The sequence below is a fragment of the Psychrobacter sp. H7-1 genome, from assembly GCF_904846585.1.
Taxonomy (GTDB): Bacteria; Pseudomonadota; Gammaproteobacteria; order Pseudomonadales; family Moraxellaceae; genus Psychrobacter; species Psychrobacter raelei.
The window spans coordinates 1-57,671 of sequence record NZ_CAJHBH010000006.1 but is presented as its reverse complement, the minus strand read 5'-3'; the positions used below and the strand labels follow the sequence as shown (position 1 = coordinate 57,671).

The following is a 57,671-nucleotide window of genomic DNA, read 5'->3' as shown; positions in this document are numbered from 1 at the left end:
CTGTGCTTCAATAAAGCACAGGCGCCAGATAAGCCGTGCGTCATTGCTCAAGAAGCGGTACAATGCCTGCTAAAATAACACGTGTACCCTATGTAATTTATTCGACATAACCAGGGAGTGGTTTATGACCAGGCTAGACTTTACGCAGCCTCCTTTTGACGTTTTGAGCTCAAATGAGCGTGAAAGTCTAAAAAAACAAACTCAAATCCGCTATTTGGCTAAAAATGAGGCGTTAAGCATCGCAGATACTGCCTATTTTTATGTGGTACTAAAAGGGCGTATCCAGCAAAGCCTAGCAGGTGAGACACTAGGTGAGTTTGTCGCCACAGCACTTAGCAATGATTGGTTCGATGGCCGCAAGTTACCCACAGATGAAGAGGTACACCTACCGATACCAGCCGCCACGCCGATAAATCACTCAACAAAAGACGCATACCCAAGCGATGCCTATCATTATCAAGCCGTTGAAGACAGCTTGCTGCTGCAAGTGAATCCAGCGGCGATAGACAGACTATCGGTACAAAATCGTTATATCAGAAATTTACTCAGCGGCGAGTTGGCTGAGCGTATGCAGGCGTATAGCGCGCGCAGTCAAAAACCCGCCTTACGCACTACTCGCACGCTCAGTCATGCCGACTCCCTAGATACCCAAGGCTCAGCCGATGTATTAAATGGTGATGTATTAAATGGCCATGTATTAAACGCTTCTGTTGCCGCCACTCAAGCTGAGTCGCAGCAGCTTATGCTACAGCCAGTCACTGCCATTCGCATGCTTGACGTGCATACCATTGCAGAGACCGCCACCTTGGTAGATGCTGCCACCACCATGACCCAAGCTGGGCTTAAGCATGTCTTGGTCAAGCGCATCCCTACCGTGGAGCGCCACCCCACCCGCTCCCATCAAAGTAACTTAGGCATTTTAACAGATGCCGATATTTGCCGAGCTGTGAGTGAAAGGGTGGATATGAGCACAGCTTTATGCCGAGATTATGCCAAGTTCAAGCTACACACCATCGACCATCATCAAGACATTAGCGAGGCGCTGCTGGCGATGATTCGCTACCGAGTCCACCGTTTACCAGTACTTGATGAAAATCAAGAAGTGATCGGGGTACTGGGTCAAAGTGACTTGTTGGCGTTTTTGAGTCATCACTCTCAGCTTATTACCTTACAAATTGAGCAAGCCCGTAGTATAGACATGCTCAAAGGTCCGGTAGAACAGATTGGCCAATACATTCGAGAGCAACACAACAATGGCATCAAAATCGGGGTAATTAGCCGCATTGTACAAGCGCTCAACGCCCATGTCTTTGCCAAATTGTGGCGACTTATCGTGCCCGATATGGTGTATGAGAACACCTGCATTATCGTAATGGGCTCCGAGGGCCGCGGCGAGCAAATTATGCGCACCGACCAAGACAATGCGCTAATTATACGTAATGGCTTTAATGACTCCAATTTGGCCGATTATGCCCAAAAGTTCAATCACGTATTGGCAGAAATGGGGTACCCGCTGTGTGAGGGGAACATCATGATGAGCAATCCCTTATGGCGTCAGTCGTTAAACCGCTTTAAGTCAGAGATTTCAATCTGGTTTAATCAGCGTGAGCCGCAGCACGCCATTTGGTTATCTTGTCTACTAGATGCCTCTTACGTATGCGGCGATGAGCGCCTACTTGAGAGCCTACGCAAACATATCCAAGTGGCGCATCGCAGCACAGATCCCATGTTCGTGCGCGGCTTTGCTCAGGCCGCTTTGCAATTTGGTGATATCAATCAGTGGTGGAAAAAATTTATGCCGCTTATCGGTAAGCCAATGGCGCAAGATATTGATCTAAAAAAAGCGGGTATATTTCCTTTGGTACACGGCATTCGAGCACTGGCCTTAGAAAACGACATCTTTGACGTCACAAGCAGTAAGGCTCGGCTACAAGAGCTGGCGCGCGCTGGTGTCATGACGCATAATCGGGCAGAGACACTCAATGAGGCGCTGGAGTTTTTTATGGCTCGTCGTTTGGATATTGCCTTGGCCACAGAAGACCGACTGGCCCGCCAAGTTGATCCCTCAAGCCTATCCGCGCTTGAAAGAGATCTGTTAAAAGAGTGCCTAAACGTGGTCAAAAGCTTCAAAAATGAGCTGCGTCAACGTTATCAGCTCGAAGTCGCTTAGCGAAAAACCATCCCTATCTGCTATTGTCTTAATTTGCTATCTGTGTCCTCTTGGAGGTCTGATTATGAGCTTTATGCAGCACCTAAAATCCAGTTGGTACCAAAAGCGCCTGCTACGACCTGAGCTCAACGGGATGTTTGAGCCGCCGGTGGAGAATCAGTGGGTGGCCATTGATTGTGAGATGAGCGGTCTTAACGCCAAAAAAAACCATTTACTGTCTATCGCAGCCATTCATATTAACGGGTCTGTCATCGATACCGGACAGGGGCTTCATCTTATTTGTCGCCCGCCGGTGATGCCCACCAAGGACACCATCATCATTCATGGCCTGCGCCCGATAGATGTCGAAAATGGTTTAAGTTATGAGCAAATGTTGGCGAAGCTGCTGCCGTTTATCGGTAATCGCCCCATCGTTGGGTTTTGTCCTCAGCTAGACATCAGTTTTTTAAACCCGTTAGTCAAAGCTTATATGGGTACTTATCTGCCTAATCCAGTTATTGATATTCGTACGCTTTATAATCGCTACAGCGGTAACCGCACCCAAGGCATACCTCATCAATCTTCGCACCTTAGCGCCATTTGTCAGCAGCTCAAGTTGCCTGATATGGCTGCCCATGATGCCTATAATGATGCCATTATGACCGCCATGGCTTTTTTACTATTAAAGTAGCGAAAGCTTATTTGCTCTGGCTCTATTTATTTTTGGCGTCAGTGTTTATTGGCCTCATCAGCAGTTATAATAACCGCTCATGACACCCCTGTTTTTTTATCCTTAAATCAACTGATACTTAGTAAGCTTATGACTGTGCCTAGATATAACTTCTGTGACTTATTGCCTGCCAAAACCTTAACCAAGATGGCAACGGCTATCGGTTTGTGCTTAGGGATTAGCCCCTTACTGTATGCTCAGCTACCCGCACCTGTGGAAGCGGCGCTTAATCGTGCTCACATTAGCACCGATGACATCAGTTTAGTGATTATGCCGGTAACCGCTACTGCAGACAATAACACTACCACCAGTACCAAAACTGTAAAAAGCCGTCTGCCGGCGGTAGTACCGCTTAATCTAGTCCAGGAAGTCAAGGCTGAGCAGCCAGATCTGGTTGATGCTGATGAGCTGCCGCCTGAGCTTGAAAGCACCGCTTCGCCCTCAAAAATTGCCGCCCAGAAGCTGCAAACTCAGCCTGCTCAATCAAACCCTGCCGAGAAAAAAACTGCGCCAGCCTCAAGTACTGTATCTCAGAATAAATCAAGTGCCCCAGCTCATAACAACCCAGCGCTGACTCAGGGCTTAGTCGATACCCCTGCTCATGAGTCAGCCAGTGACGCCCTAGCTGCTGTCAATCCAAGCACTGTCGACGACAATCAGCCCTTAGCCTATCCGCTGCGTCATTTATCTGAATTACCGCGTACCCCTGCCAGCACCATGAAGCTGATCCCTACCTTTATTGCGCTTGATCTGCTCGGCCCCAATTTTGTTTGGGTCACTCAGGCCTATCACACAGGATTCATTTCAGCCAATACTTTATATGGTGATTTAATCATCAAAGGCAGTGGTGACCCTAAGCTGACCCTTCAGCGTTTAAATAAACTATTAGAGCAGGTAAAACAGGCCGGTATTCAGCACATCAAAGGTGACATTGTATTAGACAGTTCCGTATTTCAAGGTGTGACCAAAGATCCGGCCGCTTTTGATAATGATCCACTGCGCCCTTATAATGCCAGCCCAGATGGCTTATTGGTTAACTTCAGCACCCTAGAGCTCACCGCTGTCCCACTTTTAAATGATGCTCAGCGCGGCACTGCCAAGCTATACTATAAACCGCTAATGGCCGATTATGATCTGCCCACAACCTTACCCACAGCGAGCCTAGGCAACTGCTCATCGGCCCGCTCAAGCTTGGCGCCCATATGGCAAGCACAAGGCCTAAAATTTAATAAAAGCTTGCCTGCCTCTTGCGGTGCTCGCACTTTTTATATCGCCTATCCTGATGCCAAAGACTTCGCTAAACGGGTGGTCAAAGGCCAGTGGCTAAGTCTGGGCAATACCTTATCAGGCTCTATTAAGTTTTTGGGCCTCGGTAACACCGTAGCGGGCGATATGATCAATACCGAAACGCCGCTTAAGACCAGCGCTGGCACTTACTTAGACATGAGCAGCAGCACCGATAAAAACGCCGTACTGGCACAATCTGTCTCTGTTCTCCCCGCCTCGCCGCTGCCTTTTGTACGTTATCCTTCGCTGCCTTTATCGCAGCAAATTTTCGATATCAATCACTACTCCAATAACGTCATGACTGAGCAGCTAACGCTGACTTTGCCATTATTTTCAGACCCTAGCGCTGCACCTGATACCACAGGCCACGCTATAAAACCACAAAAAGACAGCTACTCTAACTACACCAAGGCATTGGGCACCATCAACCAGTGGTGGCAAAAAAATCTTACGACCCCTGCCCCTGTCATGTCTAACGGCTCAGGACTGTGCCGCGACTGTAGTGTGACTGCTGAAAATCTAGCTGATCTGCTGCAGTTCGCCTACAACCACCGCTACTTTGACACTTATGTCAATTCTTTAGGGGTGGCCGGCATTAGTGGCACCATTACTGAGCACGCTGAGCGTTTACCCAGCTCAGCAGCCATTGGCCGTGCTTGGATTAAAACGGGCACCTTAAATAACGTCACCTCCATGGCAGGCTACGTACATGGCAAATCTGGTCAGGACTATATTGTGGTCGGTATTATCAATGGCAGCACCAACCAAGCACCTTTAAATACCTACGAGGCCCGTTATGTACTTGATACCATGCTAGACTGGACAGCCAAGCACTAAATACCTGCAAGGGTCATCTAAACTATTATTGCTGTTTTAATCGCTTGGCTGTTTTTAACGCTTTGACCAAGGAGTACCTCATGCAGAATATATTTTTTGACAGTAGCGAGACCTTGATACGCATTGTGCTATCGTCAGTTATTGTCTATATCTGCATTGTGGCGTTTCACAAGGTATCAGGCAAGCGGTCTACCTCACAGCTTAACAACTTCGACTGGGTAGTGACTGTGATGATTGGGTCTATCGGCGCCAGTACCATTGTGCTTGATAACGTCCCCATCATTGAGGGCATGGCATCCATCGTGAGCCTATTAGCCTTACAGTACTTAGTGACCAAATACGCCGCTATCTCACCTGAGTTTGCAAACTTCATCGTCTCCGAACCAAGGGTGGTGTTTTATCAAGGCCAGTTTCTACCAGAAGCCATGCGCAAAGAGCGCTTAACTCGCCAAGAGATTGAATGCGCCATGCGCAGTGAAGGGATTCATGATTATGATCAGGTAGCAGCTGTGGTGTTTGAAAGCGATGCCAAGCTCACCATAATTCCAAAGCGAGACCCCTCAGACAGGCTAGATGAACAGGGTAATATAAAGCCCTCAGATACGCTCAAACCTTTGTACTAAGAGTGTACCAATACGATATTTAGGCCGCTCAAGCTACCAATACAGCCTACAAACCAGCACAACCTACAAACCAGCAGCAAACCACATCTACACAAAAAAGGTTAGACAGCTTGGCCATCTAACCTTTTTTGTGTTTACTTAAGCGGCTGTTACTCAGCCAACTTAGTTATGATTTTATTTGACTCGTGTCCAAGTTTGGCTGCGCTTAAAAGGTGTGTGCTTGATGTTACCAGTCAGCTTCAAAGACTGACCATTGTCAGCTAGGGTGACTTTACCGCCATAAACTTTGCCAGTTTCTGGATCAACCAGATCGCCACCTGACCATTTATTATTACCATCCGCTTTAAGACCGGTTAAGATGGGTAAACCCACGATCGGTTTGTTCTTTAATGAGCCTGAGCATTTTGAGCAAACTTCTTTGGCCTTTGACGCATCGTTAACTTTCACAATTGTACCGGTCACTACGCCATTAGACTCCGTCATTTTGATAACGGCTTTTTTTCACCGGTTTTGTCATCTATAGATTGCCATTGAGTGTTGTTCAATGAGGCTGCCATTGCCGCAGTGGACATTAGGCCTGTCAGGGCCGTGGTGGTCAGTAAAGTAGTAAGAAATTTCATATCGACTCCAATTCGAAAAAATACAAATCCATTTAAGGTTAAAAGTTAAAAAAAGCTGAATCAAATACTAAATCAAATAACAGCAATATTCATAACTAAATATCTAAAAAACATATCTAAAACACCTAGCATTAAGCCGAGTATGAATTCAGAATAGTTAGTGAACACTCAAGCTCCAGCTAAACTTGATTAACCCGATAATACCGTCCAAAAACTAAGTTGTCGAGACAAAATAATATAATTAAACTTAAATCACTGTTAACGTATAAAACCTACTTATTAGTGAAACAATCGCGCAGTATTATTGCTAAGCTGTGTATTTTAGCCACTTTTACAGAGGCTCTTAACCCTGTCTACCGGCAGAAGCTTTGAGATTAGTAACACGCTAGACTAGCTTGCCTTGCCCTGTTTTGCTTGTCTACATACAAACTCATTACCATTAAAGCTAAAATAGCCCCCTCTTTTATCCTACACACAGACAGAAAAAATTTATGCTTAACTTTCGCCCTAACGCACCTCATACCCCCGCCTTTTATCGAGCTAAAGCCTATTGTCATGGCCTAAATACTGCCCTTGGTATCATAAGTTTGGCAGCAGTGAGCTTAACGTTATCAGGATGTATGAGCCTACCTGCTACAACTTATGCGATTGATTCACAAAGCTATCAGGCCCAAGGCAAAAGCCAGCGTATTAAGTATATCGTATTGCATTACACTGCCGAAAATGAGCCTGAGTCACTGCGCATTTTGACCACGGCCAATGTCAGTGCTCACTATCTAATCCCAATCACCGATGACAAACCTATTTATCAGCTGGTGCCCGATAACCAGCGGGCTTGGCATGCAGGACAAGGTAGCTTTGCTGGTAGAAGTATCTTAAATGACACCTCAATTGGCATAGAAATCGTTAATGAAGGCATCCAACAGCAGTTTCGCAAAGCCAAAAATACCGACAATGGTGGTTATCATCCTGCCGAGCATTATGTTGAATTTACGGACATACAGATTAAAAAAATTGCCCAGCTGGTACAAGACTTAGCGCAAAAGTATGAGATAGAACCAACGTTGATTATCGGTCACTCTGATATGGCACCGTCTCGTAAGATTGACCCTGGGGCTAAGTTTCCTTGGGAGCGACTGTATAAAGAATATGGCATTGGGGCGTGGTATGAGGAGGCCGATAAGCAGCAATTTATGACAGAAGGCTCTTTTCAATCAGCCACTGTTGCCGACATTCAGCAGATGCTCAGTGATTATGGCTACGACATCACGCCTAGTGATGAATGGGACCGATCTAGCCGCAATGTGGTGTATGCATTTCAATTACATTTTCGGCCACAGAAACTTACCGGACAAATGGACTTAGAAACTTATGCTATTTTAAAAGCGCTTAATAAGAAGTATCATCCTTCAAATTAAGCGCCTTGATGAACCTATAAGCTGGTGCACGGCCTGCTTATAGACTAAATAGCGATGAGCCGAAATTGCTTATTTTCCATTAGGGGCTTTAGCAGCGGCTTGATAAATTGGTGTCACTTCAGGCAATAGTGCTTGTATTTTATTGATACGCTGCTGAGAGTTTGGGTGAGTAGACATTAAGGTAACAACCGCATTGCTGCGACCATTTACCGCCTCCATTTTTTTCCACACAGAGATGGCTGCCTCTGGATTATAGCCCGCTTGCGCCATTAGATGCAGGCCGCCGGCATCAGCTTGTGACTCTTGACCGCGAGAAAATGGCTTGTCGATACCTAAATCACTGAGCATACCGATAGAGTCTGCGCTTAATCCGGTCTTAGACTGTATCGCTGCACCCCCTAATTGCAATGCCAATCCGGTTAAAATCTTTTGCCCTGCATCTTTTTTGCTGTGCTCTTGTAAGGCATGCGTCATCTCGTGACCAATAATGGCCGCAATCTCTGCATCATTGAGATTAAGCTTTTCTACAATACCGGTATACACCACCATCTTACCGCCTGGCATTGCCCAAGCATTGAGCTCAGGTGAGCGAATGACTGTCAGTTGCCAGTCAAAAGGAACACCTGTGGCATTGGCACGATCTGCATAAGGTCTTAAGCGGTTAAAGACCCTATTAACTCGCACGGCTGTACTCGACGTTCTATCCACTGCCCCTTGACTGCTTGCTTTAGAGACTACTTGACTGTAGCTTTTTGCTGCATCCTCGTTGAGTGCTGCCGTGTTATATCCGGCTACATCAGCGACGGTTGCACAGCCCACCAAAGTAGTCATAGTTGCGGTTAAGATAGAGATTTTTAGTTTGCCAAATACAGCCATAAAATATCCTTATAAAAAAGAAGTTATTGGGGAAAATATCTAGGCCCTTACAAAACCAGCGGTTTTAAAGAAATTTAAAACCGAGGAGTCAACGTTGATGCTTATATAATATATGTTGATTCTATGTAACTAATATGTCTAAATTATTGCCAATAATAAAATTATCACATAACTAAAAACCTGTCTACCATTAAGTTTAACTACTAACAGTTATTTTTATAATAATAAAAAATACTCACTTATCCCTTCACTAAGGAGCTGTTTTATTTTCAGATAATGCTTGCTTAAACATGGGGATTAGCAATCTGTTGCCATATTCACTTAAGTGGTCACCATCATAATAAATGGGCCGACCCTGGTACTCACCCATACAAGCAGTTTCAGAACATAAATACAGGGCTGGATCTAATAGCTGGACATTATCCATTCTGGCTACGTTATAAAGAATGCTTAATGCCTCTTTGTTACGGTTATCATAGGCTTGGCGTGGCAAAGCGACATCGGCTTGCTGCTTGTCTAATAATAGTGCTCGGCTCACCCTCTTAGGAATATTTTGCTGCATTTCAGGTATTGGTAGCACCACATAAATAGTTCGATTAGCAGATATTTGTTGAATACTTCTATCAAGGTTGGTATCAAATTGTGATAACAGATCAGGTGTCGCTGTTTGATACTCTTTATCAAAATAGATTAATGGCTGCGTATCTATTGAATTGATAATACGTTCAGGATCATTTTGCCCATGCAGATATACCGCTGTTCTAGCACTCCAGAACACAGGAATGTTTTGATAATTGTGTTGTAAGAACTCAAGTCGTTTCAAATTTTCCTGCTGACAGGCTACTCCTTTCTCACGAATATGAGCATCTAATATGAAAGGACAAGAAGCTCTTGTTAAAGCAATGATGCCTTCCTTATCTAAGTCAAAAGCATCCGCTAAAGCAGTGGTTATAGCGTCTGCATGGCTATCTCCAACCATAATGGCGCGTATGTTATCCTTATTGCCAATATAACAAGGAAATTTTTCATCTAGCATACACTGATAAGGATTTTTATTATCTGCCTCTTCAATTGCTGCAATGACACTAGGCGAATAATGCCAAATGAAACCTTCTGATTTATACGCTGCCCGCCCAACAATGGCAATCAGTATCATCATATATAGTGGCTTAAAGGTAAGCACCTTTTTCATGCTTTGATATGCCGAGTGCCAGTTTCTTTTTTCGATAAAATGATAGCTGATAAAGCCTAAAAACACAGATAGCATCATGCCAATAAAAATACTGTATCTTGGTAGCTCAAAGTAATAAATCGCCACTACTAATGGCCAATGCCACAGATAAATTGAGTACGACCATGTACCCAGTTTTTGTGCAATCATACTGCGACTGATTAATCCTTCTTCTCGCTGTGCTTGAATGATTAAAAAAGTGCCTAATACTGGAATTAAGGCTAGGTAACCTGGCCAGGCATTCTCAGCAGAAATCAATAAATAAGAGCCGGCTATAGCAGTTAAGCCTATCCACTGGGCGTATTTTTTATAACGGTGTAAGATGGTAAGCGGGTATAAGTAGGCAATACCACCCACCATCATTTCCCACGCTCTTGACGACAGCAGATAATAGGCACTATCTGGGGTATCGTAAGACGCATAAACACAGTAGACAAAACCAATAACGGCTAAAACCAATATCAGTGGCTTTAGTGTCTGTAGACTAAAAACTTTACGCAATAATACTAAGATTAATGGGTAGATGATATAAAACTGCCATTCAACAGATAATGACCAGCTGTGTAATAGCCACTTTTGGTGCGAAGCAGTATCAAAGTACCCTGCTTCATCGTTATAGGTGAAGTTTGAGAAAAAACCAATGCTACTAGTGACATGACGCCCCAATATTTTGTAATCTAAGGGAATCAGATAAAACCAACCAAATACCAGTAAGCTAATACACAGTGCCGCTAATGCAGGAACAATCCGATTGGCACGTGCCATATAAAACTTGGACAGTAAAAAGCGGTTATTTTCAAGCCCGCGAAAAATAATGCCTGTCATCAAAAAACCTGAGATAACAAAAAACACATCAACACCAGCAAAACCACCAGGCATCCATGCAGGATTAAAGTGAAATAGTACAACCGCTATTACTGCAATTGCTCTTAAGCCGTTGATATCTGTTCTAAATTTCATAGGTTGATTCTATTTATTGATTAATAAGTTTTATTGACGCATGAATAAAGGCAAATACTCGCTATTATAACCATAGCCACTACAAAGCGTAGGCTAGTATTTGATAATGGTGGTATCAAGTAAAAACGCTCCCAGTAACCGCAGGTAACGCTCTGGCTAATTGGCAACATTAAGATGATAAAATAGATCACTAATACCTACTGTAGATTACCTAAAAAGGAGCCTGTCATGAGTGACTCACAACCAGATTACTCACAACCTGAAGCGCTAGAAGCTTATTTTAAACGTAAGGCAGAACAAGAAAGTCTAGCGCAAGCACGGGCGGAGCAAGAGGCAAAAGAGCTGTCCGCCTATGACGCCTGTGTGCTAAAGGAAAGTGCGCGAGTCAAAGAGTTGATTGCGCAGGCGCAAGCAAAGGATGGGCACAAGGATTAAAGCCAATCTCTTGTGTGATATCAGTAATAAAAAAACAATAAAAAAGGTGAGCCATTTTATGACTCACCTTTTAAATAAACATAGCAGATGCAAGCTGAATGAGTAGCTAGGAAAACTGGCGAGAGTACTACAAATTGTAGGCTAAGCCAGTTTGACAAAGCGAGTCATTCAGCTAGCGATGCTTTATCTTAACCAAGCACGGGCATTACGGAACATACGCATCCACGCGCCATCATCTGCCCACTCATCTGGCTTCCAGCTGTGATTAACTGCTCGTAGTGTACGCTCAGGGTGTGGCATCATTAGGGTCACACGGCCATCAGTGCTACAAATACCTGTCACACCGCCCAATGAGCCATTCGGGTTCAATGGGTAAGTCTCGGTGGGATTACCTTGGCTATCGACATAACGCATGGCGATCTGACCATGATTGGCCATACCGTCAATCTCTGACTCATTTAAGGTAGCAAAGCCTTCACCGTGTGCCACAGCGATGGGTAAGATGCTGTCTTGCATACCTTTTAATAAGATCGACTTGGTGCGCTCAATTTTTACGTTGACAGTACGCGCTTCAAAGCGGGCTGACTTATTGTAAGTAAAACGTGGGAAATTCTCCGCGCCTGGGATTAAGTCTTTTAACTGAGCCATCATCTGACAGCCGTTACACACGCCTAAGCTGAAAGTATCCGGACGGGTGAAGAATCGCACAAATTGCATACGCAGCTCGTCATGGAACAAGATTGAATTGGCCCAACCTGAGCCTGCACCCAATACGTCACCGTAACTAAAGCCACCACAGGCCACCAAACCATTGAAGTCGCGTAAATCAATACGACCCTCAAGTAGGTCACTCATATGCACGTCAACTGCATCGAATCCTGCACGCACGAAGCCGGCTGCCATTTCTAATTGACCGTTCACACCTTGCTCACGCAAGATAGCCACTTTTGGCTTATTGGGGTGGCTGTTGAGATAAGGCTCATCTACTTTTTGATTTAAATCAAAGTTAGCTTGAGCAATCAGACCATGGTGATTAGGATCAGCGATTAAGTCAAACTCCTGCTGCACGCACTCTGGGTTATCACGGCGTTTGGCAATCTGGTAACTCACCTGAGTCCAAGTTTGCTGTAGATCACTGCGGCTAAATACCAAGGCATCATCGCCTTGATGTAGCGGTGTAATTAGGGTTAATTTATCTTGATTGGCGCCGCCTACTGGGGTCTCAATGGTTTGACCAATGAGGCTTAACATTGCCGAAACGTTGTGCTCTTCAGCCAACGCCATAACAGCGTCAATATGCTCAGGCAGTACTTGGATCACTGCACCAAGTTCTTCAGCAAACAGCTGGCCTAAGAGGTTGTCATTGCTTAGGTTTAGGTTAATCGCCAAGCGATTAGTAAACTGCATCTCAGCCACTGTTGCCAATAGGCCTCCATCACCGATATCGTGATAAGCACTGATAACGCCTTGCTGGTTACCGGCCTGGATAAAATTAAAGAAATTAATTAAATCTTGAGGGCTGGCTAAATCAGGGCATTCATTACCCAGCTGGCTTTGGGTTTGCGCTAAGATTGAGCCACCCAATCGCAGCTTACCTTGCGACAAGTCTAGACGGTATAAAGCAGCATCCGTATTTTTTAACTCAGGCGTTAAAGTTTTATTGACATCAATCACCGGCGCAAAGGCAGTAATGACTAAGCTCATGGGGCTCACAACAGCTTTATCCACGGCTTGACCATCCACCTCATCACTCCAGCCTGCGCGCATAGATAATGAGTCCTTACCTACTGGAATTGCAATGCCCAAGGCAGGACACAACTCTTCACCTACGGCGTATACTGCATCAAACAAGGCTGCGTCTTCGACATCTTCACCGCAAGCGGCCATCCAGTTAGCGGATAACGTAATGTCTGAAATCTTATCGATACGCGCGCCTGCGATGTTGGTGATGGCTTCAGCCACTGCTAAGCGTGCCGATGCGGCAGGATTGATTAATGCCACAGGTGGACGCTCACCCATACTCATGGCTTCACCGGTATTGGCCAGTAAACCTGAGCTGGTTACCGCACAGTCGGCCACAGGCACTTGATAACGCCCCACGTATTGATCTTGGGTTACCATACCTGTGATTGAGCGATCGCCAATACTAATTAAGAATGACTTGCTGGCTACCGTTGGGTGACGCAGCACATCATGCACCGCCTCTTTGATATCAAAGCTGTCACCAGCATCAGCGAAATCAAGCGGGGCAAGGATTTTTTGTTCACGCTCGAAGGTACGCTTCATTTGCGGTGTACCGCCAAGTAACACTTGCATCGGCATATCAACCGGTTGCTCGTCTAATAATGCATCATCCACTTGCAGCTGACGGATGGCGGTTGCGGTACCTAAGATAGCATAAGGGCAGCGCTCACGCTTACAAATGGCATCAAATAAGGCTTCGCTCTCAGGGCGAATGGCAAGCACATAACGCTCTTGTGCCTCATTTGACCAGATGGCCATCGGTGACATGCCCGCCTCTAGTGAAGGAATTTGACGTAAGTTTAGCACCGCACCCATGTCGTGATCATTGACCAGCTCAGGCATAGCATTTGATAAGCCGCCTGCACCCACGTCATGGATAGACACAATCGGGTTACCATCTTTACTGGCAGCGCTCGCCTCAATGTCATTACCTGCAAGCGCCCAGCAGCGATCGATAACTTCCTGACAACGGCGCTCCATCTCAGCGTTATCACGTTGTACAGAAGCAAAGTCTAACCCTTCATCAAGCTCACCACTGTCTACTGATGAGGCTGCACCGCCGCCCAGACCGATTTGCATCGCAGGGCCACCCAAGACGATAAGTAAGTCGCCCTCTTGGATGCTGTTTTTTTCAACCAAGTTGCGTTTGATGTTACCGTAACCACCAGCAATCATGATCGGCTTATGATAACCGCGCATCTCACTACCATCTTGATTCGCACTGGTATCTAATTGGAAAGAACGGAAATAACCACAAAGGTTAGGACGACCAAATTCGTTGGCAAAATTGGCTGAGCCTAGCGGCGCTTCTGTCATAATCTCTAAGCTTGACGCCATGCGCTCCGGCTTACCATAGTCTTTAGTGCTAAATTGACCTGATTGTTCCCACTTCTCTGGCATATCTGGCAGGTGTAGGTGTGAGACGTTAAACCCAGTTAAGCCCGCTTTTGGTTTGCCCCCTCGGCCGGTTGCACCTTCATCACGAATTTCACCACCGGCACCGGTTGATGCGCCGGCATACGGAGCAATAGCGGTGGGATGGTTGTGCGTTTCGACTTTCATTAAGATGTCGATGTGCTCATTATGAAAGTCGTACTGGTGCATTTGTGAAGATAAAACATCTTCGCCCAGCTCTTTTTGAGGCAGCGGATAAAAGCGCTCAGCTTCAAAGCCTTGCATCACCGCAGCGTTGTCTTTATAAGCTGACAAGATACCGGTAGGGTTTTTTTCATGGGTGTTGCGAATCATTTTAAACAGTGATTTGGGCTGCACTTCACCGTCAACCGTCCACTCTGAGTTAAAGATTTTATGACGGCAATGTTCTGAGTTGGCCTGAGCAAACATCATCAGCTCAACGTCTGTAGGGTTACGTTTAAGCTCTTCACCATAAGCCTGCATTAAGTAATCGATATCTTCTACCGATAGTGCAAAACCAAACTCTCGGTTCGCCGCTTCTAAGGCACTGCGGCCTTGGCCAATGATATCCACATGCTTGAGTGACGCTGGTGTATGATCATCGAATAATTGGCTCAACTGATTTAAATCATAAACCAAGCTTTGGGTCATACGGTCATGTAAGATTTGCTCAGCTTGTTTTGGTAGCTTCGATGGCAAATCCTCACCAGTTAAGGTAAATACGATAACGCGCTCAACACGTTCTACTGCTAACTCACAGTTATTAAAGATATCGGTGGCTTTACTTGACCAAGGAGAAATGGTACCAAAGCGTGGGCTAACGATGACTTGGCACTGGCCGGCACTGGCTGTGATAGCGGCCACTTCTTCGCCTTGATTTAATAGGTCTAAAGCCTTTTTACGCTCAGCATCGTTAAGTTCGCGTGATAGGACGTACACTTGTTGTGTATCAATACCTGTCACCTTGAGGGCCGTCTGGCTATTTAACTGCTCAATTAATTGTTGGGCTTTGAACTCGGTTAAAAAACGGTGTCCAGCGAGGATCATCATAAGGCAAATTCCGCAGTGTCTGAGTAGAGTGTAGAAACGAGATTAATGAAAACAAAAGTTGTCACAGTGAACTGATACGCCTATTTATAAGGCAAGCTTTTGGCAGTCCATAAAATCCTTGGCTATTATAGCAAGAAGTTACGCTTAAGGTGCTAGTGAACCACCTCATAAAACAGCTTTTGATGGCAATTATTATTTTATCTATCCTTTAGCAGCATCTAGTACAGTGATTATTAGATAACCAAAAGATAATCTTACTTAAATTAACTAAATAAGCCGCTTTTTTACAAAGGCTCACGTGCCCTTACAGGGTCAGGGTATCATTTGTTTGACCAGCCATTTAGCATAAACAGTGTGTTAAAGATATTTATAAAAATTCAAAGACAATAAACCAATAACGATATTTTGATATAAGGAAATTATTATGAGTAAACAAGACCACATTGACCTTATTCGTGAGATTGTAAAAGAGGTTAAGTTTGCAATGTTCACCAGCATTACTACAGAGGGGCATTTGCACGCGTGTCCTATGACCACAAGTGAGACCAGCCTTGGCGCCCGTGAGATATGGTTTATTGGTGATAAAACCACTCAGGCCGTTGATAATATCAACAACAATCCGCAAGTAAATTTATCTTATGTCAGCCAAGATGGCAAAGACTATGTGTCTATTAATGGCAAGGCGGAACTGGTAGATGATAAAGCCAAGCTTGATGAGCTGTGGTCCCCTATTTACAATGTCTTTTATGAGCATGGCAAAGAAGATGAAAACGTGCAGCTGATTAAAGTGGTGCCGAATGGTGCTGAATTCTGGCGCAGTGGCAACGGTATTATTAATGCCGCCAAGTTGGCCGTAGCAGCTGTTCAAGATGGTAAAATAGCCGACAGCTTAGGCGACAATGGTTCTGTTGAATTTTAAGCCAAAACAGCTCAGTTTCATCTCAAAATATGAACAAAAAAGCCCCAACCAATTGAATTGTTTGGGGCTTTTAGTGATTGGTAAGCTGTGGATTTGATTTACTCATCGCTCAGCTGCAAGTAATTGACTAGTTTTGTTTGAGATAAGGCCAAGCCGCGCGCATATAGATCATCATAGACCATAAGGTTAATACAACCGCTGCCACCATCAAGCCATAGCCTAACAACTCCAGTGACTCTATATTAAGCAGCAACACAGTAATGGCTATCATTTGGAACGTAGTTTTTAACTTACCCACATAGGACACCGCTACGCTAGTACGGGCCCCAAGCTCTGCCATCCACTCACGCAGCGCAGATACCGCAATCTCACGTGAAATAATAACAATGGCGGCAATGGCCATAATAATATTAGGATGCCACTGCACTAATACAATCAGCGCCGCAGCCACCATCAGCTTATCTGCCACTGGGTCTAAAAAGCGACCAAAGGCGGATACGATATTCATTTTTCGGGCCAAATAACCATCCAACCAGTCGGTAATGGCTGCCAACACAAACAATAAAGTCAACAGCAAATGGCGCAGCATGCTGTCACTAAACGCATCCATATTCATACCAATATTGGCAATGGTATTGTCCGAAATCATCGGCACACCAATACCTAAGGCTGGCGGCCAATAGGCGATCGCCACAAACAACGGAATCATCGCAATACGGGCGATGGTTAAGTTATTAGGCAAATTAAAAATGCTAGATTGTGAATTTGACTGTATAGGTGTTGGGCTCATAATAACTTTTAGACAGCGTTTGGTTTCATCTAGCTTAGCATTTATACCCAGATTTAGTAAGCCCCAATCGGGCATATCTAAACACTATTGTTAACTTAATAAGCTATAAATAAGTAAAGTAGGCATCGAAGCGTACCACATCGTTTTGCCAACTTTCATTGGCAGCTTGTGAGGCAAAAACAGGTGCCTGTATTGGTCTTTTGACCACCACTCGTCCCCCAGGGGCCACAAAAGATAAGGCCAGGCTTAATAAGGCCTGCTCTTCTTTAAGGCTAGGTGGCTCAGCAATCTGGTGTAGTGCCTGCATATGCTTACCCACCTTAGCACCTTTAGAGCTATGCGCATAGCTGTTCTCTGGAAACATAGGGTCTAGATAGATGACGTCAAAGGCGTGGCTGATAGTCTGGGCTTGCAAGTCACAGGCAGTCGGTGCAGGCTGCATATATTCAGTAGACTCTGCACAAACTATGTGCAAGCGCGCCATCAGTTTTTGCCAATTGGGCTGCTTGGCCATCATCTGCTGCTCATACTTGAGCAATAATACCATCAAGGGATTGCGCTCAAGTAAGGTAAGCTGGGCGCCACTACTGGCCAAAATCAAACTGTCATGACCAAAGCCTGCAGTGGCATCAAGCACCCGACTGCTGGCAGTAAGCTTGGTGGCTTGCAGCAGCAATTCTGACTTTCTGCCGGCACTGACCACTCGACGCTGTAGGCTATTCCATTCTGGCGAGACACTCACCCCATTAGTCAGCAAGGTCAGTTGCTGCTTGTCATCTATCACCAGTAGCGGCTGCTGATACTGCTGACTGAGCTGTTTGCGTATTTTTTGAGTCAGCTTTTGCTCACTGGCGACCGCCTCGATACTCAGCGGCAGCTTAGCCTCTACTATCAGCTGCTGCAACGCTTGAATCAGTATCAAGGCCTGCTCAGCAATAGACTGAGGATAAATAAGCGTCACACAAGATATAGGCGAAATCATGGCTGGCGTAAGTCCCTGTTTTGCAAACTGATATTTTGAAAATTAATGCCTTCTCAATTAAGGCGATTAACCCTGAATGGTATAACCAAATATCCAAGCCACCAACAGCACTATGATACCTGTGATAATGCGCAACCAAGCAAATATGGTAAAGTCACGACGACTTACCCAATCTACCAGCCAACGGATACACAACAAACCCACCACAAAGGATACCAATACCCCAACACCCAGTATCAGCCAATCTTGACCACTACTGAGTACGTCTTTATGTTTTAATAAATCCAGCAAGCCGGCACCAATAATCACGGGGATGCCTAAGAAAAAAGAAAACTCTGCCGCAGCCTTGCGGGACACACCCAGCCATAGCGCACCGATAATGGTAGAGCCTGAGCGCGATGTACCAGGAATAAGCGCCAAACACTGCATAAGACCGATCAGTAGCGCTGTTTTTAGACTCACATCTTCTGCCTCTTCAGCAATCACCGGAATCTGCTTACGCTCAACATAGAAGATAAGCAGGCCCCCTAATATCAGCATAATCGCTACAGTATAAGGGTTAAATAGATACTCTTTGATTTGATCGGCTAACGTAAAGCCAACAAGCATCACCGGAATGGTCGCCACAATCAGGCTAAGCCCCAGCTGACGGGGGTTTTTTAGCGCATTAGGACCTTCAGATTTACCCGTTATCAGACCCATTAAAGCATGCCATAAGCGCCCCCAATACTCATAAATGACTGCCAAGATAGCACCCAGCTGAATGACTACGATAAATAAATCGGCTTTTTCTTTGGTCCAAAAGCTCATCAAGTCGGCAGAGAGAATCAGATAACCGGTACTGGATATGGGCAAAAACTCAGTAATGCCCTCGACGATACCCATGATGACGGCTTTGAGAATGAGTAGTAAATCCAAAATAAGTGCTCACTATAAAATAATAAAAATAAAAACTTCGCTCAACTAAACCTGTCGCTTAGACCAACTTTTCTGTGTGACTTAAGCTTTGCCCTGCTCTTTGAGTGTTTTCCAAGCATTATTGCGCAAATAAACAGGCAGAGCTTGATCTGCACTGACACCACCTGATACTAAATACTGGGCAATACCCAGCTTAGCTAAGCTCACCGCATCAGGAATAATCTCAGCAAACAAAGGTTGATCCTCCACTGCATGCAGCAAAGTGGCGCCGTTACCAGCAATGGGCAGCGCCTTATCGGTGCTCTGCTCATAATCAACCAACCTCTCCTCACTGCCCTCTACCTGAGTCATCACCTGAACATCTGGCGTGCCTTGCATTTGGGCAAGCTGATACTCTCCAAAATAGACCTGCTTCATGCGCGCATCTAACGCGGCATAGACCTGCTGCACACCTTGTTTATCAAAGGCCGCCTGTGCAATGGCTGCTAAGCTTGATACCCCAACGCAAGGAATATTATGCGCCACAGACAACGCTTGTATTACTGCGGTATTAATTCGAATACCACTAAAAGGGCCCGGGCCACGGTTGAAAATTAACGCCGTAATATCTGCCAATTTAATTCCCACTTGCTGTAAAGCGCTGTCAATCATAGGCAATATCTGCTGGGTTTGATCACGTTTACCGGTTTCGGTGTGATCACTGATTACTTGTAAGTCTTGGCTCACTATCGCCACAGAACATTGATCAAAAACGGTATCTATTGCCAAAAACATGGGAGCCTCTTTATACAACTAAAAAATACAAGCAAAAATATAAGACAAAAAATCTAATCTTGAGTGAACCAAATAAGTGGCAGTATCATACCACTGCACATGGCTTTGATAAATCAGTAGTTGGTTCCATTTATGCAACCCACCTCATTTGCTATCAACTAAAAAAACCAGACCACTCATTTAGTAATCTGGTTTTGACCATTTTTATGTTATTAACCGCCAATCAAGTCTCATCTCTTATTTTGGCAAGCTGCCTGAGATTTGACGTAAGATATCTTCAATCTCTTGGTTGGCTTCTTGCTCTTTATCTAAGCCGCCGTTTGGGGTCAATTGGTTAACAATCTCAGGCAATAGCTCGGCTAAACCTTGGCGTACTTCTGTATCATCTGCGCCTGTCTGGCTACGAACTTGCTCAAGCTCTTGCTCATCAAATAGTTTATTGATTTGGTTGGGGTCAAGGTTTTGGTTTTGTTGCTCATTGCTCAGCCAAGATTGTGCCTGATGGCCAAAGCCTAAGTCTTGGATCTTAGATAAAGCACCAGACAAGCCGCCATTGCGCTGAATCCAATTAAGTGCAATAGGCATCAGCGCCGCTACTAACATGGCTTTACCACCACCTGCGCGAGCGCCGCCCATGCTACCGCCACCTAAGACGCTACCCAAGATACTGCCTAAGCCACCCGTATTGCGATTGCCGCCCATACTACCGCCCAGAACGCCGCCTAATAGGTCATCTAAACCAAAGCCATTATCCTGTGCTTGGCTTTGATGCGCTTGATTGTTGCCGCCTAAAACACTCCCTAAAATATCCCCTAAGCCGCCCGTAGCACGTGGCTCGATACGCTGATTAACCGGATTGCGCTTGGCTTCATTAGGATCCAATGCTTGGCGTGCCACCTGAGTGATTAGATTGCCGAGTAGACTCATAATATCTCCTTAGTAATTTACAAAATAGGTTACAAATAACATGCCACTACTATAGCAAAGCTTAGCGCTTAGTGCGTTAGCAATTACATTTACTTGTTATGTAATTTGTATATCAAAAGATGGTGCTGCGTTATTAGCGCCACTGAGCCAATACTATCAAGCGCCGCCAAGTATCCGCTTGAACTTGATCTTGCCAAAGCACGACTGTCTTTTTTTGCACAATAGGATAATGAGTCACAAAGCTCAGCTGCAAGCAGTGACATAAAGCATTGGCACTTACCAGCTTTGCCTCCCAAAGTACCGGCGCTGCACCAGCTGCCTTAGCATTGGCCCCAGCTTTATATAAAAGCTGCCAGCCTTTTGTCATATCATCACAATCACTGACGCTAATGTGTAACGGTGTATCATGAACGTAGAACACCATAGCAAGCAGTGCACTGCTTAAAAGCAGCACCATAATCCCCGCCCAAGTCACCAAGGTTGTCACTATCAACAATACTGGCACAGCCAAAAAGGTTGTGGCATATAAAAGCCGCCAACCACTCTTTGCGGCAATGCAAGAGTTGAGTTGACGGCTCATAAACAACATACCTTACGGCAGGCGTTGGTATTTATAGACTGAGCATTTAAGATAGATCACCATGCTGCAGTTTTTTGAGCTTTAATACCAGCTCACCCACTTTGGCATCTTCTGGCGTATCTTGATTCATGAAATAATTCAATAAATCAGGGTCTTCATAAGTCAGTAGCTTAGCAAAGGTTGCTTGCTCATCTTCATCTGCGGTTAGATAGTACTGTTTGACGTAAGGATCAATATAAAAATCCAGCTCTTTTAGACCGCGGCGAGCTTGGTAGATAACACGTCTTTGTTCATTGGTGGGCTCGGGCTGTGTGCTCATAAGACACTCCTAACTAAGTAAAAAAATAAAAATAATATAGCGATAAAAGCCAATGCTTTGAGGTAGTACGGTTTTAAAATTTATAATGTGTTGTTATTGGCTCAATTGCTGCCACAAAGCCAGACCCTCTATGCTTAATCTGACATTATGAGTGCGTATAATGCTAGCGCCTTGCTGTACTGCTAATAATGCTGCAACCATACCCACGCCATCTCTATCAGTTGCCATATGATCATCAAAGATACCGAGGCCGGTATGGGTCAGTACCTGACCTAAAAAGCGCTTACGTGAGACACCAAATAAGATGGGCAACTGCAATTGATGCAACTGCGACATATGATTTAATAACCGCTTGTGGTGCTCATACTCTTTAGCAAAGCCGAAGCCTGGATCAATAATGAGATTATGTGCTTTTACGCCAGCTTGCTGAGCTGCCTCAATTCGTACCTTAAGCTCAGCAAGTACTTCACTGATCACATCTTGATAATGGGCTTTGGCATTCATGGTAGTAGGCTCACCGCGCATGTGCATCAGTACCACAGGGATATCGAGCTTGGCCGCCATCTCAAGTGCGCCCTCTCGAGTCAATGCTCGCACATCATTCCAGATATCAGCACCCGCGTGCACCGCCTGTTCAATCACTGTCGGTGAGCTGGTATCAATAGACAGCCACAGCTTATCACCGAAGCGTTCACGAATCGCTGCAACCACAGGCACTACGCGCGCGCATTCTTCCTCTTCACTCACTGGACTGGCATTTGGCCGAGTTGATTCTCCGCCGATATCAATAATAGTGGCACCCTCTTGAATCATGCGTTCACAGTGCCGTATAGCCGACTCGATATTATTAAACTGCCCACCATCAGAAAACGAGTCAGGGGTCACATTCAAAATACCCATTACTTGAGGCTGAGACAAGTCTAGCTGTTTATAGCCGCTAGCGATACCTGGCTTGGTAGATAAAGGCGCTTTAATTTTAATATTAGGAAGACAATGTAGTTGCATAATGGCTCATCTGTTTATAATTATTTTGGCAAATACTCCATAGATTTCATCCGCTATTCTAACAGATATGTCGCCCGGTGGCGGCGCATAAAAAAAGGCCTTTTCATTGAGAAAAGACCTTGTTTACGACCACTTAAATCTACAAGTTGTGAGATAGTCTAATACACTACATTGCAGGTAAAGGTGGCGGTGTTGGACCTGAAGAGCTGACTTCTTTTTTTGGGGTAACATCTTTTTCTTGATAATTGCGAGGTGCACGTGGCTCATTACCTGCCAAGATATCTTGCAATTGGTCTCTATCAATAGTTTCCCAATTCATCAGCGCTTCAACCATAGCATGCATCTTATCTTTATTGGCTTCGATAATCTCACGAGCGATGGCGTACTGTTCTTCTAAAATACGACGGATCTCTTCATCCACTTTTTGCTGTGTGGCTTCAGAAATAGCACGGGCACCACCGCCGAAATAACCTTGAGAGGCATCATCATCTTCATAAACCATCACTCCCAATGCATCTGACATGCCATACTTGGTCACCATAGCGCGCGCCATTTTAGTCGCACGTTCAAAGTCGTTTGATGCGCCTGTGGTCTTTTGATTAACAAAGACCTCTTCTGCAATACGGCCGCCAAATAAAATCGCAATATCATTCAACATCTTTGACTTATCTAAGCTGGTCTGATCAAACTCAGGCAGCTGCCAAGTCACACCCAGCGCCCAACCACGCGGCATGATGGTAACCTTATGCACAGGATCGGTGCCTGGTAGCATCTCAGCGACTAGAGCATGGCCAGCTTCGTGATAGGCGGTCGCACGACGTTCTTCTTCACGCAGCACCATAGACTTACGCTCAGGACCCATAAATAGCTTGTCTTTGGCATCCTCAAAGTCGTTCATATCGACACTGGTCTTATTACGACGAGCAGCAAATAAAGCAGCTTCATTCACTAAGTTTGCAATCTGCGCACCACTAAAACCTGGCGTACCACGAGCAAGAGCATTCACATCTACACCAATGGTAGCTGGCAGTTTGCGTAAATGCACCTTTAAAATCTCTTCACGGCCTTTGATGTCTGGTAAGCCCACATGCACCTGACGGTCAAAACGACCTGGGCGTAATAAGGCTTTATCAAGTACATCAGCGCGGTTGGTGGCAGCAATAACGATAATACCGTCATTACCTTCAAAACCATCCATTTCTACCAATAGCTGGTTTAGGGTCTGCTCGCGCTCATCATTACCCCCACCCATGCCTGTGCCACGGCTACGGCCTACGGCATCAATCTCATCGATAAAGATAATACAAGGCGCATTCTTTTTGGCTTGCTCAAACATATCACGCACACGTGATGCGCCCACACCAACGAACATTTCAACAAAGTCAGAACCTGAGATTGAGAAAAAAGGTACTTTGGCTTCACCGGCAATGGCTTTAGCAAGTAAGGTTTTACCCGTACCTGGTGGGCCCACCATTAAGATACCACGAGGAATGGTGGCACCCAATTTGGTGAATTTGTCAGGGTCTTTTAAGAAATCGACCACTTCGACCACTTCTTCTTTGGCTTCTTCTGCACCGGCCACATCATTAAAGGTCACTTTAATTTGGTCTTCACCCAGCATTTTGGCTTTAGATTTACCAAAGCTCATGGGGCCACCGGCTTTACCACCAGCGCCGCCTTGCATATTACGCATGAAGAACAAGAAGATACCGATAATTAGCAGAACAGGGAAGCTTGCAATTAATAACTGCATCATAATGCTTTGACGCTCGGGGGCTGCCCCTTGCACCTCAACCTTATGCTCACGCAACGTAGGCATTAACTCTGCGTCCGCCACTGCAGGAAGAACGGTCTCGAACTCCGAGCCGTTGACTTTTTCGCCAGTGATTTGTTCACCGTCGATCTTGACGCTTTTTATTTGGTCCTCAGTGACTTGAGTTACAAACTCAGAGTAATTGAGCGTATCAGGCTCATTACTGCTATCAAAGTTGCTAAATACCAGCACTAATACGCCGATAACAACTAGCCACAATAAGGTATTTTTTACCATGTCGCTCACAAGCTATACCATCCCTTACTTGTTGATGTGTTCAAAATTCTGCCTCATCTAGCATTATAGCATGAGGCAGAAAAACAATGACGGCCCGTCACCTTGTTAATACACCCGCTTAACCTTATGTCAGATGACACGATTTTGGTTAAAATAAAAGTAATAAAATCAAGGTTTTTTAGCTAAAACATTCTACTCAAATCGGTTAATAGTGGATTACTGTTAAGGCATAACCCGCTTTAAGATTGAGCAGTTTCAATACATCTGACTTACATTGAGTTAAATTACGTCATTTACATTTTTATAATACTTGACCAAAATTTAGCTGAGTTAAACTGTATGTTTTAGCAAACCGTTGCTTCTACCTACCTTTATTAGGTCAGTATAAGTATTTATCAAGCATAAAACAGATAATTATCCGCCTGTTGCATCAATAAAGTCTAAATATTAGCTACTGTATTGATTCTCTGTTGTCGGTGTGAATGGGATTATGCGCATCATAAGCAACGCTCAGCGCCATACCGCTTTATTTGGTAGCTACCCAAAACACCTCTTTTGAGCGCGGACGGGAAGCGGCAGGCTTAATGGTACGAACTTTTGAAAACTGAGACTGTAGCTGCTGGCGTAATTGCTGCTCACCCTCGCCTTGGAATACCTTCATTACCAACGACCCACCTTTTGGCAGTACGCGCAAAGCAAAGTCTACTGCCAGCTCACACAGATAAATCATACGTGGCTGATCTACGGCGGTATGCCCTGACGTATTGGGTGCCATATCAGATAACACCACATCTACCTGTCTGTCACCCACTTCACTCATCAAGCGATCAAACACGGCCTCCTCTCTGAAGTCACCTTGAATAAAGGTGACATTTTCTAAGGCATCCATCGGTAAGATGTCTGAAGCGATGAGTATGCCCTCATCCCCTACCAGTCTGCCTGCCACCTGTGACCAGCTGCCAGGGGCACTGCCCAAATCAACCACCGTCATCCCTTTTTTAATGAGATTGGTTTTTTCGTTGATTTCCAATAGTTTATAGGCAGCGCGAGCGCGGTAACCCTCTTTTTGCGCCAATTGCACATAATGGTCATCCAAATGCTCTTTCATCCAAGCCTTACTGCTTTTTGATAGGCCTTTATTGGTAATACGTGTCGCCAAAATATCCTCACTATATTTTCAGACAATTCATAACTAAATTTTAATCTTAATTCTAGCATTATTTGCCCCAATAAAGGGGCTAACTGGGCGGATGGCTAGCAGTTAATACAAAGAGTTTATGGCCATTTCAATTTTTGAGACAATCTAATCATGCAAGCGCAGTCAACTTTCTTTATAATGGCAGCGGTTAAGATAAGCCTTTAGATGACTAAACTATCGGTTTGTCTTTTTATCACGTACATTTTTTAAGGCTGGCATAGTTAGGCCTAATAATTAATACTGAGACATTATGAGCACTGCAAAAAACACACGCAAAACCCTAGATAGCACTGAAGTTCGCCGCCTAAAAGGCATTGGTCATGAGCTTAAGCCCGTGGTCACTATCGGTAACAAAGGCTTAACCGAATCAGTGCTAGAAGAATTAGAGCGTGCCTTAAACGATCATGAACTGATCAAAATCAAAACCCCACCAGGCACCAAAGAAGAACGTGACGCTTTTAGTGATGACTTAGCTGCCAAAACTGGCGCACAGCTTATCCACAGCATCGGCCGTATGGCGCTATTACTTCGTCGTAACCCCAATGCCAATCCTAAGCTGTCAAATCTAAGCCGCTACAGCGACTAGTCTTCAAAGGCTTATTGGCTTTATTTAAAAGCTGTTATGCCAAGTTAAAAAGGCCGCTCTGTATGAGCGGCCTTTTTTTGTGAGCAGCCAATGCTGTTAGAAGGGTTAGCCGCTTTGACATCAACCATATTGATATCAACCATAAATGTCATAAACTGCCGGCACAAAAAAACTCAGCTTGCTGCTGAGCTTTGATGTCTAAATACATTGCCATAATCTATCAAGCTTAGGCTTAATCCATTGCTAAGTAGATACCTTCGTTTGATGCATCGTTTGTATAACGGGCATCGCGCCATGTGGTATATGAATAGGCGTCGCTATAAGGGTTTTTTCTAGGCTGAATAAAATCTGATACCCAAGTGTTACCATCAAAAATTTGAATGTGGCCATGTGGGTGCTTAGATGAGCGGTTGTACACCACTACGTCACCGACTTGTGGTGGCGCGTCATTGCTGATTTTAACGAAGCCAGCTTCTGCTAGAGTGCCACGAGTGGCGTATTGATAAGCTGAGGCATTGGGGGTGAAGCTATAACCTGCAGCTTGTAATGCTTGACGTACGTAGCGAGCACATAAACCTTGAGTTCTTGAATGAGCGGCACGGGCTGCACGGGCTGCGGCTAGCGCGGGTGGTGCTGAACTATCGATACGAGCTGCTGAGCGAATAGGACTATTGGCTGTGGTGGCAAATGTGGTCGCTGAATACTTACTTTCTAACTGTCTAGCAAGCTGAGCTAACTCATCGCTCTTTTGACTTGCTTGACTGGATAAAGATTCAATCTGACCGATACTTGCACTATTTCCACTAATGTTTGAGTAAACTGAGACTCTCTTGATAGGTGTATTATTAACTGAAGCTAATGAAGAGCTTGCAGATGGTTCAAAAGTCTGTTGAACCGTGGCATTTACTTGTGTGGCACTTAGCCCCATTAACGACAAAATAATAAGTGACTTTTTCATAACGCTCCCAGAATTAATCTTTTTAATGTACTATTCAACCTACCTGTCAAATAGTCTTCTAATCTTCATTTAATAAATAAACGTAAAACAAACGACCTATCGAAACAGTCTGTATTTAGACCTAGCAACCGTTTATGCTATTCATATAGTCAGTTATAACGCCATCTAAAATTAAGTCTGAGGCCTGCGATGCAAAACCCATTAAAACCCAATCACTTAGCAAATCGCATTGATCATCAAAAGTCTGCAGCGTCTGCCTTGCCGCGCTTTTTACGAGATAAATGCTCTGAGCTGAACAAAATAACTCAAGAGATTAAGGTATTATTTGACTCTGGCCTCCCCCAAGAGATATTAGACACTCTGTGGGTGGTTAAATTCGAAGAGGGGCACTTGGTGCTCTCTGTACAGTCTCAAACTGCAGCAAATCATCTTCGATACCAGTCAAACAACCTAATTCATATACTTAAAGAACAATCTCTTACATTCAGCGTACTAAAGAATATAGATGTAATCGTTACTTACCCTGCTTCAATTAATCATTTAAATGAAAATTATGATCACTCAAAACCGCATTCAAATCAATCGAACTTAATTGCTAATAAGGGCTCAAGCCACGTTAATCATGGCCTGACCGAAACAACGAGAAGAACTATAACACACACTTTAGAGCATGTCATTAAAGACGAGCGCCTCAAAAACTCCCTAAAGCGTCTCGCAAAACCTAACTAAATAGTCTCTAAAATGTTTTATTATGTAACTTGATGTCGTTTTCTTGGTATATAACGTTTAGTTTTTAAAACCAATTCATCAATTCTCCTAAATAAATCCACTTTTTCATCATGAGATACACTTTAATAATTAGGCTGTAAGTATTGAATATGTTTGGATTATGAAAGTATTTCTTATTTAGACACAAAAAAAGGTGAAACCTGAGTTTCACCTTTTTTTATATTTCCATATTGTTGCTTAAAATCTAAAAAAACGACCAGAAAATCTAAAAATTATTGAAGATTTTACTTGAAATTTAAATTTCATAAGCTCTCGCCACTGAAGATGTGTCATAAATTGTTACAATTTCAAAGTTATTGGGGTCATTATATACCTCTCTAATGAGCTTATTGTTCAATGCATGACCAGATTTGTAAGCAGAAAAACCGCCAATCAGACTGTATTTAGCCAAATATAAATCACCAATAGCATCTAAAATCTTATGACGCACGAACTCTTCTTGATGTCTTAGGCCCTCTTTGTTCATAATGCCGTTATCATCAAGCACAATTGCATTGTCCAAACTGCCGCCTAGCGCCAGATTATTCTTCTGCAGATGCTCAATATCTCGCATAAATCCAAAGGTTCGAGCATTGCCCACATTCTCGATATAGTTCTGCAAGGAGAATTCAAAGCGATAGCGCTGGGTATCTTTTGGAATACCAGGATGATTAAAGTCAATTTCAAAATCTAAGCTAAAGCCGTCGTAAGGCTCAAGTTGTGCCCACTTATCTCCCTCGACTACTTTGACAGGTTTTAATATTTTCATAAACTGCTTAGGAGCGGCTTGCTCCTCTATACCTGCCTCGAGTAATAAGGTGACGTAATTGGCAGCACTGCCATCCATAATAGGAATCTCAGCATCAGACACCTTAATCAGTAGGTTATCTATACCAAAGCCTGCCAAAGCACTTAATAGGTGCTCGACTGTGCCAATTTTTATGCCATTTACCATCAGATTAGAGGACATGACCGTGTCTGTCACCAAAAATGCATCGGCCGCTATCAAGGGAGCATCCTCAATATCGGTGCGCAAAAATCTAATCCCCGTATTTACCTCACTAGGCTGCAAGGTTAAGGTGACATCTTGACCGCTATGTAGTCCTATCCCAACGACAGTTATGGGCTGTTTTAAGGTGCGTTGTTTCATAAAGCCGGTACCTTATTGCTGTCGTCAATGAGTTGCTGTCATTAACGAGCAAAATAAAAAGAATTCTAGCACAGTCGCTCAATAATATTACCTTATATCCTAGGTATTTGTGGTTAATTTCACAAAAGACAGGCATAAAAAAAGCCAAGCATTGGCTTGGCTTTTTCATAGCAGGTACAATTTTATTGTTAAGTTATTAACGGTTTTGTTGACGCTTTAGATAGTCTTGGATGCTATTGGTTTTAGTCGCTGCAGGCTGCTGCGGAGCTGAAGAACTACCTGCAGGTGCCTGTGCCGGATAGGCTTGAGACTGAGCCGCTTTTTGATGGCTGTTAAACGCGCTGGTGTGTACACTAGGATCAACGGTTTGATTGCTATTGGCAGACAGCATAGGCTTACGCTCATCTTGGCTTTCATCTAAGGTCAGACCTGTAGCGATCACCGTGACATGTAAGTCTTCACCTAGCTTCTCATCAATGACTGTACCAATAAAGATATTGGCATCTTCTATATCGGTAATATCGTTGACCACTTCAGTGATCTGATTTAGCTCATCTAAAGTCACTGATTCAGAAGACACAACGTTTACGATAAGACCTTTGGCATTTTCTAACAATAAATTATCAAGTAGTGGTGAGCGAATGGCTTTTTCAGTCGCTTGACGGGCACGATCTTCGCCACTGGCGCGGCCAATACCCATCATAGCATGACCTTTGGCGGTCATAGCAGTGCGGATATCATTAAAGTCAATGTTGATCACACCTTCGCTTGAGATGGTCTGGGCAATACCTTGTACTGCATGCATCAATACATCATCCGCCTTTTTAAAAGCATCTTGCATTGAGATGTTGCCATACACCTTTAATAGCTTATCGTTTGGAATGGTAATGATAGAATCTACAAAGTTTGATAACTGATCGATACCGGCTTTGGCCGCTTTAATACGTTTGCCGCCTTCAAATTTAAAGGGGGTGGTTACTACGCCGACCGTTAAGATTTCCATCTCTTTGGCAATACGCGCCACAACAGGGGCCGCACCCGTACCCGTACCACCGCCCATACCAGCAGTAATAAATACCATGTCTGAGTCTTCAAGCAGTTTACGGATAGACTCCTCTTCTTGCTCAGCGGCTTCACGACCCACTTCAGGGTTAGCACCTGCGCCTAGACCACGGTTGGTATTGGCACCTAATTGTAGTTTGTTATCAGCAGTTAGTCTGTCTAAGGCTTGCTTATCAGTATTAGCACAAACAAAGGTAACCCCTTTAACGCCTTGTTGAACCATATGTTCAACCGCGTTACCGCCGCCACCGCCAACGCCAAATACTGTAAAACGAGCTTGGCCATTATTTAAATCGTGGCTATTAGTAGCCATTGTGTACTTAGACATTATCACTCCTTGGGGTCACCTTTTTTAGTTAATTTTTATATGTATTAACTAAGTGATGACTGTCAAATATGAAAATTAAATTATATAAGGTTTTTAAAAAAGTTATTCAAACTGTGTCTAATTCTGCTAAATGAATTGGGCTTATCAACCTCTAACGCTTCAGGAGAGCTTCTTTCGCTGTGTTTGAACTGCTCGCTTTGACTGTATAACAACGCGCCAAAAGCAGTTTGTAGCGAGCGCTGCTCCACTCTTGCATTGAGCTCTTTAAACTTCTCATCATGACTATCAAAATAGTTGTAAGCGGAAATTGCCTCATGCGGCGTGGTCAGCACTACCGGCATTTCAAGCAAGCGTTTTGAGAAACGTACCATACCTTTGACTTGACTGCCACCCCCGGTTAATACCACACCACGTTGTAGGTAGTCGAGTAAGCCGGCATCTGAAAGCTTTTGAAATAGCGCTTTATAAAGCTCGATATAACGGGCTTCAATGATTTGGGCCAACTGTAAGATATTAACCGTTACCTCATCATTCATACTACCCACACGAGCAAACGTCTCAAAACGAGAAGGGTCTATATCACGCGTATCCACAGTCCCTTTTTCAATTTTGAGTCTTTCAGCCTCCATCATGGTGATATTGAGCTCAGCTGAAATATCCATGGTGACGTTATTACCGCCATCAGCGATACAGTGGGTAAAAATTAATTTATTTTCACGATAAACACAAATACTGGTTGTACTTGCGCCGATATCGATCAAACACACCCCTTGCTCACGTTCGTCTGGCATCAGACCATATTCAGCACTTGATACCGCATCGAACAACATATGGTCAATGCTCACATCACAGGCTTGAATTAGTTTTTGAATATTTTGTCGGCTGCTCACCGGCATCATCATTAAATGATACATCACAGTGACTTTGTTTGCATACATACCAATGGCATCATCTACCATCTTTTCTTGATTTTCAAGGAAGATGCCTTGTTGGCAATAATGCATTAAATAATGGGTATTGGGTAGCACACTGGCTTTGGCTAAGGTTAACGCATTAACAATGTGTTGGGTTTCGACCACACCACTGTCTAAATCCACCACACCAAAGCCATTATGACTTAATAATTCAGGAGTCGATAAGGTAAGCCAAACACTATGGATACGACAATTGGCCATTTCCTCAGCTTGGATAATGGCCTGACGGATAGAGCTTTTTAAGCGATCAAAGTGGGTAATCTGACCTTGCTGAAAATCATTGGTAAATACCTCACCCACCCCTTTAATGCGAATTTCTTTTGCAGAAATCACATTACCAACGACTACATACACTGCAGTGGCGCTTAGATGAATAACGGCGAGAAGATTTTCAGATTTACTCATAAGTTTAGAACATATAGGTACTGTTAGGAGTTTAGAGTATTTGGTTATACGCTGTATCCTACAAAAAACAGTAAGGTTAGATTAAGTTGTTTGGTTATTAATTCGTCTGGGCTTATCCTTAAGCAGACTGGCCTTAAGTACCCTTTATTATTTCCTGCTATTACTGCCCTATCCTTTGCCAGCCATGTATCCACCATCTTTTATTTTATATCTAACTGAGCGTTTATTGGCCAAGACAAGCTTAGCGCTTATCACGGTAACACACTATACGCAGCAGCTAGAGGTGACATAAAAACAACTTATCAATAAACAGGCATCGCCTATGCTTTGCGGCAGAATCAAAATGCGCTCTTTAGTTAGTTTGTTGGCTGCTTGGACGCGAAGCTGCTGCTTGCGGCTCATTAGCTAAGCTTGAACTGTTGGTATTTTTGTTCTGTTCACTTGTACTACTGGTGGCTTTTTGCGTACTTGCCGTCTTTTGAGTATCGCTTCTTTGATTCATTTCAGCTTTATCAGGTGCTGAGTCTTTTTTCCAATCAATCACAAAGCCATTTTTATAACGCAAATCTACTGCCTGTATTTGACCACGTTTATCTGCCAACTGGTTTTGAAGCAATTGGCTAAGATTCATAAGCTTTTGTGAGGTGTGCTCGTTATCGACAATAATACGCATGCCATTATTAAAGCGAATTGCCCAAGTCATGCGCGGTGTTAACACCAGATCATCCACTTGCATTTTTAAAGGGGCAAACCACTGGTTGACTTGCTGCATTTGCTGCATAATTAAGGAGGATTGCTCAGCATCTCCTTGCAGCATAATAAGTCCATCTTGAGACAATTCAGATTCGCTCACAGGCTTAAATACTTTGCCTTGCGAATCTATTAAGTGTTCACTGCCAAATTTAGCTATCGGCTCACGTGGTAAGGCGGTGATAACAATTCCTTCACCCCATTTGCGCTCAATGTCTACTTGGCTAATCCAATCTTGCTGCATCACACTGTCTTTAAGCTCAGGCAATACTGCGGTAAAAAAGCTACCAGCCTGTTTTTTGCTCATAGCGGTATTAAGCTTTTGGTACTGAGCGGCATCTAGGTTTTTGGCGTTTACCACCACTTTGGCAGGCTGAGAGTGATACACCCTATTGGCCACCAACACAAATATGGCAACAAACAACACTACCGCGATAGCTATCCACACTTTTGCAGATAAAAATTTACTTAAATTCAGCGAAGTTTTATTCACAGAGGCAGCCATCGTGTCCATTTTGTCTAATAACTTATAATTGTAACGCATTTGCTGAAGTAGCGATAGCGCCTATGTTTAGTGAGCATGTATCAATTTATGACAGAAAAAACCATATGAGAAATAATGCAATATCTCATAGGGCTTTTTGGGTCTAAAAATACATATTTTTAATTGGTTTTGGGTTTAAATGGGTGTGTTTTAATCAGATCCGCGTGGTGGTTAGCCTTGCCTTATTTATCTGTTTATTTAACCACACTAGCCCTGTTAACCCTTACAGCGTCTGGGCTAAGATATGCCAACATAGCTGTTCAAAATTCATCCCACGTGCTTTAGCTGCCATAGGTACTAAGCTGTGACTGGTCATACCAGGTACGGTATTAATCTCTAATAGCCAAAAGTTACCTTCTTCGTCTTGCATAGCATCAATACGGCCCCAGCCTTTGGCGTCTACTGCCTTAAATGCCGCCAAGCTTAGTGCCTGTAAATGTGCTTCTTCTTCTGCGCTTAAGCCACAAGGAATATGGTACTGAGTATCGTTACGATTGTATTTGGCCTCATAATCGTAGAAATTGGAGATGTCGGCAGGCTGCAGGCGAATAACTGGATAAGCCTCATCATCGATAATAACGATGGTAAACTCACGGCCAGTAATCCATTTTTCTGCCATCACCACATCACCACACCCTGCTGCCACTTCATAGGCTTTTGGCAGCTCATCTAACGTATTCACCTTGCTCATACCAATACTTGAGCCTTCATGCACTGGCTTTACAATTAAAGGCAGACCCAAAGTATTAACGATTTGCTGCCAGTCTGTGTCAGCGCCCAAGACTGCAAAAGGCGCAGTAGATAATCCACAGCCGTGCCACAATTGCTTAGTACGTACTTTGTCCATACCAATCGCTGATGCCAAAACACCGGATCCTGTCTGGGGTAGACCCAGCCAATCTAACAGGCCTTGTAACTGACCATCTTCACCGCCGCGGCCATGTAGCACATTAAATACACGGTCGTAATTTTTTAATTCAGTCACATCTTGGTCTTTAGGGTCAAAGTGAGTGGCATCGATACCCTGTGACTGTAGCGCCTGTAATACCGCATTGCCACTGTCTAATGACACTGCTCGCTCATTGCTATTACCCCCAAAGACCACGGCGACCTTACCAAAGATGCTTGGATCTTGAGTCGTGGTGGCGTTAGAAGAAGCTTTGGTAGCAGATACAGGGGTTGCAGTTGGGTTGGTAGCAGATTGAGTCATAGTCATGGGCATCTTAAATGGTAAAAAGGGTCAATAATCAAAGCCGTGATACCCAGCAAGGCCAATAAGACCAGTCAGCTTAGTCACAACGTAAATAGTATAGATAAAAATTACTTCAAACACTAATCATAATCTTCAAGGATTAGTGTTGGCTTAAAGGTACAGGTTATTGGCCGCTAATTGTTGGCTTAGCTGACCTACGTTGCCTGCGCCTTGGGTAATGAGCATATCACCCGCTTGTAGCACCCGCTGCATCACAGGGGCCAGCTCATCTTTATCCACCACAACCGGCTCAACTTCACCGCGCAAGCGGATACTACGAGCCAATGACTTGGTATCAGCGCCCACAATTGGCGCTTCACCGGCACTATACACATCCAGCAATAGCAGCACATCCACTTGTGATAATACCGCCACAAAGTCATCATAACAATCACGAGTACGGCTGTAACGGTGCGGCTGGAATAACATCACCAAACGGCGCTCAGGATAACTGGCGCGCGCCGCTTTAATAGTCGCTGCCACCTCTACTGGATGATGACCATAGTCATCAATTAATAAAACATCACCGTCATCTTTGGCCACGCAAGCTTGCTGCTCAAAGCGGCGACCTACCCCAGCAAACTTTGCCAACGCCCGTTTAATAGCGTCATCATTCACCCCCTCATCGGTGGCCATAGTAATGGCAGCTAAGGCGTTAAGTACGTTGTGTTGCCCTGGAATGTTTAACGTTAATTCCAATGGCTCACGGTCTTTACGCAGCACGGTGAAGTGAGTTTTAGTGCCATCAACACGTACATTGGTGGCCTGCACATTGTTGTGCGGCTCTAAGCCGAAAGTTAATACTGGGCGACCAATATCATCAATCATATCGAACAGCTCTTTATCATCACCGCAGACCACAGCCAGACCATAAAATGGCATATTTTGTAAAAACTGGATGTAAGCGGCTTTTAATTTATCAAAGCTATTACCGTAAGTGTCCATATGATCTTGATCAATATTGGTCACAATAGCAGCCATAGGATGCAGGGTCAAAAATGAAGCATCTGACTCATCAGCTTCTGCAATTAAATAGCGGCTTTCACCCAGTGAAGCATTTTTTCCTGAAGCATTAAGTTTACCACCGATAACATAGGTAGGATCAAACCCGGCCTCTGTCATCATCATGGTCAGCAAGCTCGTGGTTGTCGTCTTACCATGGGCACCGGCCACGGCGATGCCATGACGATAACGCATTAATTCACCCAGCATATCAGCACGGCGTACCACGGGTAATTGTGCTTTTAGAGCAGCCTGAATCTCAGGATTCTCGCGATCAATGGCAGAAGAGACCACGACCACGTCGGCATTGGCAATATTTTTTGAGTCATGGCCGATAAATACTTCAATTCCCAAGCTTTGTAAGCGCTTGGTTACCGGACTTTCTTTAATGTCTGAGCCACTAACGCCATAGCCTTGGTTTTTCATTACCTCAGCAATCCCGCACATCCCTGCACCACCCACGCCGATAAAGTGAATGCTTTTAATGCGGCGCATTTCTGGAATTTCGATTAATCTTTTTGGCAGGGCTGATTTTGACATAGGGTTCTCTTTCAATAAAAAATGACAATAAATATTTGGTAGAAATAACAGCTACCTAGTAATGAGCTAAATACCGTCTAAAATAGGTTTTACGGTAATAGCATAAGTTTTGTAGTAACTTGAGCCTAACCGTTACAAGTACGCTAAATATCGCCGATGCAAAGCAACTCATTAGCGAATGGCTTGCTCCCACACAAAGTCTGCCGTCACCACAGTTGATCCTGGATTGGCCAAGGCTTTGCCTTTTTTGGCCATGCTCTGACACTTCTCACGGTCTAAGTCCAGTAGTGTCTGTGCTAGATATTCAGGCGTCAGCTTACTTTGCGGGATTAAATAGGCGGCATCCTCAATAGCCAGCGAGCGGGCATTAGCAGTTTGATGGTCATCGACGGCATGTGGCAGAGGTACAAAGATGGCTGACAGTCCCACATTTTGAATTTCAGTCACCGTCAGCGCCCCCGCTCGGCAAACAATCACATCCGCCCAAGCATACGCTGCGGCCATGTCGTCGATAAAGGGTTTAACCGTGACCGTATGCACAGCTCTATCCACCGCTTGATAATAGCCTTGGGTGCTGTCCAAATTATTACGGCCACATTGATGATGGACTGCAATCGGCTTATCTATCTGAGCCAAGGCAGCAGGGACCGTACGGTTTAATGCCTCGGCACCCAAAGACCCCCCAACCACCAAAAGCTTAAGCGGGCTCTCATCATTAAGATCATAACGCTTCTCAGGTGGCTCAATCTCACAAATCGCTTCACGCACCGGGTTACCCACGGTTTCAAGCTTAGGATTTTCGGCGCTGTCACTATCACCAAACGTGTTAGGAAAGGCTTGTAACACCTTGGTAGCAATCTTGGCCAAGTAGCGATTACTCATGCCAGCGATGGCATTTTGCTCATGAATAATAAGCGGTGTTCCGGTGGCTTTTGCAGCCAGACCTCCTGGGGCACTGACATAACCGCCAAAGCCGACCACCACATCAATCTGATTGCTTTTGATGACCTTGATACTCGCCAGCATTGCCTGCGATAGAGTAAACGGCATTTTTAAGAGTCTACCCACACCTTTGCCGCGCAGGCCTTGCATATCGATGGTATGAAAAGTATAGCCCACAGGTCGAACCAAGTCGTTCTCCATGCCATGCGGCGTACCTAACCAGTGTACTTCTGCGCCGCGTCGGGTCAATTCTTCTGCCACTGCCAATGCAGGAAATACATGGCCGCCTGTGCCCGCTGCCATCATTAATACTTTAGGAGTCTTTACCGAAGAGCTTGTCGATGGGGATTTTGGTGCGGAGGTTTGTACAGCAGCAGACTCAGACACGAATGGTTCTCCTAATTTTTAGCTAAAAATAGGTACAGATAAAAGTTGAAAAATCATAGCATAAATAACAGGCTTAGGCGATGACCTACCTAAGTTATACCCGCCTATCTTACAACAAAGTAAACAACTGTTTAGATGCTGTAGGACAATCTATGCCTCAAACTGAGTTTTCCCACAAAACATCGAATACACAAAAGCCAAGCTGCGATGTTTTTCACAGCTTGGCCTTTAAGATGGTCTATATTTTATTATTAAAATGAGTACTATGAAAGTAGGTGGGATATGAATCACCTCATTTCATAGCCAATTCATGCATTTTACACAGTTACTCTCATTCATTGAGTCTCATTGAGAGTGAACGTGCTAAGACTAACGACGCTTTAACACACGTGTTTTGCCCAGTAGTGATATGCCTTTATAGCCTCTAAGCTCCAAAGTATCCCCTTTAAGCTCACCTTTACCTGAAAAAGTCATGCCTGTTTCAGGCTCAATACCGCTGCCACCGACATATTTATTAGGGTTGTTTGGATCTGCTTTTAAATTCCAAAGTACAGTCGCGCCTATTAAAGATTTGTCTTTGAATTTGCCGCGGCATACATCGCACACCGTTCTGCCTTGAGCGCGTGGGTCTAATAACTTCACAATTTTTGCAGAAATCTTACCATTTGATTCGGTAAATTTTAATACAGAATCTGGCTGACCCTTATCGTTATAAGTCGTCCACTGAGTGTTATTTAATTGGTCCGCAGCGCTAGCACTAAAAGCGAAAGCCAAACCGGCGCTAAGTATAAGTGATTTTGCAAAGGTACTCATATTACATCCTTGTGTTATGTTCAATTAATCCAAAGTGAGTCACACTCACTTTATTCATCGTAGCGTAGAGTGTAACAAATAACCACCCTACTAACGATAAACTATTTAATTATTTTGTAAGATTAATTAACAAAACATTGCCATATTATGGCAATCCCCTCTACTTATGGCCATCCCAGTTATGAATGTTGAGTGCATTTTTTCTCAATGGCGATAATTAAATCGGTCGCGATATCGGTACCACATTGGTCGTTAATTTCACGTACACAGGTGGGGCTGGTGACGTTAATCTCTGTAATTCTGGCCCCGATCAAATCTAGACCAACAAACATCAAGCCTTTTTGCTTAACAATAGGCGCCACCTTCTTGGCCACAGCCATCTCCTGCTCAGTCACTGGCATAGCCACACCCTGTCCACCGGCGGCTAGGTTGCCGCGGGTTTCGCCTTTTGTGGGGATGCGCGCCAGACTAAAGGGAACAATTTCACCATCAACAATCAACACTCGCTTATCGCCCTGCTTAATTTCTGGCAAATAACGCTGCGCCATAATCGGTAAGGTCTCAAGTTCAGTAAGCATCTCAAGAGTGGCGCCAATATTGGGACTGTCTTGCGTCAATCTAAAGATACCGGTACCGCCCATACCATCTAAAGGCTTTACAATAACATCTTGATGCTCTTGGATAAACTTGCGAATATGCTGCTGCTTGCTGGTCACTATGGTGGGACTCATTAAGTCGCTAAACCAGGTGGCAAAAAGCTTCTCGTTACAGTCGCGAATCGCTTGAGGGTCATTGACCACCAATACCCCCGCTGCCTTGGCATGATCTAACATATAAGTACTGTATAAAAAGCGCATGTTAAATGGCGGATCTTTACGCATTAAGATGACATCATAATCAGTAATTGGCTGAGTTACCTTATCCGCTAAACTGTAAAAATCGTTAGGGTCACGGCGAACCGTGACCGCTTGCGCATCTACTTTTAACTCGCCCTTATCCAGCCATAAGTCATGAATTTGACAATACCCCAAAGCATGTCCTCGATCACTGGCAGACCACATCATGGCTAATGTTGAGTCTTTTTTATAGTTCACCGTTTCGATTAGATCCATCACCACTAAAATATTCAGTGGTTTTTGGGCGCTATGTTGACTCATGGTAATTCACTCCGTTATGACTGTCAGCAACTGACAAAGATAAGATGATTATAGTTAGGGTGATGGCTAGGCGTCATTTTTACAAGTCTAGCTGACTTAAACCCCACTCCATTTATACGCCGTACTGCTCACGGTAATGACGCATTTTGGCCAACTGCGTTTCCTCACCCTTTTTGGCCACATAATCAATAATATCATCTATATTAACCAAAGCTTGTACAGGAACTTTTAAGTTATCTGCCAGCTCTTGAATCGCAGATTGCTCATTTTGGCCACGCTCTTTGCGATCAAGCGCCACAAGAATACCGGCCACTGTGGCACCGGCAGCATCCAAAATATCGACAACCTCTCGCATTGCTGTGCCAGCAGTGATGACATCATCTAGCACCCATACCGCTTTGCCATTCACATCTGCACCCACTAAGTTGCCGCCTTCACCATGATCTTTGGCCTCTTTACGATTGTAACCCCAGTGTGCGTTAATGCCATGATTATTCCATAGGGCTTGTGCAGTGGCTGCCACAAAAGGAATGCCTTTATAAGCGGCGCCAAAGATAACCAGCTCATCGCTACCCGACACCTTTACTTGCTGAGCTAAAGCTTCGGCATAACCATTGGCCAATAATGACAACATCTCTCCTGTGGACAGTAAACCTGCATTAAAGAAATAAGGACTAATACGGCCTGATTTAAGCACATACTCACCAAACTTTAACACTTCATTAGACAAAGCAAGCTCAATAAAAGCACTGCTAGAAAAATTAGAAATAGAAGGAGAAACTGCCATGAAAAGTCCTATTTAAATAAATAAAAAGTAAAGTGACGTTATATCAAGCCACCAACCAAACTTAGGCTAAAGTTAGGCCAAAGCTTGGTAAAAGATAGGCCAAAAATCTGTCATATATAAAGCCAATTAGCGGCGTATTATAGCTTTAATCGCCTTTTAATGTCAGGGCTATGACCAGCCATTAATGTAATAGTTACTGATATTAGGGTATCTAGTAAACAGGACACAATCGCTGCACAGGTTAAGATAAATGGGCTGGCCTAAGTTATGACTGGTCTCACCCTTTTGATTGGTGATCGCGGTTTTGCTGTGCTGTTTGGCGTGCTGTACCTGCAAAGATAGGTAACTGGCGGCCACCACCACATGACCTTCAAACAAGCGAATTTGACGGTACTGCTGTGCAAACTGTGGGTGTAGATTACATTGACTAAGCACATAACTGCGCATGTGCTGACAGATTTGTTTGGCAGTTAGGTACTCATTAATATGCGCTTGAGGACGGCACTGCTTAAGAATGTGCACAGCGACACTGCAAGCCAAAATATCTGTGGTTAAGCTGTCAACCCCATTATCAAAGCGCTCAGGATATAAGATAACCTCCCAGCTTGGGGCAAATAAATCATTAATCATCTCAGGCATCAAGGCAGACAGTTTTGATGAGCAGACACCGTGGTTTTGCTTATCAGCCTGCCCTGCCCAATTCTGATCGTCATTACAATGTGAGCGCCTAAACCCATAACGTGTTAAGCCTGGATACTGTTGACACGCTTGGTAGATATCGGCCATATCTAATAAGCTCATCTGAGTTAAAGGCGCTAACAGCTGTGTGTCTGATACATTGGCCGATTTTAAGTGATCAGATTGCTCAGAGCCACTGACAGTATCAAATACAGGCTCGAAGAAATGAGCCGGCAAATTAATCAAACCGCCCAACTGCAGCAACTCTAAATGTGAAGCCAACTCAGGTGAAGCAATGAGCGCCCACATCGAAGCATTTGAACCCTCTCTTTGAGACTCTGATAATTGATGCGGTATCTGAGTGCGCTCTACCAATTGATGTAGCGCCTGCTGATAACGTGGGGCAGGATGTGGTATATCGCTCAAAGGGCGGTCTGGATCTAATCCTATAGCATCGCCATTAAAGCTAGGATGTCTGATTCCTGCGTGCTTAATTTGACGCTGCTGCAAGGTGTGCGCCATCTGATTATATGCCTCTACCTCTGTATCTGTCTTAGACTCACAATCAGACAACGACTCTGATAAGTCGGTGCAATCGAGAGCAGAGGACTCTGAGTGTGCTTGAGTGCCAGTATGAGAGGTATGGGCGTTAGATACCTGCATCTCATCTGAGCGGACATGATTGGTATTAGAGTCGCGTAAATGCCTATCCTGTTGAAAAGGCTGATGCAACTTGTCACTCAAGCGCGATATTTGAATAAAAGGGTGAGGCTGACTGTCTTGGCTATTACTGCGACTACTATTTAAGTTAGGCTTATTACTTGCTGATGAGCCTTGTTGCGCATCGTCTTGTGAGTTTCCCATTGATGACATACGCCCTCCTGATAAGCTTAACGTAAAAACGCTCTTTTAAAGCGTGTAATATATTATAACTATTATAACGCTTTATGCCTCAATAGCTTGTAGAATATGCATATACCCGCTTTTCCAATCTGGATATTGCAGCCAATCGCGCGGAATGTTACTGTGCAAGCGCTTGCCGCTTACCTGCGCTTTATCTGTCTCACTTAAGACTGCAGGCGGCGGCGTACCAAGTTTATTGCACAGCCAAACCATCAACTCATAAGAGGTCACCGGTGCATAGTCTGTTGCCAAGTACATAGGCGCTATAGGCTCAGATGCAGATAAAGTGAGCACTTTAACAATAATGGTCACCAAGTCTGTATCCATAATACGATTGGTCCAAGCGGACACTGGCATTGGCGCTTTATCGGCCTCTTTTGCCTGACGCAGACGCATGAGGCGCTGTTCACCATAAATGCCACTAGGACGAATGATTACCGCGCGCTTAGCAAATACTTGCTGCAGTGCCTGCTCAGCTTGCAAGATGTATTTTGAGGCTTCTCTTTTGGGGGCTACTGGGACAACGGTGTCATCTATCCACTCACCCTTCTCCTGTCCATACACTCCGGTGGATGAGATAAACACTACCCTTTGAAGCTTTGGCAGTTGATCAGCTAAATTTGCAACATGCTGGGCGACACCTAAATAAGTATGTTTATAGTTTTTTGTCTCATAGCCATCTGGGGTCACTATGATTGCAATATGGGTAAACTGATAAAGCTGCTCTGCCGTTAGCGTTAGCGCATCAGCTTGCAGGTAGTCCGCCTGTTCATTCAAATCATAAGACTGACGCTCTCCTCTGGCCAACCCCGTAACCTTAAGCTGCTGCTGAGCCAGCACATTAGTCACTGCCAAACCAATATCACCCTGCCCTATAATGAGATATTTCGATGTCTGTGAACTGGCTAAATCTGTGTTTGCTAAACTCTCCATTCTCGCTTCCTTATTTTATTTTTAACTATTTTTTGTTGTCTATAACAATTATCATAACTGTTTGATTAAGCTTTTAATTCTGCTAAGTCTTTTAATGTTATTTTTTTAATAATTTTTATAGTGCTTTTAATTTAAGTTACAAAAATATTATTCGAATCATCTAAACATTCATTGATTAAATCTAAAAGCCATAATCATAATATAATCGATGGTATTACATGTAGAGATAGATTAATAGAGCATCATATAACCCTCTAATACCTCATATCCTCCACATAGCTTACCTTTTAAACCTCCAGACTACCAGTAACACTCTTGCTTGATTCAGTAAAATCATCCTGCGCTATCGATTCCAATTAATCATACTAAGTATCACTGGTCCCCAAACATTTAAACTGGCTTAACCCCAGGGAACTATATATATGAAACTTTTTTCTAAAATTGCACTGGCTACTGCTGCTTTATCAATCGCTTCTGTTGCTTCAGCAGCTAATTCAATCAGTGGTTCAACTGATTTCCGTGTTACCTTGCCAGAAATCTTGGTTTTGTATCACTGGGATGATGCACATTTAACCTTAACAGATGATGTCGTAACTACACCAGAGAACGACAGCGATGATCGTGAGATTAGCGATGCGACCACACGCAATTTATCAGCAACGCTACAAGATACGAATTTGACCTTTCAAGGCAGTGATGTCAACACTACATCTCCAATCACAAACTTTGATTCAGGTGTTGTAAAGGTGACACTGCAGAACTCTTGGGCAGTACGTAGCTTGTCAACCGCACCGGTAACGTTAACCTTAACCAACCCGAATGCGACTTTAAAAAATGCTATGAATAATGCGGCCACCATTACCACCAAAGATGCCGTATTAGCATCAACAGGCAATGGCGTCAACGACTCAGGCTCACCGTCTATGACCATCGCTAGCGGCTGGGCACCAGTCATGGGTGATATTAAGTTTAATTTAGACTTAACCAATGCCGACTACGCTGGCGAATACAACACTCGCGGTGTTGCAGGTAAAGCGGCAGATACAGATGAAGATACGGATACTTTCTTATTAACGCTAACGGGTAATGCTCAGTAATTCAGCTATATTATCTATAGAGCAATCGTTAAAAATACCAGCTCATGCTGGTATTTTTTTGACTAATTGCTAGTCTATATATGACGTAATGCTTTTAAATAAACGACAATCTGAAGTCCATCAATGACTTGACGTAGTTGTTACTTCAAAATGCTTTAAATATACTTGAAACACAGTGAGTCTAATCAATATCTATTTTATTCAAAGGTCTGCCATGTCTATCCTTTCACCGCGCCTTACCACTACCACTCTGTCTCTACTCACACTTGCCGCTAGTACATTATTATTGATGCCCTCTGCACAGGCTGAGCTGATTATCCATACTTCAAAGGATGACAGCGGTAGAACCCAAATGGTGGTTAATCAGGATAAACAAAAAGAGTTGCCGCCTGCCCAATTAGGCATCACACCTTCACGCATTGATGAAACCGTGTCGCTGAAAACAAACAAAAACACCTCAAGACTTAATCAGTCTTTGACGCTTTATAACTATGGCACCAAGCCAAAAAAAATTCGTTTGAACCTTGTTGATATGGATGCCTCAGGCAAGCCTGTCGAACCGAGTGAAACAACGTTAAAGCCTTGGACACTAATTAACCCAACCGAGTTCACCATTGCACCAGGTGGCTATCAGACGGTACGTATGGCCATGCGTTTGCCACTAGAGTTTCCAGCCGGCAAACATGCTGCGATGCTGTCTATTGAGCAGCAGGTTGATAAATCATTAACTTATGATGCAGACGGCAAAGGCGTTACGTTAGAGATTGGATCACGCTATGGCTTACCTGTCTTTATTAATGTTGAATAAAATTAATATTGAATAAGCACTGCCATTTGTTCATGAATTAACGAGTTAATGACAGTAGTATTCACTTTCAAAACCCGTTGATACCATTCGACTAGCATCTATAACGATGATTGATTCATGTTTAGGCTAGCTTTTTAGATGTTTTTGAGCAGTATTTGCCAGATATGATGACCAAACAAACCACTTTACGCTTGATGATTCTGGCAGCTATTTCCTCAGTAGGTAGCCTCGGCTTAACTTCTTTTGCTGCAACACTTTCAAATAGCGGCAACACAAGCAATGCAAACACCGCCTCAGAACAGCTCAAACCCAGCTTGGTTGGTGTTTTTATCAACGGCCAAGAAGTTGACGCTGTTGATATGTTGTATGATGCCCGCGTTAATGAGCTTCCGGCAAACAATACAACTACTGGTCCACTTCAAGCAAATACCTATTATTTTCTATCTAAAGATGATTTGATTCGTTTGACGGGTGTCACCTTTGAGCCCTCTGCGCAGAATAATCAAACCGACCAAATCGCAAAAGCCAACACGCTCTATTTGGCAAAAACCCCCATTGGTGATGCGAAACTTACCGAAAGTGACATCATCAAAAAAGACAATAAAGAGTATTTGGCACTCAGCAGCCTCAAAAAACTTGGTATCACCGCTGACTATAATCAGGCAAATCTGGCCATCAACCTAAATATGGGCTGGCGACCAGAAAGCATCAACAACGGCGCTGCTGCTAATAATAAAGACAACACTGAAAAGCTGCCCATCGACTACTATCCTAGTAAAGCCGGTCTGCTTGGCCTGTCTTTTGATAGCTCATTAAACGTTTCAGAAACCCGCACCGCACCCAATCAGCCCCAATCAACCAACCGCAACATCTATGCCAATGTTGGTGCTTTTGGTTATGGTTTGGGTGGGGTTTGGGGCGCCAAAGCGGTCGGTGTAGATAGTCATTCAGAAAACATCAACAACGACAAATTTAGAGATACCGCTGTCGATGGTTTTAGCACCCTGCCATCAGACTGGGAAATTGATAACCTATATTGGGCAAAATCTGGCGAAAAAGTAGCAACTCGACTGGGCATCAACCAGCCCAACTCATTAGGCCAGGGCGCTCAAACCTCAGGCTCAGAGTTTACTGGTGCCCTAATCGCCTATAGTAATCGTGATATTGGCCGACACCTTTCTTATTTTGATGACAACAGCAGCAGCTTATTGCAAAACACCAGTCAAGATTATCAGCATATTATTGGTACTGGAGAACCTGGCGGTGTTGCTGAGCTACGCATCGATGGACGCGCTGTCGCACGCGTGCAAATTGGTCTTGATGGACGCTATGAGTTTTTAAACCTCGATGTCAGTCAGCTCAACCTGACTGATACCTTGGTCGAAATTGCCATATTTGCCTACCCTTTGGCTCGCCAGCCATTAGAGGTTCGACCCATATTTTTGGGCAAACGCCGCACCAATGCTGCTACCAATGAGCTACTTATTGAAGCAGGTATTGGCCGTGCGGGCAATGCGTTTAATAGTGACTCAAACGACAACCATGAAACAGCAGCACATGTCTATGCAGAATATGGCTTAAACAACCGTATGGCAGTGCGCGGTGGTGTGAATACCAACCTGCAAAACAATAGCAGTGACAATGATGACTCCGTATCTTGGCATACTGGGCTGAACTATAGCCCATCCACACGCAGTAACATTGACCTAAGCTATGCAAATACGCCAAACCAAGAATTGTGGCAGGCGCAATTGCAATATCATCTTGAAAAGCTTTGGGCCAATTATCAATACAACCTCAGAGAATACGATAATACCAGTTCGGCAGCGGCAGGGTCGCAACGTGACGAGCGCCATCAGTTATTTTTGAACTATCAGCCAACCAACAGAACCAACATCACTCTAAATCAATATTACGAAGACATTGCCAATAATTTAGATTCAGAGAGCTACTACGCCTATGCCGGTATCAATCATCAGTTTAGCAATGCTTTAAATGGTGGACTGAACTGGGATACTCGAGGCGATCGCTATAACTATCGCTTGTCTTGGCAGGATATTAACAGGCAAGGTTATGATAATAGAGTGGGTCAAAATACAGTTGGACTCTCTGGTGACAATGACAGTGATACGTTGTCACTAAGACACCAATTCAATGACCAAACCAGCTTAGGACAATCTATTAGTTACCGCCATGGCCATAGTAACCTTCTTTATCAAGGTGATATCAATCACCGTTTTGACGGTATCGGATTGGGTGGAGGTAGCCCGCTAAGCACGGTTAGCAACCTGCTTAGCTTAGGTTATAGCCTATATGACAATCAAATCGGTTGGCAGGCTGACTGGCAGTTGACGCATCAAAATAGCGTCAACGTTAGTATTGGATATAAGCATAAATACGTCGACTCTATCTCGACAGAGCGTTTAGATGGTTTAATTATTGACGATGTATTGATACGCGATAAGTCACTGCCCGCTTGGACACAAAACAACTATCTGTACGCCAGACTGTCTTTTGATATGTTCAAAGCCCCCAAACAAAACTTAAAATTGGGTAACTACCCTCGCCAAAGTCTAGGCAGTGTGATTATTGATATTGCTCATCCCGCAGAGCCAAAGCTAGACAGCGAGTCAATGCAATTCACTTTAGACAATCAAAAGGTGCAATCTAGCCTACTGGGCTCTAGTGATACCAGCAGTCAATATCTCATTAGCAATATTAAAGCCGGTGAATACACACTGAATATGGATGCCAAGGATCTACCACTTGAATACAGCACCAGTAAGCTGCCAACCCCGCGTATCCGTGTTATTAATTATGCACCAACCTCTGTGCCCATGGGTCTGCAAAAGACATATGGCATATCAGGAAAAGTCGCTGATGCCAAACAAGGCATCGAAATAGGTATTTATCAAGGCAATCAATTGGTCCAATCGATTGTCTCTGGCAATTTTGGTTACTTCCAAGTATTTGGGCTACCCGCTGCGACATACATCTTAAAGTCACCAGGCTATCAAGAGCAGAAAGTCGTGATTGATAATGACTTTGTGATGCAGATTGTGCTGCCGCCTGAGAACTGACTGGGCTCTCAAGAGCCTTGATTTATCATTTGTTTTGTAACCCAAACAAGCTTAGAGCGTATCTTCGCTAGGTTATAAGTTTTAGATGAGGGGTCTATGAGAATTTATATTATGAAGCGTATTAACCGATATAAGAAACAATACATAATTACGTTATTAATGACCTTCGGCATATCTCTGCAAGCTTTTGCTTGTCCTAATATCACAAGTGATCCTGCAAACAATATAGGTAGGGCGCCTATCCCTGGAACCTATGGAGAATTGGTGTTTTTTTGTAAGCAAGAGTTTGCACCTGCGACGCTTACCTTTAAGCCCAGCTCTGAGAGCTTAGTGGCTGGAGGCAGTCAAGCCATTAGTATGGGTAATACCACGCAGATATCCCCACTTACACGAAGCATTCAATTACAGGGTTTTACACCCAGTAATTTAAATATAAACTTAAGCTCTAGCAATTTAACTGCTTTTTTTCCCAGCTCTGGTGGCTATCAAAACTCTCCAAGCTTGTTTAATTTTTATACTAAAATTGCTTATGGTAGTAACTGCTCATCAGCGCCTCGCGGAGGCAATCAATTTGAGTTGATGAAAAAGTATCTAAGAGATAATCCTAATATATTCACTTTAGTCGGCCAGACTACCCTACCTCAAAGAGTAGACACACCTGCACAAGATATCGTGACATTCAAAGATGCTCAGCTGATTAACAAAAGCAATCCTACACAAAAAATTATAGCTGATATCACCTTATATCATGCAAACACAAATGTCACAGATGCTTCATTTTCTACTGGTTTTTTACTACCTGCCTATTGTTGGCTTGGTGTGGGCGCACGTATTAATTTAAAAAATATGAATCTGAGCAACACTGGCAATTACGACTTGACCCTTGCCGTTAATACCCAATAACAAGCCACCTGACTTAATGATGCTTTTAGCAAAAATATGGCTCAGTGGTTTATGAGACAATTATGAATATACATAAAACCAATCACAAGCCCAACTCTCTGCTAAAAGCTAGCTTACTATTTTTTGGCAGTTTAGCCGCCCAGCAAGCTTTGGCCGCACCTTGTCCTACTATTTATAAAACAACCGAAGCAGGCTTATTAAAAGTTAATAGCACCAATACTAACCCAGGTGCTATTTATTTTTGCAAGCAAACGGATAACTTTACACCTGCAAGCTTTATATTCGCGCCCACACAAGAACAACTGGTCACAGGCGGCTCCCAAGTGATTAAAAAAGGCAATACCATTCAGACTTTCCCACTATCAAATAGTGTCAGCTTATCTGGATTTACGCTAAATGATTTAAATTTAAATCAGCTAACAGCAGCATTCCCAAACTCTAATGGCCAATATAGCTCACCTAGCTTATTTAACTTTTATAGCCAAGTGACATCATTGAGTCTATGTACAACTCAAATTACAACGATAAAGACCTACCTAAGAAGCAATGCCAATATTTTCAAAACCATAGGTATAGTCCAATCTGCTGTCACTGATAATAGCTCACCTGATAGTATCGCGAAAATCAATAATGCTATCTTAACTAACCCAAACGGAGGTACTATCAAAGCTGACATCAGTTTTATGCATGTTAATAATAAGACTGGACAATACTTCTCAGATCCAAATTCTAATAACGTGATGTGTTGGCTCGGGGTAGGTGCTCAAATTATATTAAAGCCTGATAGCGCCCTGACAAGGTCAGGAAATTATACAGTCAATGTTGGTGTACAAACCCAATAATCCGCTTCACTAACTTAATTAAATTGATCGACTACTTTGATTACTTAACCAACCACTCCACCGTCTTATCCAGTACCTGCTTATCAAACATTAGTGACATATGGCCCACGCCATAAAAGACCGCTTTGCGCTCTTTTGGAACAGCTAAGGTGTACTCGGTGGTATGTTCACCAAGGGCTGAGTTGATATTTACCAGCCCATCACCCAGCAGATCACTCACTTTCGAAGCCTGCCCCTCCTCACTCAAGCTGCCTGCCAAAAAGTAAGCCTTGATATGCTGTGGTAGAGGGGTTACATGACGCTCGCTGTCCGGCAACACACTGCGAGTTTGCAGCGATTCCCAGTCTTCATCACGCACGCTGCCATGGCGTAAGTCAATGATACCCATGCTGCGTATATCGCCAAGCTTGGCCAACGAGCCAGCAAAGGGCAGCTTGCCAATACTCTGCTGCACCACATCACCAATGCGCTCAAGCAGGGCGCCATGATGTGGCGAACCGAGTGTGATTAACTTTTGTACTTTGTTCACCCAGTTGTGCTGTTGCTCACTGCCATAATACAGCGCGCTACGCGATACCAAACCACCCATGCTGTGGCCGATTAGATCTATTTGAGTGATATCAGGGTATTGCGTTATCAGCATTTCTAGCAGTTGAGAGAACTGACGACCATTTGTCGATATGCGCTGACCGGTATTGTAGTTCAAGTACAATACCGTGGATGCAGGCAGGTTCTTTATCACTCGCCGCCCCAGTGACGCGTCATCATCAGGTTGCCAGTTTATGTAGCCCATACACAAGCCGTGCAAGATAATAACCACACGGCCTTTGATTCGCTGATTTGTGTACACGGTTTGAGTAGTATTGCCGAGTTTAGAGAGACTTTCATCAGAACCAGTTCGCTTAGAGAGTATTGGCTTGGTATATTTGTGATGGCTATCCACACCATACAAGGTCATCGGCAGAGCAAGCGGATTATTGTTGCTAACAAGATGATCGCCCATGACTCCGTTGATGACATTCACCACCATACTAAGTGTGTTTGGCAGAGGATGAGGCTTGGTATGGTGCATTAACTGGCTGTATTGCTTTAGACCCATTGCCAAACTGTGACCAACGATTGAAGTGATGCCCTTCACCACCTGATACACCCGCCCACTAATGCCCTTATACCACAAGTCGCCATAGCGGTGATTCAATAGCCCTAATGGCCGCAAAACGATTTCGCGGTGTATGGCTTCAGCAATACCTGTCGTTTCAATCACGCCCATCACCGCAAGTTGACTGATACCGGCCACAAAATCACGCAAAGACAGCTCAAGGTCTTGCCATGCCCGCTCATTTAATTGATCATTATCTGCCTGTAACGGATAGTTTGTGGTCAAAGCCGATGACTGATGCGATATCGGCATGGCACTCGAGGGTGAGGTAGGATTGATAATTAGGCCGCTTCCATAAAGTGACATCCATACTGCTATGCTCAGTATTTAAGTGTTAAAAATGCTTGATATACGCCAGTTGTATATCGTCTCTGCCCTCAATATCATCTTGCAACTGATAACTGCCTTGCAGGCGAATCGCTTGGTTCTTCGCCAAATCATACTGTGCCCCTAAGCTAACTATTGGCTGCCAATAATGACTTCTACGATTGTCTGAATCTAAGTCGCCGTGATACCAATATGGCATTTGTAGCTCCCCCACCACCCTAGCCTTGCTATTGAGCTGATAGCGGCAGCCCAAATTCACGCCTGCTCCCACTCGGTAGCCATGACTTAAGCCTTTACCCACTTGTGCTAAGCCGGAGCCAAAGGCATAGCACAGTTGCGGCGGTAGCTTACCTGAGCCCGCTGTTGGTGTCCCAAAGGCGGCAGATATCCCTTTTTCGTAAGCAAAGCTGCCCACCAGATGGCTGGCGTCGGGATCGTCATGAGTCGCTAATTTGGCTTGAGAGCCATCTTTTACTTGCGTGGCTTGCAAGTTAACTCCCCAGCTTGACAACTTAGAGTCGCCGCTGCGGGCGGTATTGATCGGGTTAAATGAGCGGCCACGCAAAATGGCCAGCTCTTGCAACTCCACTCGGTTATGATCGCCTTTGTGTGGCTCTTGGTCTTGATACACTCTAAGCGCAATAGAACCTGCTTCTAAATGAAAATTTTGTGGATAGCCACTGGGCCGATCCAATAAGTCATTAAATCCGCCGCGATAGGCCAAGCTTAGATAGCCTGTGTCATCTTGCGCACCTGCACCGATCATCACGCGCTGTAGTTTATGTCCATTTAGCGGGTTATTATCAGCAGGGGTTAATTGAGTGGGGATTAGGCGATTATTCGCATCAATGCTGCTTTTGGGCAATTCTATCTGGGGGTTATTGCGTTTGGCCTGTGCCAATGTCTTGTCTGCAGGAAAATAGCTTTGATCCGTTATCAAGCCTTGCTTTTTAAGCAATCGAACCACATCAGAGGGCACCACTGCCAGCTTAAATTCATCTAATAAGTTGCCTTCAGGGCGTACCACATCAATATAGCGTAGAATCTCTGAGGCGCAGTTATCTAAAGTAAAATAATAAGGCAGTTCTAAGTCTTTGGTCTCATAAACATGACGCATAATTTGCTGAATCTCAGCATCTGTTAGCTTAAGCTCATAGGTCCAAACGTCACGGTTGTCGGTCTTTAGATACTCAGCAAGCTTTTGTGGGTAGGGCTCAATAGTAATGTCATTAGGATAACCACCAGCGGCAGATTTGGCTGCATAGACGAGAAATGAATCATCAGGATTGCCGGCCACGGTATCATTTAGTGCATGCGCCTTATCAATGGCTTTGGGATCAGCCAAGCTGGCCTTAGAATCAATGAGCATCAAGGTATGACCAAAAGCGGATACCGGACGGTTGGGATATTCTTCAGCGAATACTACAGATAAGCGCTGTGGGTCTAATGCTTGAAGCCAATTATCAAAGTCGGGACAGTCGGGCTGAATGTTTTCAAGGCCAAGCTGAGTCTTGAGCCAATGAGTACGTGCCGGAAACCTACAGGCCACACTGTCATTGCCCTTTATACCTTGAGTGATTGTGGCAGTGATAAAGGCCTCTAACTCAGCCTGCGGATCAGTGTGACCTGCAGGGCTTAGAAAAAATTCTGGGTTAGTGATTTTGCTTTTATAGCGTGCTGAGCCACTTTTTGTATGGCCATTTGGTTCAAAATAATGCAGTCGCAGCCAGCTGGGATGGGTGGCCAGATTTTTTTGCTTTGCTGTGGCAATCAATTGATCTATCTGCTTTTGTTGCTCTAAGCTACCGGCTTGTTCTGCCGTCATTTTAGCAGACTGCGTTATAGGCATCTTTGCGATGTCCTTGTTATGCTTAGTCTGCTGCGGCTGAGCTTGGGCATAAGCGGACGCGCTTAAGCTTACCAAGATACTGGTCACTGCCACATGAGTGACACTATTTTTTAGGCTTAATAAGGGTGTGCTTTGAGCCCAAGAACCTACAGCCGATTTGTCTGATAACATGATTCACCCTATTATTAATTTAAGTATAATAAAGCAGCTTAATCGATTGCCGCCTAATGGGTTTATGATACCATGCCGCTGATTTAAAGCCATTGATAGCGGTATATATTATGTTGCTTAGTGCCGCTTAAACAGTGCCATTGGCCTCCCTTATTTACTTATAATAAAATGACTACTTATGAAAAAACCCTTTATTAAAGCCCGCGCCTCTCACAAGCCTATACCTCTAAGCATTGAATCAGGTCTTTTAACTCAAGCCGACTGGCTGCCCTCACCTAATTACAATCAGCGTCCTGAATCTTGCGAAATTAGTGCCATCGTTATCCATAATATTAGCTTGCCACCTAATGAGTTTGGTCAAACAAATAAGCAAGGTCTACATTATGTCAAAGCATTATTTACCAATACTCTGGATTGGGACGCACATCCTTATTTTAAGAGCATTGAAGGCATGGAGGTCTCAGCGCATTTATTTATCGAGCGTAGTGGCCAAATCACTCAATTGGTCAACTTTGAAAACAGAGCTTGGCATGCCGGGCGATCAAGCTATCTGGGCCGGCCTGAGTGCAACGATTACAGCATAGGTATTGAGCTTGAAGGCTCAGATTTTCAGGCTTTCACCGCTGAGCAGTACACCGCCTTGGCCAGTGTAATCGCCGCTATTTATAAGGCTTATCCCAAAACACGCCGTCATTTAACAGGCCACAGTGATATTGCCCCTGGGCGTAAAACGGATCCAGGAGAGTATTTTGAGTGGGACACGCTGCGTGACTTAGTCAGCACCTTGGTGGCTAAGTAATGCAGCGTTGTTAAATAATGCAGTGTCTGACTCTAAGCAGACAACAGTGTTTGACACTGCAAAATCACCGGTAAATCTACCATGACCCCGTCTATGGCAAAGATGCTCTCACCAGTGCGCTGATAATAGTCGATTACTTGTTGGGCAAACTCAAGCTGAGCTTGGCTGGGGGTAAAGGCTGTATTTACTAAGGCCACCTGCTTGGGGTGGATACACAGCATACCTGAGAAGCCTAAGTCAGAAGCGTATTCAGCCGCCATTTGCATGCCTGCCTCATCTTTAAAGTCGGCATAAATACTCTCGATCGGGGCTTGTAATCCATTGGCTTTACTGGCTAATAATAAAGTGACGCGCAGCTGGCGAAAAAAGTCTTGCTCAGCTTGACTGCCTGCGCGTAATGACAACTCATTGCTAATATCAAGGCGGCCATAGCTTAGCGCCATAAGCCCCTTGCTTTGGGTGATTTGGTTTAACTGACTTAATCCTAGAGCTGACTCAATCTGCCCCACAACAGTTAACCCCGTTTGCTCCCATACTTGAGTGACTGGCGCACTTGAGGTCAGCTTGGGCAGCAGCACGCCGGACACCAACTTACTTGAGGTCAGCTGCTTACATAGCACTAAATCCTCAGCCAATTGCTCATCATTATTAAGGCGCAGCCAAACACTGGCTCTCACATTATCAGACTCTAATTGTGAAAAAAACTCAGCTATATTCTCACGTGCCTGACGCTTTTGGTCCAAGGCCACAGCATCTTCTAAATCAATAATGACCGCTTCCGCCCCACTGTTTAATGCTTTATTAAATCGCTCTGGATAAGTGGCGGGGACGAATAACCAACTGCGTGGACTGACGATTGGCCGGCTGCCTGTACCAGAGCTGGCGATTGGCGTTATGCGATAAGAGTCGCTCATTTTTTATCCTTTTTTACCCTTCATGGTTTATAGGTATATTTATTAAAGTTAACAATAAAATGATTACAGATCAGAGCCAAAACAGACAAACTACCAAGTATGACACACCCCCAGATTCCATCACAATTTCATTAGCCAGTACAATTATCGTATCGAGATAGTGCTATAATCTGCCAGTTTTTTATAATTTTGAAACCCAATGAAACCTATTTTAAACAAACAGGTATTGAGATTACATGGCAAAAAGTAAACTGTTTCGCTCGACAATGATTGTCAGCTCCATGACCATGCTCTCACGTATTCTAGGCCTTGTGCGCGACATGGTCCTAATGAGTGTGTTTGGTGCTGGTGGCCTGATGGATGCTTTTTTGGTGGCATTCAAGATTCCAAACTTTCTACGCCGTCTCTTCGCTGAAGGCGCCTTTAGTCAAGCTTTTGTTCCTGTCTTATCTGAATACAAAGAGCGCCGTACCCTACAAGAAGTACAGATTTTAATCAGCCGTACCTCAGGTGCGCTATTGATGATTTTATCTATGCTAACGATAGTGGTTATGTTGGCAGCGCCATGGGTAGTCAGTTTATTTGCGCCAGGTTTTGCTGAGGACCCCAATAAGTTTAACACCACCACCGAGCTACTGCGTTTAACCTTCCCCTATTTGCTGTTTATTTCTATGACCGCCTTTGCCGGTAGTATTTTGCAAAGCTATGGACGTTTTGCTGCGCCTGCTGTAGCCCCTGTCCTGCTTAACTTAAGTATGATTGCGGCCGCTCTCATTTTTGCGCCTATGTTTGATAAACCGATTATGGCCTTAGGTTACGCCGTTGCCATAGCAGGTCTATTACAGTTTTTTATCCAATTGCCGCAGTTGTATCAGCAAAAACTGCTTGTGCCGCCCAAGATTGATTTTCAGCACGAAGGGGTGCGCCGCATCTTAAAACTGATGTTACCAGCTATCTTTGGTGTTTCAGTCACTCAAATTAACCTGCTGCTTAACACCATCTTGGCATCATTAATGATCACCGGTTCGGTTTCTTGGTTATATGGCGCTGAGCGTTTGACCGAATTGCCTTTGGGTTTAATTGGGGTCGCCATTGGTACCGTTATTTTGCCAAGCCTGTCTACCAGTGAAGCCAAAAAAGATGATGTCAGCTTCCGTAAGACCTTAGACTGGGCAGCTCGATTAATTATTGTGGTGGGTCTGCCAGCAGCCTGTGCCTTATTTGTGTTGTCTGATGTATTGATGCAGACGCTATTTATGCGTGGTGAGTTTTCTTTACGCGATGCTAATATGAGTGGCTTTGCGCTACGAAGTATGTCTGGCGGCATCTTAGGCTTTATGCTCATTAAAATCTTTGCGCCCGCTTTCTTCGCCCGTCAAGATACCAAGACTCCAGTGAAAATTGGTATTATCACTGTGATTGCTAACATGATATTTAGCTTAATCTTCGTGGGTCTGTTTTATCTGCTCAAACTGCCTTTGCATGGCGGTCTGGCATTGGCCACCACAGCCGCTTCTTTCGTCAACGCAGGTCTACTGTACTATCTTCTGCATAAGCGCAACTTGTACCGCTTTGGCCCGCAGTGGAAAAAGCTGTTTGCTCAGTTTGCCATATCTAGCTTATTGATGGTGATTGCGCTGTATTTAATGCTCCCCTACTTCCCCACTCATGCTTCACAGTGGCATCGCGTCTTTGCTTTATTGCTAATCTGTGCCGTGGGTGCGCTGGTATATGGTGTGGTGCTACTGGCATCAGGCTTCCGCCCTCGTCAATTAAAACATGGCTAACGGGTCGTTTATATAATAAAGGTAGACAAGGTCAGCCATCGAGCTGGCCTTTTTGTTGCCATTGATAAAACTTTTGGACACAGCTGATTGTACGATAAGCCGCTTTTAGGTAGAAACTTTGTCATTAGTATGTTGGTTAAAGGTAGCGTGGCCATGATTAGTACTAGTCATGGGCACCCGCACCTATGGTAAAATAGTCTGTCACACTTGGTCTGCCACCTATGGTCTTATTTTATGAGTTACTCCCAGCCTATATCAGGTGCCTGTGAGCACTGAATATCAGTTCAAGCCCCATGAACAACCCTTTATGGTGGGCTCTCCTGCAAACCCTGATCATCCTGCACGGCGAAAAGTGCTGTACTTGCTTATCGGCATTATTATCGGTCTAACCGCAGGCTTTCAAAACGGTTTATTGGTCGTTAACCTAAATACTATCCAAGGCGAATTGGGATTGACCCCGGTTGAGGGAGGCTGGATCTCTGTTAGCTATAATATGACCAATGCTTGTATCACCGTATTGCTGTACAAGATACGACAGCAATTTGGGATGTCTTTATTTAGTAAAATTGCGCTGTTTTTTTTACTACTGGCCACAAGCTTACAATGGCTGGTAAGCAGTGGTTTGCTAACCGTCTATATTGGCAATTTACTTGATCCTTACTACTTAGAACTGATCGCTCGAGGGATTAGTGGCATTGCTGCCAGTGCGATGACAGTGCTGGCGATTTTTTATTCGCTACAAGGTATGCCAGCAGCCAAACGTATCAGCGGTATGATTTTGGGCTTTGGTCTGGTTCAGTTTGGTACGCCATTATCCCGTATCGTATCGCCGTATCTGGCGGTTGAAGGTGATATTGAGAGCCTGTTTTTATTTCAATTTGGTCTGGCGCTACTTTGCTTTGGGTTAATTAATTTACTAGAGCTGCCACCGGGCAAGACGGACAAGGTGTTTGAAAAACTCGATATTTTTAGTTTTACATTTTTTGCAGGCGGTCTTGCCGCTTTATGCGTATTTTTGGTGCAAGGGCGTATTACCTGGTGGACCACACCATGGTAATCACCCCGAAAAACAATAACACGTAAAAGTAGAAACTAACTGCTAAAATACCAGCAGGAGATTTCGACATGAAAAAATCAAGATTTACCGACACTCAGATTGTTAATATACTCAAACAAGCA

Annotated in this window: 48 protein-coding genes; 17 read left to right on the top strand and 31 right to left on the bottom strand. The window is 44.2% G+C overall.

Annotated features, from left to right (window positions below):
* Positions 1 to 124: 124 nt before the first annotated feature.
* The 4 genes from JMX92_RS03685 (at position 125) to JMX92_RS03670 (ending at position 5,626) form a co-directional block, all read left to right on the top strand.
* The gene (locus tag JMX92_RS03685; RefSeq protein ID WP_011959836.1) at positions 125 to 2,170 is read left to right on the top strand and encodes a DUF294 nucleotidyltransferase-like domain-containing protein; all 2,046 of its coding nucleotides are present in this window, start codon (positions 125 to 127) and stop codon (positions 2,168 to 2,170) included.
* A 64-nt stretch (positions 2,171 to 2,234) separates the two neighbouring features.
* Positions 2,235 to 2,840, top strand: coding sequence for a 3'-5' exonuclease (locus JMX92_RS03680; protein ID WP_011959835.1), 606 nt, complete (start codon positions 2,235 to 2,237; stop codon positions 2,838 to 2,840).
* A 129-nt stretch (positions 2,841 to 2,969) separates the two neighbouring features.
* Positions 2,970 to 5,003, top strand: coding sequence for a D-alanyl-D-alanine carboxypeptidase/D-alanyl-D-alanine-endopeptidase (locus tag JMX92_RS03675; RefSeq protein ID WP_201543975.1), 2,034 nt, complete (start codon positions 2,970 to 2,972; stop codon positions 5,001 to 5,003).
* A gap of 80 nt (positions 5,004 to 5,083) precedes the next feature.
* On the top strand, positions 5,084 to 5,626 hold the full coding sequence (locus JMX92_RS03670) for a DUF421 domain-containing protein (protein WP_201543974.1): 543 nt from the start codon (positions 5,084 to 5,086) through the stop codon (positions 5,624 to 5,626).
* Positions 5,627 to 5,800: 174 nt separating this feature from the next.
* Here the strand turns inward: JMX92_RS03670 and JMX92_RS03665 are convergent, their stop codons facing one another.
* Positions 5,801 to 6,109, bottom strand: coding sequence for a DUF2147 domain-containing protein (locus JMX92_RS03665; RefSeq protein WP_227675256.1), 309 nt, complete (start codon positions 6,107 to 6,109; stop codon positions 5,801 to 5,803).
* Positions 6,106 to 6,246 carry a hypothetical protein gene (locus JMX92_RS13465; RefSeq protein ID WP_227675255.1) on the bottom strand — a complete coding sequence of 47 codons (141 nt, stop codon included), beginning with the start codon at positions 6,244 to 6,246 and terminating at the stop codon, positions 6,106 to 6,108. The genes JMX92_RS03665 and JMX92_RS13465 overlap by 4 nt, the downstream gene beginning before the upstream one ends.
* 491 nt (positions 6,247 to 6,737) lie before the next feature.
* Here JMX92_RS13465 and JMX92_RS03660 point away from each other — a divergent pair, with 491 nt between their 5' ends.
* On the top strand, positions 6,738 to 7,664 hold the full coding sequence (locus tag JMX92_RS03660) for an N-acetylmuramoyl-L-alanine amidase (protein WP_201543973.1): 927 nt from the start codon (positions 6,738 to 6,740) through the stop codon (positions 7,662 to 7,664).
* 69 nt (positions 7,665 to 7,733) lie between these two features.
* Here JMX92_RS03660 and JMX92_RS03655 read toward each other — a convergent pair whose 3' ends face one another.
* Together JMX92_RS03655 and JMX92_RS03650 are read right to left on the bottom strand one after the other, a co-directional pair.
* Positions 7,734 to 8,540 carry a M48 family metallopeptidase gene (locus JMX92_RS03655; RefSeq protein ID WP_201543971.1) on the bottom strand — a complete coding sequence of 269 codons (807 nt, stop codon included), beginning with the start codon at positions 8,538 to 8,540 and terminating at the stop codon, positions 7,734 to 7,736.
* Between the two features lie 250 nt (positions 8,541 to 8,790).
* Positions 8,791 to 10,731 (bottom strand): acyltransferase family protein, encoded by a 1,941-nt coding sequence (locus tag JMX92_RS03650; protein ID WP_201543969.1) that lies wholly within the window; start codon positions 10,729 to 10,731, stop codon positions 8,791 to 8,793.
* 228 nt (positions 10,732 to 10,959) lie between these two features.
* Here JMX92_RS03650 and JMX92_RS03645 point away from each other — a divergent pair, with 228 nt between their 5' ends.
* The gene (locus JMX92_RS03645; RefSeq protein WP_201543967.1) at positions 10,960 to 11,166 is read left to right on the top strand and encodes a hypothetical protein; all 207 of its coding nucleotides are present in this window, start codon (positions 10,960 to 10,962) and stop codon (positions 11,164 to 11,166) included.
* Between the two features lie 183 nt (positions 11,167 to 11,349).
* Here JMX92_RS03645 and purL read toward each other — a convergent pair whose 3' ends face one another.
* Positions 11,350 to 15,375, bottom strand: coding sequence for a phosphoribosylformylglycinamidine synthase (gene purL / locus JMX92_RS03640; protein ID WP_201543965.1), 4,026 nt, complete (start codon positions 15,373 to 15,375; stop codon positions 11,350 to 11,352).
* A 424-nt stretch (positions 15,376 to 15,799) separates the two neighbouring features.
* On the opposite strand from purL, the gene JMX92_RS03635 reads away from it, so the two are divergent.
* On the top strand, positions 15,800 to 16,294 hold the full coding sequence (locus JMX92_RS03635) for a pyridoxamine 5'-phosphate oxidase family protein (protein WP_201543963.1): 495 nt from the start codon (positions 15,800 to 15,802) through the stop codon (positions 16,292 to 16,294).
* A 127-nt stretch (positions 16,295 to 16,421) separates the two neighbouring features.
* Here JMX92_RS03635 and pgsA read toward each other — a convergent pair whose 3' ends face one another.
* The 10 genes from pgsA to rlmE all read right to left on the bottom strand — a co-directional run bounded on the left by pgsA (position 16,422) and on the right by rlmE (position 25,798).
* Positions 16,422 to 17,084, bottom strand: a complete 663-nt coding sequence (gene pgsA / locus JMX92_RS03630) for a CDP-diacylglycerol--glycerol-3-phosphate 3-phosphatidyltransferase (RefSeq protein WP_110816162.1) — start codon at positions 17,082 to 17,084, stop codon at positions 16,422 to 16,424.
* Between the two features lie 103 nt (positions 17,085 to 17,187).
* A complete protein-coding gene (locus JMX92_RS03625) occupies positions 17,188 to 18,066 on the bottom strand; it encodes a class I SAM-dependent methyltransferase (RefSeq protein ID WP_201543961.1) in 879 nt (292 codons plus the stop codon).
* A gap of 66 nt (positions 18,067 to 18,132) precedes the next feature.
* Complete coding sequence (locus tag JMX92_RS03620) at positions 18,133 to 18,984, bottom strand: undecaprenyl-diphosphate phosphatase (RefSeq protein WP_011959823.1); 852 nt, start codon at positions 18,982 to 18,984, stop codon at positions 18,133 to 18,135.
* Positions 18,985 to 19,065: 81 nt separating this feature from the next.
* Positions 19,066 to 19,758, bottom strand: coding sequence for a tRNA (adenosine(37)-N6)-threonylcarbamoyltransferase complex dimerization subunit type 1 TsaB (gene tsaB, locus JMX92_RS03615; RefSeq protein ID WP_201543959.1), 693 nt, complete (start codon positions 19,756 to 19,758; stop codon positions 19,066 to 19,068).
* 237 nt (positions 19,759 to 19,995) lie between these two features.
* Positions 19,996 to 20,685 (bottom strand): YidB family protein, encoded by a 690-nt coding sequence (locus JMX92_RS03610; RefSeq protein WP_011959821.1) that lies wholly within the window; start codon positions 20,683 to 20,685, stop codon positions 19,996 to 19,998.
* A gap of 133 nt (positions 20,686 to 20,818) precedes the next feature.
* The gene (locus JMX92_RS03605) at positions 20,819 to 21,265 is read right to left on the bottom strand and encodes a hypothetical protein (RefSeq protein ID WP_201543956.1); all 447 of its coding nucleotides are present in this window, start codon (positions 21,263 to 21,265) and stop codon (positions 20,819 to 20,821) included.
* 46 nt (positions 21,266 to 21,311) lie between these two features.
* Positions 21,312 to 21,584, bottom strand: a complete 273-nt coding sequence (locus JMX92_RS03600; RefSeq protein WP_201543954.1) for a succinate dehydrogenase assembly factor 2 — start codon at positions 21,582 to 21,584, stop codon at positions 21,312 to 21,314.
* A 93-nt stretch (positions 21,585 to 21,677) separates the two neighbouring features.
* Positions 21,678 to 22,589, bottom strand: coding sequence for a dihydropteroate synthase (gene folP, locus JMX92_RS03595; RefSeq protein WP_201543952.1), 912 nt, complete (start codon positions 22,587 to 22,589; stop codon positions 21,678 to 21,680).
* Positions 22,590 to 22,755: 166 nt separating this feature from the next.
* Positions 22,756 to 24,639, bottom strand: coding sequence for an ATP-dependent zinc metalloprotease FtsH (ftsH, locus tag JMX92_RS03590; RefSeq protein ID WP_011959817.1), 1,884 nt, complete (start codon positions 24,637 to 24,639; stop codon positions 22,756 to 22,758).
* Between the two features lie 526 nt (positions 24,640 to 25,165).
* Positions 25,166 to 25,798 carry a 23S rRNA (uridine(2552)-2'-O)-methyltransferase RlmE gene (gene rlmE, locus JMX92_RS03585; RefSeq protein ID WP_011959816.1) on the bottom strand — a complete coding sequence of 211 codons (633 nt, stop codon included), beginning with the start codon at positions 25,796 to 25,798 and terminating at the stop codon, positions 25,166 to 25,168.
* A gap of 289 nt (positions 25,799 to 26,087) precedes the next feature.
* On the opposite strand from rlmE, the gene JMX92_RS03580 reads away from it, so the two are divergent.
* Positions 26,088 to 26,423: a YhbY family RNA-binding protein gene (locus JMX92_RS03580; RefSeq protein WP_011959815.1), complete on the top strand. Its 336-nt coding sequence runs from the start codon at positions 26,088 to 26,090 to the stop codon at positions 26,421 to 26,423.
* A 232-nt stretch (positions 26,424 to 26,655) separates the two neighbouring features.
* On the opposite strand, the gene JMX92_RS03575 is transcribed toward JMX92_RS03580, so the two are convergent.
* Positions 26,656 to 27,381, bottom strand: a complete 726-nt coding sequence (locus JMX92_RS03575) for a CHAP domain-containing protein (protein ID WP_011959814.1) — start codon at positions 27,379 to 27,381, stop codon at positions 26,656 to 26,658.
* A gap of 189 nt (positions 27,382 to 27,570) precedes the next feature.
* On the opposite strand from JMX92_RS03575, the gene JMX92_RS03570 reads away from it, so the two are divergent.
* Positions 27,571 to 28,110 (top strand): DciA family protein, encoded by a 540-nt coding sequence (locus tag JMX92_RS03570; RefSeq protein ID WP_155586555.1) that lies wholly within the window; start codon positions 27,571 to 27,573, stop codon positions 28,108 to 28,110.
* A gap of 295 nt (positions 28,111 to 28,405) precedes the next feature.
* Here the strand turns inward: JMX92_RS03570 and lpxC are convergent, their stop codons facing one another.
* The 12 genes from lpxC to JMX92_RS03510 all read right to left on the bottom strand — a co-directional run bounded on the left by lpxC (position 28,406) and on the right by JMX92_RS03510 (position 42,756).
* Positions 28,406 to 29,299: a UDP-3-O-acyl-N-acetylglucosamine deacetylase gene (gene lpxC / locus JMX92_RS03565; RefSeq protein WP_201543950.1), complete on the bottom strand. Its 894-nt coding sequence runs from the start codon at positions 29,297 to 29,299 to the stop codon at positions 28,406 to 28,408.
* A gap of 196 nt (positions 29,300 to 29,495) precedes the next feature.
* Positions 29,496 to 30,689, bottom strand: coding sequence for a cell division protein FtsZ (gene ftsZ, locus JMX92_RS03560; RefSeq protein WP_011959811.1), 1,194 nt, complete (start codon positions 30,687 to 30,689; stop codon positions 29,496 to 29,498).
* Between the two features lie 80 nt (positions 30,690 to 30,769).
* Positions 30,770 to 32,068, bottom strand: a complete 1,299-nt coding sequence (gene ftsA, locus JMX92_RS03555; RefSeq protein ID WP_011959810.1) for a cell division protein FtsA — start codon at positions 32,066 to 32,068, stop codon at positions 30,770 to 30,772.
* A gap of 352 nt (positions 32,069 to 32,420) precedes the next feature.
* Positions 32,421 to 33,311 (bottom strand): cell division protein FtsQ/DivIB, encoded by an 891-nt coding sequence (locus JMX92_RS03550; RefSeq protein WP_227675254.1) that lies wholly within the window; start codon positions 33,309 to 33,311, stop codon positions 32,421 to 32,423.
* A gap of 274 nt (positions 33,312 to 33,585) precedes the next feature.
* The gene (locus JMX92_RS03545; RefSeq protein ID WP_227675253.1) at positions 33,586 to 34,584 is read right to left on the bottom strand and encodes a D-alanine--D-alanine ligase; all 999 of its coding nucleotides are present in this window, start codon (positions 34,582 to 34,584) and stop codon (positions 33,586 to 33,588) included.
* A 141-nt stretch (positions 34,585 to 34,725) separates the two neighbouring features.
* Entirely contained in the window at positions 34,726 to 36,156 is a 1,431-nt protein-coding gene (murC, locus tag JMX92_RS03540; protein ID WP_011959807.1) for a UDP-N-acetylmuramate--L-alanine ligase, read from the bottom strand.
* Positions 36,157 to 36,327: 171 nt separating this feature from the next.
* On the bottom strand, positions 36,328 to 37,485 hold the full coding sequence (gene murG / locus JMX92_RS03535) for an undecaprenyldiphospho-muramoylpentapeptide beta-N-acetylglucosaminyltransferase (RefSeq protein ID WP_201543947.1): 1,158 nt from the start codon (positions 37,483 to 37,485) through the stop codon (positions 36,328 to 36,330).
* Positions 37,486 to 37,854: 369 nt separating this feature from the next.
* Entirely contained in the window at positions 37,855 to 38,298 is a 444-nt protein-coding gene (locus JMX92_RS03530; RefSeq protein WP_011959805.1) for a DUF2147 domain-containing protein, read from the bottom strand.
* A gap of 179 nt (positions 38,299 to 38,477) precedes the next feature.
* Positions 38,478 to 39,455: a glutathione synthase gene (gene gshB, locus JMX92_RS03525; protein WP_201543945.1), complete on the bottom strand. Its 978-nt coding sequence runs from the start codon at positions 39,453 to 39,455 to the stop codon at positions 38,478 to 38,480.
* A gap of 112 nt (positions 39,456 to 39,567) precedes the next feature.
* On the bottom strand, positions 39,568 to 40,242 hold the full coding sequence (gene pyrE, locus JMX92_RS03520; RefSeq protein ID WP_201543943.1) for an orotate phosphoribosyltransferase: 675 nt from the start codon (positions 40,240 to 40,242) through the stop codon (positions 39,568 to 39,570).
* Between the two features lie 168 nt (positions 40,243 to 40,410).
* The gene (locus JMX92_RS03515) at positions 40,411 to 41,793 is read right to left on the bottom strand and encodes a hypothetical protein (protein WP_201543941.1); all 1,383 of its coding nucleotides are present in this window, start codon (positions 41,791 to 41,793) and stop codon (positions 40,411 to 40,413) included.
* Between the two features lie 72 nt (positions 41,794 to 41,865).
* Positions 41,866 to 42,756, bottom strand: coding sequence for an NAD-dependent epimerase/dehydratase family protein (locus tag JMX92_RS03510; protein WP_201543939.1), 891 nt, complete (start codon positions 42,754 to 42,756; stop codon positions 41,866 to 41,868).
* A 422-nt stretch (positions 42,757 to 43,178) separates the two neighbouring features.
* Here JMX92_RS03510 and JMX92_RS03505 point away from each other — a divergent pair, with 422 nt between their 5' ends.
* The 5 genes from JMX92_RS03505 (at position 43,179) to JMX92_RS03485 (ending at position 49,486) form a co-directional block, all read left to right on the top strand.
* Positions 43,179 to 43,853, top strand: a complete 675-nt coding sequence (locus tag JMX92_RS03505; protein ID WP_201543936.1) for a hypothetical protein — start codon at positions 43,179 to 43,181, stop codon at positions 43,851 to 43,853.
* A 214-nt stretch (positions 43,854 to 44,067) separates the two neighbouring features.
* Positions 44,068 to 44,661, top strand: coding sequence for a hypothetical protein (locus tag JMX92_RS03500; protein ID WP_227675252.1), 594 nt, complete (start codon positions 44,068 to 44,070; stop codon positions 44,659 to 44,661).
* 164 nt (positions 44,662 to 44,825) lie between these two features.
* Positions 44,826 to 47,741, top strand: coding sequence for a hypothetical protein (locus JMX92_RS03495; protein ID WP_201543934.1), 2,916 nt, complete (start codon positions 44,826 to 44,828; stop codon positions 47,739 to 47,741).
* Positions 47,742 to 47,852: 111 nt separating this feature from the next.
* Positions 47,853 to 48,644, top strand: a complete 792-nt coding sequence (locus JMX92_RS03490; RefSeq protein ID WP_201543932.1) for a hypothetical protein — start codon at positions 47,853 to 47,855, stop codon at positions 48,642 to 48,644.
* A 62-nt stretch (positions 48,645 to 48,706) separates the two neighbouring features.
* Positions 48,707 to 49,486 carry a hypothetical protein gene (locus JMX92_RS03485; RefSeq protein ID WP_201543930.1) on the top strand — a complete coding sequence of 260 codons (780 nt, stop codon included), beginning with the start codon at positions 48,707 to 48,709 and terminating at the stop codon, positions 49,484 to 49,486.
* Positions 49,487 to 49,526: 40 nt separating this feature from the next.
* Here the strand turns inward: JMX92_RS03485 and JMX92_RS03480 are convergent, their stop codons facing one another.
* Together JMX92_RS03480 and JMX92_RS03475 are read right to left on the bottom strand one after the other, a co-directional pair.
* Positions 49,527 to 50,951: an alpha/beta hydrolase gene (locus JMX92_RS03480; RefSeq protein ID WP_201543928.1), complete on the bottom strand. Its 1,425-nt coding sequence runs from the start codon at positions 50,949 to 50,951 to the stop codon at positions 49,527 to 49,529.
* A 28-nt stretch (positions 50,952 to 50,979) separates the two neighbouring features.
* Entirely contained in the window at positions 50,980 to 52,992 is a 2,013-nt protein-coding gene (locus JMX92_RS03475; protein ID WP_201543926.1) for a DUF4105 domain-containing protein, read from the bottom strand.
* Positions 52,993 to 53,170: 178 nt separating this feature from the next.
* Between JMX92_RS03475 and ampD the strand changes: the two genes are divergently transcribed.
* Positions 53,171 to 53,791, top strand: coding sequence for a 1,6-anhydro-N-acetylmuramyl-L-alanine amidase AmpD (ampD, locus tag JMX92_RS03470; protein WP_201543924.1), 621 nt, complete (start codon positions 53,171 to 53,173; stop codon positions 53,789 to 53,791).
* 32 nt (positions 53,792 to 53,823) lie between these two features.
* On the opposite strand, the gene JMX92_RS03465 is transcribed toward ampD, so the two are convergent.
* Positions 53,824 to 54,705, bottom strand: coding sequence for an HpcH/HpaI aldolase/citrate lyase family protein (locus tag JMX92_RS03465; RefSeq protein ID WP_201543922.1), 882 nt, complete (start codon positions 54,703 to 54,705; stop codon positions 53,824 to 53,826).
* Positions 54,706 to 54,941: 236 nt separating this feature from the next.
* Between JMX92_RS03465 and murJ the strand changes: the two genes are divergently transcribed.
* Together murJ and JMX92_RS03455 are read left to right on the top strand one after the other, a co-directional pair.
* Positions 54,942 to 56,492 carry a murein biosynthesis integral membrane protein MurJ gene (gene murJ, locus JMX92_RS03460; RefSeq protein WP_201543920.1) on the top strand — a complete coding sequence of 517 codons (1,551 nt, stop codon included), beginning with the start codon at positions 54,942 to 54,944 and terminating at the stop codon, positions 56,490 to 56,492.
* 265 nt (positions 56,493 to 56,757) lie between these two features.
* On the top strand, positions 56,758 to 57,549 hold the full coding sequence (locus JMX92_RS03455) for a hypothetical protein (protein ID WP_227675251.1): 792 nt from the start codon (positions 56,758 to 56,760) through the stop codon (positions 57,547 to 57,549).
* Positions 57,550 to 57,671 lie beyond the last annotated feature (122 nt).

Excerpts from the sequence above, each read along its gene's own strand:
- JMX92_RS03685 (WP_011959836.1), top strand. The coding sequence starts at position 125 with ATGACCAGGCTAGACTTTACGCAGCCTCCTTTTGACGTTTTGAGCTCA.
- JMX92_RS03680 (WP_011959835.1), top strand. The coding sequence starts at position 2,235 with ATGAGCTTTATGCAGCACCTAAAATCCAGTTGGTACCAAAAGCGCCTG.
- JMX92_RS03675 (WP_201543975.1), top strand. The coding sequence starts at position 2,970 with ATGACTGTGCCTAGATATAACTTCTGTGACTTATTGCCTGCCAAAACC.
- JMX92_RS03670 (WP_201543974.1), top strand. The coding sequence starts at position 5,084 with ATGCAGAATATATTTTTTGACAGTAGCGAGACCTTGATACGCATTGTG.
- JMX92_RS03665 (WP_227675256.1), bottom strand. The coding sequence starts at position 6,109 with ATGACGGAGTCTAATGGCGTAGTGACCGGTACAATTGTGAAAGTTAAC.
- JMX92_RS13465 (WP_227675255.1), bottom strand. The coding sequence starts at position 6,246 with ATGAAATTTCTTACTACTTTACTGACCACCACGGCCCTGACAGGCCTA.
- JMX92_RS03660 (WP_201543973.1), top strand. The coding sequence starts at position 6,738 with ATGCTTAACTTTCGCCCTAACGCACCTCATACCCCCGCCTTTTATCGA.
- JMX92_RS03655 (WP_201543971.1), bottom strand. The coding sequence starts at position 8,540 with ATGGCTGTATTTGGCAAACTAAAAATCTCTATCTTAACCGCAACTATG.
- JMX92_RS03650 (WP_201543969.1), bottom strand. The coding sequence starts at position 10,731 with ATGAAATTTAGAACAGATATCAACGGCTTAAGAGCAATTGCAGTAATA.
- JMX92_RS03645 (WP_201543967.1), top strand. The coding sequence starts at position 10,960 with ATGAGTGACTCACAACCAGATTACTCACAACCTGAAGCGCTAGAAGCT.
- purL (WP_201543965.1), bottom strand. The coding sequence starts at position 15,375 with ATGATGATCCTCGCTGGACACCGTTTTTTAACCGAGTTCAAAGCCCAA.
- JMX92_RS03635 (WP_201543963.1), top strand. The coding sequence starts at position 15,800 with ATGAGTAAACAAGACCACATTGACCTTATTCGTGAGATTGTAAAAGAG.
- pgsA (WP_110816162.1), bottom strand. The coding sequence starts at position 17,084 with ATGAGCCCAACACCTATACAGTCAAATTCACAATCTAGCATTTTTAAT.
- JMX92_RS03625 (WP_201543961.1), bottom strand. The coding sequence starts at position 18,066 with ATGATTTCGCCTATATCTTGTGTGACGCTTATTTATCCTCAGTCTATT.
- tsaB (WP_201543959.1), bottom strand. The coding sequence starts at position 19,758 with ATGTTTTTGGCAATAGATACCGTTTTTGATCAATGTTCTGTGGCGATA.
- JMX92_RS03610 (WP_011959821.1), bottom strand. The coding sequence starts at position 20,685 with ATGAGTCTACTCGGCAATCTAATCACTCAGGTGGCACGCCAAGCATTG.
- JMX92_RS03605 (WP_201543956.1), bottom strand. The coding sequence starts at position 21,265 with ATGAGCCGTCAACTCAACTCTTGCATTGCCGCAAAGAGTGGTTGGCGG.
- JMX92_RS03600 (WP_201543954.1), bottom strand. The coding sequence starts at position 21,584 with ATGAGCACACAGCCCGAGCCCACCAATGAACAAAGACGTGTTATCTAC.
- folP (WP_201543952.1), bottom strand. The coding sequence starts at position 22,589 with ATGCAACTACATTGTCTTCCTAATATTAAAATTAAAGCGCCTTTATCT.
- ftsH (WP_011959817.1), bottom strand. The coding sequence starts at position 24,639 with ATGGTAAAAAATACCTTATTGTGGCTAGTTGTTATCGGCGTATTAGTG.
- JMX92_RS03580 (WP_011959815.1), top strand. The coding sequence starts at position 26,088 with ATGAGCACTGCAAAAAACACACGCAAAACCCTAGATAGCACTGAAGTT.
- JMX92_RS03575 (WP_011959814.1), bottom strand. The coding sequence starts at position 27,381 with ATGAAAAAGTCACTTATTATTTTGTCGTTAATGGGGCTAAGTGCCACA.
- JMX92_RS03570 (WP_155586555.1), top strand. The coding sequence starts at position 27,571 with ATGCAAAACCCATTAAAACCCAATCACTTAGCAAATCGCATTGATCAT.
- lpxC (WP_201543950.1), bottom strand. The coding sequence starts at position 29,299 with ATGAAACAACGCACCTTAAAACAGCCCATAACTGTCGTTGGGATAGGA.
- ftsZ (WP_011959811.1), bottom strand. The coding sequence starts at position 30,689 with ATGTCTAAGTACACAATGGCTACTAATAGCCACGATTTAAATAATGGC.
- ftsA (WP_011959810.1), bottom strand. The coding sequence starts at position 32,068 with ATGAGTAAATCTGAAAATCTTCTCGCCGTTATTCATCTAAGCGCCACT.
- JMX92_RS03545 (WP_227675253.1), bottom strand. The coding sequence starts at position 34,584 with ATGCCCATGACTATGACTCAATCTGCTACCAACCCAACTGCAACCCCT.
- murC (WP_011959807.1), bottom strand. The coding sequence starts at position 36,156 with ATGTCAAAATCAGCCCTGCCAAAAAGATTAATCGAAATTCCAGAAATG.
- JMX92_RS03530 (WP_011959805.1), bottom strand. The coding sequence starts at position 38,298 with ATGAGTACCTTTGCAAAATCACTTATACTTAGCGCCGGTTTGGCTTTC.
- gshB (WP_201543945.1), bottom strand. The coding sequence starts at position 39,455 with ATGAGTCAACATAGCGCCCAAAAACCACTGAATATTTTAGTGGTGATG.
- pyrE (WP_201543943.1), bottom strand. The coding sequence starts at position 40,242 with ATGGCAGTTTCTCCTTCTATTTCTAATTTTTCTAGCAGTGCTTTTATT.
- JMX92_RS03515 (WP_201543941.1), bottom strand. The coding sequence starts at position 41,793 with ATGTCATCAATGGGAAACTCACAAGACGATGCGCAACAAGGCTCATCA.
- JMX92_RS03510 (WP_201543939.1), bottom strand. The coding sequence starts at position 42,756 with ATGGAGAGTTTAGCAAACACAGATTTAGCCAGTTCACAGACATCGAAA.
- JMX92_RS03505 (WP_201543936.1), top strand. The coding sequence starts at position 43,179 with ATGAAACTTTTTTCTAAAATTGCACTGGCTACTGCTGCTTTATCAATC.
- JMX92_RS03500 (WP_227675252.1), top strand. The coding sequence starts at position 44,068 with ATGTCTATCCTTTCACCGCGCCTTACCACTACCACTCTGTCTCTACTC.
- JMX92_RS03495 (WP_201543934.1), top strand. The coding sequence starts at position 44,826 with ATGATGACCAAACAAACCACTTTACGCTTGATGATTCTGGCAGCTATT.
- JMX92_RS03490 (WP_201543932.1), top strand. The coding sequence starts at position 47,853 with ATGAAGCGTATTAACCGATATAAGAAACAATACATAATTACGTTATTA.
- JMX92_RS03485 (WP_201543930.1), top strand. The coding sequence starts at position 48,707 with ATGAATATACATAAAACCAATCACAAGCCCAACTCTCTGCTAAAAGCT.
- JMX92_RS03480 (WP_201543928.1), bottom strand. The coding sequence starts at position 50,951 with ATGTCACTTTATGGAAGCGGCCTAATTATCAATCCTACCTCACCCTCG.
- JMX92_RS03475 (WP_201543926.1), bottom strand. The coding sequence starts at position 52,992 with ATGTTATCAGACAAATCGGCTGTAGGTTCTTGGGCTCAAAGCACACCC.
- ampD (WP_201543924.1), top strand. The coding sequence starts at position 53,171 with ATGAAAAAACCCTTTATTAAAGCCCGCGCCTCTCACAAGCCTATACCT.
- JMX92_RS03465 (WP_201543922.1), bottom strand. The coding sequence starts at position 54,705 with ATGAGCGACTCTTATCGCATAACGCCAATCGCCAGCTCTGGTACAGGC.
- murJ (WP_201543920.1), top strand. The coding sequence starts at position 54,942 with ATGGCAAAAAGTAAACTGTTTCGCTCGACAATGATTGTCAGCTCCATG.